Genomic DNA, 57,671 nt, shown 5'->3' with positions numbered 1-57,671 from the left:
AATACCAAATCGAATTTCACTTGATCAACACTGTGCATTATTTTGTCAGACTGATCCTTAATCAAATTAATTTGATAATCATCTCCTGCTAACGCTTGTAATTCTGGTAATAACTTTTTGGCTTCATCAATGATGCCAATGACGTTGGTACCAGAAATTTTCATGATATTCAGCATCACACCTACTTGACCATTAAAAGACGAGTAACTTTCTACGTCGCTTAAACCATCAATTACTTTGGCGACGTCTTTTAAACGCACACCGGGTTTTATTTCAATATTTGATAAGGATTCAATATCTTTAGAATCACCCTGAAATTTAATAATCAGCTCTTGTTTGTCGTTGATACTTTTACCCGAACTGGATTTGAAGTTTTCATTGCTAATCACATTTTGTAATTCAATCGCTGAAATGTTGTATTTGTTGAGTAAATAGGGGTCTACTAAAATACGAATTTCTCGGTCTTGGTAACCGTCGACGTCAACGTCGCCTACATTGGGAATTCGCTGCAATTTAGGTTTTATTTTTTGGTCGACGAGTTGCATCAGTGCCGACATGTCACCGGTCTTGCTTACTACAAATAAACTGATTGCTTCACCCGCGGTGCTGATTTTTTGTACCAAAGGTGCAAGGGCATTATCAGGTAAGATTACTCCGCCAATTTTATCGCGCACATCATTGGCCGCCTCGTTTATATCCATTTTTAAATCAAATCTAACGATGACATAACTCAACCCTTCGTAACTCGTTGAGTCCAATTTATCGATACCATTGATACCCGAAACCGCTTCTTCGATTTTATCGGTAATTTTTGATTCAACGGTTCTAGCATCTGCACCTGGATAGGTAGTCTGGATAGTGATTATCGGAAAATCTACATTGGGAAACAGTGCCAAGGGCATTGATGTGTAGGATTTAAGGCCAAATATTAAAAGCGCCATTACGGCCATAAGAATGGTGATAGGGCGATTGATTGCAAATTTATACATAGGGTTATTCTTTGCTTGCTGTAGTGGAATTATTGCTAGAGTCAGAAGTGATTATTTTGCCTTCTCCAAATAATCCTACTTTTAAATCCTTAGCAATTACCTGTAAGGCAATTTTTCGATTGTTTGAATTAGCTTCTGGATAAATTCTATAAATCTTTCCCTCGTATTGGGTGTCATCACCGTCGACTTTATACAAAAAGGTATCGCCAATTTTGACATCAGAGTTGTATTTCTGATCAAACTCCACCACTAAAATTCGGGCATGTTCACTTTGTAGGTTAAAGGCGGTTTTTATCATTTGCCCACTCACTACATCACCTAACTCAATCATTCTTTTACTGATTACACCGTCAAATGGAGCCCTTAAAATAGTCTTTTCGTAGATAGCGTTTTCTAACGCAATCTGAGCTTCGATGGCTTCGTGCGCCATGGCATATTTATCAAGCATGGCCTTATCAACAAGGTTTTGTTTGAACAAGTCTTTGTACCTTTCATGATCTAATTTGGCGTATTTTAAGGTCACTCTAGAAGCATTGGTGGTTGCCACTAAATCTTCATTAGCTAAAGTCGCTAGGATTTGACCTTTTTTGACCACACTCATAATGTCGACATGTAATTCACTGACAATTCCGCTGTAATTAAATGCTAAGCTGGCACCTTGTTTTGCATGTACCGTAAATGTTGCATATATTTCTTTTGCGTGTACTTTGCTTAAACAAAGTAATAGCGCTAACGTTATGACTTTTTTCATTTTTTGATCTCTATTAATTCGAATAGGGTGTCTATATAGTCTTTAAATTCTACTTTTAAATTTTGCCCTTCTGCCCAAGCAAGTATCATATAACCCCTTTCTGTCTTAATCAGTCCATCAACTAGACGTTTGCCAATAGGTTTAATTTCACCTTTTTGGATCCCTTCATCTATGATGTTTTCGAGGATAGATTTAATAAAAACTGAACATTCACTGTTGAACTCCAGCATAGCTTTTGATTTAGTCGATAAGGAGACACTTACATATTCTCTATAAACGTCTTGGTGTTTTTCATAAGACTTGTATTCTGATAAGAAAAAATCGAACAGATACAAGACTTTTTGTTTAGTGGAAGTTTTTTGGTCAGTGTGACTTAACAGATAATTATGATGTTCTTCGATAAACGTTCGAATGATTTCAAACACAATTTCTTCTTTATTACGAAAATAATCATAAACCGTACCTTTACCTATACCTGCGTTCTTAGCTATCTCGGTAACGGTAAGATTTTTAAAGCCTTTTTCCAGCAATAGCGCAGTGCTAGCAGCCGCTATATCTCGTCGTTTTTTATCTTTATCTACTATAATCGCCATTTTTATTGGTTCGGTTCCAGCGGGTTATTTTAAATGACCGACAGTCGGTCATTCTGATCGATGTTAATTTATACAAAACAAAAAATACAGTTTTATTTAGGTTGATTACGTTTGTCCCTATTGGGATTAGAAACAGAGAACTTTGAGGGTTTTTTCTAGTTAGCGCACGACTGGTAATGGGTTCACGGGGGGCTATTGCCGGAATATTGGATAGCTGGTGTGGCATAGTTTGTTATTAGAAATAAGTTCATTGGTGGCAAAATAACGTTGGAGGACATTGAAACTAACAAAGCCAGTATGACAGTATGCTTGCTTTAGTTGCACTGCCTAGACATTGGGTTATGAAGTAAGGATTTAGAGTGAAATACGTAATTCGTTGTTGTTTGTTGTTAGTCGCGGTGATGTTGGGTATCTATGTATATTTTACGATTGCTTACAGCGAGCCGGACCTTAAAGTTGAACACCTAACCCAACGGTGGGCAAAATCACCGTCACAATTTATGACTCTCTCAGGTATGCAACTACACTATCGTGATGAAGGTCCAAAGGAAGATCCACTTCCTATTATTTTAGTGCATGGCACCAGTGCTTCGCTGCATACATGGGACGGATGGACTGCTGTGTTAGCTGACCACCATAGAGTTATACGGTTTGACATGCAGGGTTTTGGGTTAACTGGTCCTCATCCACAGGGTAAATACCGTATTGAAGATTATGCGCAAACCTTAGTGTCACTCATGGATCAATTGGGTATTGAAAAAGCGATTCTTGCAGGAAATTCTCTTGGTGGTTACGTGGCATGGAGTAGTGCGGTACTTTATCCTGAGCGTGTTGAAAAATTGGTTTTGATTGATTCAAGTGGGATCCCATTTCAGTCTAAATCGGTACCTATTGCGTTTCGAATTTCTAGCTCGCCCCTACTTAAATATTTGTTAGGGGATATTATGCCTAGAGCAATAGTCAAAAGTAGTGTTGAAAATGTGTACGCTAATCCAGAAAAGGTTACTGAAGCGTTAGTAGACAGATACTTTGAGCTGAATATTAGAGAAGGCAATCGAGAAGCCTTGGCGAAACGTTTTGTGGAAACCAAAGCCGGTCCACTTGCCAACAGGTTAGATGAGTTAACTCAAGAGACTCTCATTATGTGGGGTGAACAAGACCGATTGATTCCTCTAAGTGTTGGACAGCGATTCCATGATGAAATAGCTAATAGCCAATTAGTGACATTTGCTGATTTAGGACATGTACCCCACGAAGAAGGTCCACAGCAAACGGTCGACGTGTTAGAGGAATTTTTGCATTAGAATTAACAATAAACTTATATCTTTGGATGGGTTTTACCTTGGCTAGTTGTCAATAGTATGATTGCAATAACTTCAGGGGTAAGTTGAGTGCTATTCACTGTGAATCAAACTAATGTTAAACGCTTTGGCTGCTTGGTATTTGGTGTCCTACTGACATCATGTACCTACCTTAAATACAGTTCAGTTCAAGCCAATTATACTAAGATTCAAAATGCAGATCCTAGTCAGACTAACTTGAAACATCTACTGGATCGTGAAACTTTTTTTGTCATCGGCAAAACGCTCATTGAATCGGACGCCTACTTCGATAAACCTTTAGCGATAACCGCTTATTCTGATAAATTTAAAGTAAACGAACGTGTCGACACTATGTTTGCTGGTGGCGCTTCGGGCACCCACTTCGGACTAAACCTACCAGAAGGGGAATTTGATTTATTGGTTTATGCTGATATTGACGGCAATCACGTTTTCGACCACACGGAAGTCGTAGGCGAAAGAAAACTCACCCTTAATCGTAGTCAATATCCACAATTAATCGTTAGCCAACTTGAGATTTTGTTAACTGAACCAAAAACCTCAAACCGAGATGAAAATATTTTACTACCTACCCAAGGCGTAGCTGAATCATCGCTTTTTTATCCCTCAGGAACAATACGATCTCTTAATGATCCTTTGTTTAATAAAAATATGTCAACCTTAGGTATGTACGACCCAGCGTCTTTTCTAGAGCATGCTCCTACTATGTTTTATGCCCTTGAAGAAGATGAAGTGCACAAAATCCCGGTAATATTTGTGCACGGGATCGGAGATAGCCCACGGGCGTTTCAACCCATTATTAGTCAACTCGATAGAGACAGATATCGGCCATGGTTTTTTTACTATCCTTCAGGTGGAGATTTGGACCAGCTGGCGGACTTTTTTTATAACCTGTTTCTTGCAGGCCAAGTGATTCCTTTAGGCGAAATGCCAATCATAGTAGTGGCACACAGCATGGGAGGTATTGTTGTAAGAGAGGCCTTAAATAAACTCAAGGGGCAAGAAGAGGAAAACAAAGTAGAGCTATTTGTTTCTATCGCCAGTCCCTTTGGAGGGCATCCAAGCGCAGCGAATGGAGAAGATAAAGGGCTGATTGTATTGCCCGCTTGGCGAGACCTAAACCCTAATAACAATTTTATTCAGCGCTTATATAGAAAGCCTTTGCCACAGTGGGTGGAGCATCAATTATTTTATGCCTTTAAGAATTCACGCACAGTAAAGTTAGGAGAAAATAATGATGGAGTGGTGCCACTTTCTAGTCAATTGCATCCTCAAGCACAAACCCAAGCCAAACAAACATTTGGATTTGATAGTGGCCACGTAGAAATTTTGGCGGATAAACAAATGATCCAACGCCTTTTTAAAGTGATGAGCGGTGTTAAAAGTACGTATTCAGACAAGAGCATGGCTGCATTAGCAAAGGGAGGTTTTGACTTAGAGTTAAGTGATGACTATAGGCCGACAACCAAACATTTGTTCAAGTATGCGGCTAGGTATTTAGTGTTACTTGCTTATGATCGAATTAAACCGGTTCAGAAACCGCAACACAAACATTTTATCTTGGCTGCACAAGGAAAAGTGCCCGCAGAGACAGAATTGGAACGAGAGTTTATTTTGTTTATGCAAGAATATCCCGATTGGGTTCAGAGTGTTTTAGACAGTGACTAACTGTAAGCCGGGTCCATAAACTGCGACTAGTCATTTCTAAATAGTAGTGTAATACGGAGCGTAACTGTCGTTTTGGATCAGTTCTGGTCGAAGTTTGAAACTTGAATTGGTTAGGTAAGCTCTTTCAATTCTATCTATACGAAATACTCTAGATGATTCTCGAAGATGGTCCCACGCTACTAAATACCAGGTAGGCCAACTTAGCATTATAAAATGAGCCTCAATTCTTCGTGAAGTGCGCACTCCTGCTTCTGAGCGGTAATCGATTTCTACACACTGTTGCCGAAAAAATGCTTCAGATACGTTTTCCGAAATATCCAGAATAGGCGCCGTTAATTCGGGAACTTCAGAGGCATTGGTGTGTTTACTTATCAAGATGCGTTTACGAATCCCACTGACTATCGCGCGTTGATTTTCAGGGAATGTTTGAAATAGTTTCTGCCTGATGACGTTAAGGCTACCAGTTAGCAAAGGCAAGTGTAGCGATTCCATGATAGCCAACGAAAGTATCAGTTCTACTACCTCTTTGTGACTTAACACTAAACGTTCAATGCCCCAGCGACCATTTAAACGGATACCCCCACCACGGCCCCTATCCGATTCAATTGGGTACCCTGCATCCTTAAGCTCTGCAAGTTCACGCATTAAGGTGCGTTGGCTAACGTTCAAATGCTCTCGTAATTCTGAGGTTTTCCAATATTCTTCAGAACGTAACAAACCGATAAGGCGGTTACGTCTTTCTGAGCGATGTTTAAAGTTTGTTTTTAACATGATTTTAATATGCCATTACATGGCATATTTATCTATATAATTTATCGCATCAAAAATATTCAATACACCTATCTACAAGGAACAACAAACCATGAAGCACTATTACAATCCGATGAGCAGAGCAGTCACCACAGATTGGATGCTTAAGGAGCTTGGTATTGAACATCAACAAATTACTATCGACTTGACGTCCAACACTCCGGAATTACAACAATTGCGAGATATCAATCCGATGGGGAAATTGCCAACCTTAGTGGATGGTGAAACCGTTGTTACAGAAGTGGCGGCAATTTGTGCATACCTTGCCGATAAGTACCCAGAGAAACACCTTGCGCCAGCAATATACTCTGCTCACCGAGCCAGTTATTATAGGTATCTGTTTATTGCAGGAAATACGATTGAACCTGCACTGACTCTTGCGGCGTCAGAAATAAACCACCCAAACCCAACAACGGCAGGTTGGGGCGACCTGACACGTGTCATTGCCACCATTGAAACCATGACCCCTAAAACCGGCTGGGCTCTTGGGGAACAATTTACTGCCGCCGATATTGTATTTGGTGGATTACTGGACTCATCAGTTATGTTCGGAATACTTGAAGCGTCACCCAAAGTCGCAGCTTATTTGGCGCGTTTGCGCCACAGACCCGCCTATATAGAAACTCACCAAAGCTTCATTGATATTGTGGGTTAGAACTGAATTACGTTTAGCGCCGTGGGCCGCGTTCTAATCCGAGCCTAAGCGTGAAAATATGAATACAGCGATTATTTGCCCTAACAGGCTGAACCAATTTACAGTTGACTATTGCCGATTGGCTTATATAAATTAGGACAAGTTGTATAGATATCTTTGGGCGAATAATCGTTTGGCTAGTGTGTGTTTTGAATGAGAATCGCGAGGCTGAGTGCTCTATTTGTGATGTAATAGTATTGTCTGCTTCTCTGTGTCAGAAGGTTATTCACGGGCTTTTAATAAGGCCTCGGTGGCATGGAGCTCATTGCGGATTTGCGCCATCATAGGTAGTAAGTTACCTTGCCAACGTTCCCAAGTGACAAAGGCTTTTATTAGTGAGTTATCTTTACAAGCCACATCAATAGGAGCGTTAAGTTTAATCTTTCTGATGTGTGGAGTATCCTCGCCGCGGTCTTGGTACGAAAGTGATAGACGCGGGCCAACACTGAGTAGTGGATTGTCTTCGAAGCGTTTATTCAGGGGATGATCTTCTGCTAAGTCGCTGTTCACTTGAGTTAAATCAAAACGAATCAACATGTCGGTGAAACGTTGACGTTGTTGTTCGGTTTGATGGGTAATAAGTTGCGAATTGGATGTGAGTTGTTGTAATGCATGGCGACGTAAATAAATGCCGTAGGTATTTCTTAGCTCGTTGATGCCTTGGTTGACCAACACACGGTTTGCATCGCTGTCTGAACATGACAGCAGAATATCTAAAGTATCACCTACAATTTGCAAAGATTGCGCAGCTTGTTTATCTACTTTGGCAACTGCAAGGTGATTAATTTCTATTTCTTTCTCGAGCAACTCAAGCGCCTGAGAAAAATCAGCTCGACTGTTTTGGGTTGTAATGTAATTTGATAACTGCATACCCACAAATACCGCAACAACAACTATCAAAAAATCAATTAATACTGCTAACCAGTTTGCTTTTATGATGTGATTTTTGACACGGCTAAATAACATTGCAGGAATTTCCTTTTTCTATCTCAGGCGCTGAGAGCGGCAATAAAACACAGCCGAACTCAACTGGCAATCTTTAGCAAGGGGCGGCTCATCAAACAATTATTGACTATGGCGCTGCTTCAATACTTCGATCACATCGGACAAATTTAAATCACTGGCTTGTAGCAAAACCAATAGGTGGTATAGCAAATCAGCGGATTCATTTTTTAACTCTTCTAAATCTTTTACAGCCGCAGCCAGAGCCGTTTCAACTCCTTCTTCACCCACTTTTTGAGCAATACGTTTAATGCCTTTGCTATATAGATGAGCGGTGTAACTAGAATCGGGATCGGCACCTTTTCGTGAGGCAATCACACTTTCTAATTCAGCGATAAAGCTGACGTCTGCAGTTTGACTGTCTGCCCAACAGGTTTCTGTACCTTTGTGACAAGTGGGACCAATTGGGTTAACTAGTGCGAGAAGAGAGTCATTGTCACAATCACTGGTAATATCTACCAAATTAAGACTATTGCCAGACACTTCACCTTTGGTCCAAAGGCGCTGTTTTGAGCGACTAAAAAATGTGACTAAGCCGGTTTCTAAGGTTTTATTTAACGCCGCTTGGTCCATAAATCCCTGCATCAATACTTTACCATTGACTGCGTTTTGCACTACGCATGGCATAAGGTTGTCCATTTTTTCCCATGCCAGCTTTGTTACATTTTCTTTTGTAATAATCATTTTAATCTCTAGTATGTTTTAGCTACGAGCTTAAACCTCAAACTTCGCAGTTGCTCTTAATCTTTTAATCTGTTGCTCCAAGCTCGCCACTCGAAGCTAATAACTCGCAGCTGCACTTAATCTCTTATCGCTATATTCTGCTGGCGTAAATACGCCTTTAATTCTGGTATAGGGATAATGCCTTTATGAAAGACCGACGCTGCTAACGCGCCATCTACATCGGCTTGTTCGAATACGTTTTTAAAGTGCACACTTTCACCCGCGCCTCCTGAGGCTATTAGGGGCACGGCGCAGTTTTGGCGGATAGCAGATAGTTGTTTAATGTCGTAACCCTTGCGTACCCCGTCTTGGTTCATACAATTAAGTACAATTTCTCCTGCGCCACGTTGTTGCACTTCCTTCACCCAATCGGCAGTTTGCCAAGCGGTGACTTGGGTACGGGTTTCGTCACCCGTGTATTGATGTACTTGATATTGACCGGTTGCTTCATTGTAGAAACTGTCTATACCTACAACAACACATTGTTGTCCGAAGGTATCGTGTAATCGCGTGATTAACTCAGGATCTGCAAGAGCGGGCGAGTTAACCGATATTTTATCGGCGCCCATTTCTAATATTTTTCCCGCGTCTGCAACGGTTTTAATGCCACCCGCTACGCAAAATGGAATATCAATTACCTGCGCAATACGAGTTACCCAACTTTTATCGACTACGCGTTGGTCGCTTGACGCAGTGATATCGTAAAACACCAATTCGTCGGCGCCTTGTTCAGCATATTGTTGTGCCAGCGGCACTATGTCGCCTATGATTTCGTGATTACGAAACTTTACACCTTTAACTACTTTTCCGTCTTTTACGTCTAAGCAGGGAATAATTCGTCTTGCTAACATAACAACCTTATTTAACTTCTGTTAACCAATTGTGGGTGTCGGGTGCTTTGCCCCACTGAATATCATTTAAGGCTTGGCGCAATTTTTGAGTGGTGGGGCCATGTTCGCCACTTCCAACCGAATGTTCGGTTCCATTGTGAATCAGTGTACCTACCGAAGTAAGCACTGCGGCCGTACCCGAAAGGGCGGCTTCAACATTAGGTTTAGCAGCTCTTTTTAACAATTCTTCGACTGACAATTGGGTCTCAGTGACTTGCATACCCATATCTGCCGCTAAGGTCAAAATGGAACTACGGGTCACACCATGCAAAAAGGTTGAATCTAGTGCTTTAGTAATGATTTCGTTACCGTCTATCAATAAGAAATTTGCCGCACCCGTTTCTTGTACGTCACCGTTGGGGCAAAACAATATCTGGTCGGCTTGTACGTCACGTTTTGCAGCTAAAATTGGACCTAGTGCGCTGGCATAATTACCACCACTTTTGATCATGCCCATGTGAGGTGCGCAGCGCATACCTGTTTCATCGAGTAATACTCTGAGGGGTCTTGAACCGCCAGCAAAGTAGTCACCTACCGGAGATATCAAAACATATAACATCGAACTTACACTAGGCGCTGCCGCTTTGCCAATGGCGGCTTCTGTGCCTATGTGAGTAGGTCGAATGTACATTGAGCCAGGAGGTTCAGGGATATCAGCGCTGTATTGAGCCACTATGTCTAAAATCATCTTAGAGACTTGGGCTTGGTCAATATCAGGTAACGATAACAAACGACTACTTTGATCAAAACGCTTTAGGTTTTGGTCCATTCGAAAAACATGGATGCTGCCGTCAGCATGTTTAAAGGCTTTTAACCCTTCAAAGCAGGTGCTGGAATAATGTAAGACATGGGCACCAGGATGTAATTGAATACTGTCGGATGCAACTATCGCTGCCTCATTCCACTGATTGTTTTCAAAGCTAGTGAATGCCATATGAGGCATAAACACTGTACCAAAAGCCGCCATTATAATTTCCTAATCTGTTATGTTTTAAATATGTTGATTACGCTTTGCTGTTGTAACTAATTCTCTGAATTCCAACATTCAATCGCTTGTTTAACCGTGAACTTACCTTCTAACAAGGCGCGGCCTAAAATGACGCCACTGACCTTGGTCGGTTTGAGCACTGCAATATCGTCAAGATTACCAATGCCACCAGAGGCTTGCCAACCCACAGTAGGAAATTGGTGAGTCATCTCGGTGTAAAGTTGATGATTTGCACCTTGCAGAGTGCCGTCGCGACTGATGTCTGTGCAAAGCACATGTTTTGCGCCTACGGATAAAAAGTCTTCGAGTAAAGCTTCAATCGACACGCCTGAGTTTTCCTGCCAGCCGTGAGTCGCAATAAATTTGTTGCCAGATTCATCGATGTTGATGTCTAGCGCTAGCACTATGGCGTCAGCGCCGTATTTCGTGATCCAGCCTTTCACTAACTCGGGCTCTTTGACCGCTAACGACCCTATGACCACGCGTTTTACGCCAATTTCTAGAAGCTGGGCGACATCTTTTTCATTACGAATACCTCCGCCGGCTTGGAATTGCATACGGCCTGTTGCAACCATCTTACTTATGAGCTCAAGCTGTCGTTGACTGGTATCTTTAGCGCCAGTCAAATCGACAATATGCAACCACTTCGCCCCTTGGTCTGCATAACTGTGTACCACTTCTATGGGATCGAGTTTGTATTCAGTTTTTTGTTGGTAGTCGCCTTGGTATAAACGAACAACTGAACCTTCTATTAAATCTATGGCTGGGATGATCATATGTTGTCTTGTAACCTTATTAATGTCTTTTTATAACGCCGTCTTTTACAAATCGATAAAGTTTTTCAATAATTGTGCCCCTGCATCACTTGAACGCTCAGGGTGAAACTGCACTCCAAAAAAGTTGTCCTTGTGAATACCAGCAGAAAAGTCTATGCCGTAGTGACAACTGGCCATAGTAAATTCTGAAAGTGCTACAGCAAAACTGTGTACAAAATAGAAGTAACTACCCGAATCAATTCCTTTAAACAAAGGCGCGTTATTAATTGGGGTGACTGTATTCCAGCCCATATGAGGTAGGCGTAACTTGCCTACTTGCATGCGTTTTACTTGTCCTGGGATCAGTTCTAAACAAGGGGTGCTGTCTTTTAGACTTTCTTCAGATTTTTCAACCATCAATTGCATACCTAAACAAATACCTAGCACAGGTTGAGTGAGCTTTTGTACGCAACTGGTCAGTTGTTTTTTGTGAATGCTGTCCATCGCAGCGTTAGCACTACCTACGCCAGGCAAAAACACTTTATCGGCTTTTTTGATCGTGTCTAAATCATCACTTACTGCTACTGGAATGCCTAATCGTTCAATAGCAAATTTAACCGACGAAATATTTGCACAGCCAGTATTCACTATCACTATTTGTTGTGCAGCCATGTCTACAAGGCTCCTTTACTACTTGGCAACGCTTCGCCTTGTTTATGGATAGCTTGACGCAGTGCGCGTCCAAATACTTTAAATAAACTTTCTACTTGGTGATGGGCATTACCCTCTGTGGTGGATAGGTGCAACGACAACCCCATTGATTGGGCGATTGAATAGAAAAAATGCGGTACCATTTCAGTTGCCATTTCTCCTACCTGATCACGGCTAAAATCAGCCTCAAACTTCAAATGTGGACGATTAGAAATATCCATAATACACTCTGCACGACATTCATCCATGGGTAAGGCAAAACCAAAACGGCCAATTCCACGTTTGTCTCCTAAGGCTTTCTTGATCGCTTCACCTAACGCTAGAGCCGTATCTTCAACACTGTGATGATCATCAATGTGTAAATCGCCGTCTACACTTAGCTTGAGTTCAAATCCTCCGTGTGTCGCTATTTGATCTAGCATGTGATCAAAGAAACCAAGGCCGGTCTCTATTGTCGATTTAGCACTTGAATCTAAATCTACAGTTACATTGATATTAGTTTCTGAGGTTTTACGCACCACAGTCGCAACACGCGACGAGGCTAACAATTGTTTTTCAATGGCTTGCCAGTCGTAGTTGTCGCGGTTGTATTTAATGCCTACTATGCCCATGTTTTCAGCAAGCTGCATATCGGTGTCTCGATCACCGATCACAAAAGAGCGCGTAAAATCAACTTTGCCTTGTTGTAAATGCTCTTTCACTAAACCGAGTTTAGGTTTTCGGCAGGTACAGTTGTCGCTTTCAAAATGTGGGCAAATTAACACTTCGTCAAAGATGACACCTTGGCTTGCAAAAATATCCATCATTTTATTATGGGGCAAGTCAAAATCTGCTTGGGGGAAACTGTCGGTACCTAGTCCGTCTTGGTTAGACACCATCACTAAACGAAAGCCATTTTGTTGTAATTTAAGCAACACCGGCACAACTTGTGGTTCAAAGACCAGTTTTTCGAGGGTATCGAGTTGTTTGTCGATGGCTGGCTCTTCAACCAAAGTCCCGTCGCGGTCAATAAAAAGAATAGCTTGCTGGCTCATGCTGATTTTTCCTGCTGTGTAAAAAAGCTGGCCATTAACGCTAGCAATTTTTCATTTTGTTGTTGAGTGCCAAGGGTAATACGTAGGCAATTATCTAGGTTTATTTGTTTAGATTGGTCACGAATAAGTACCGCGTTTGCCACTAGGTAATCCATTAAAGGTTGTTTTTGTGGATGCCGGAACAATATGAAGTTGGCTTTATCGTCACCTACTAATTGCAACTCGGGAAATTGACTTAACTGCCGTTTCATCCATTGTTTTTGTTGTTGCAAATATTCGACTTGTTCAGACATTTGCTTAAGGCCATTGCTGCTTAGAGCCTGCGCCGCAATTTGTGCGACGGGTTCTGGCACCGGGTAGGGGGCAATCACCTTCATGATACTTTGAATCACTTCGCTATTGGCGATAGTAAAACCACAACGTAACCCCGCTAAAGCAAAAGCTTTGGATAGCGTGCGTAAGACCACTAAGTTGGGATAATTAGCGAGTTCAGTAGCCCAAGTATTGTTTGCATCAAATTCGATATACGCTTCGTCGACTACCACTAAGGCTGAATCACTGAAGTGGGCTAACACTTGCGTAAGCTGTTGTTTGCCTATAGAGGTGCCCGTTGGGTTATTAGGTGAACATATAAAAACTAAGTTTACTTTACCTCGGTATGAAAATATTGCGGGTAGGTCTAAAGAAAAATCTGCATTTAAAGGTGCTTTTTCGATACCCACGTTACACGTTTCGGCGCTGATGGCATACATTCCATAAGTAGGAGGACAAATTAGAATATTGTCTCTACTAGGAGTACAAAAAGTGCGGATCAGTAACTCAATACCTTCGTCAGCTCCGCGGCTAATTAGTAATTGTTCAGCTTGCACCCCAGCATATTGAGCATAGGGCAATAAAACGCTCGGCGGTTGGCAATCGGGATAGCGGTTAAAATGTGCAGTATTGATATCAAAGTCATTTGAAAAAGGTGACTCATTGGCATTTAGCCAGGTTTCACTGTCACTGTCGCCGCCTGCAAAGATACGCCTGGCAGATTCATAAGGTTTTAGCGCCTTCAAGTTTTCGCAAACTAACCTGTCGATTAAATTGCTCATAACGCACCACTCTTTGACTGCTGGGCATCCAACCTAAGTTTAACTGCTTGTTTATGGGCGTCTAAGCCTTCTGCATCAGCTAAATCCATAATCGCATTACCAATATTTTGTAGGCCTTGGTGACTAAGTTCTTGCACAGTGTAACGTCGCATAAAGTCAGCTAAACCTAGGCTTGAATAGTTGCGGGCGTAGCCGTATGTAGGTAATACATGGTTAGTGCCACTGGCGTAATCACCAGCCGATTCGGGAGACCATTGTCCAACAAAGATTGAACCAGCATTCGTTAAATTATCCAAGCTGTCGCGGGCATTTTCGATTTGTACAATCAAGTGTTCTGGCGCATAGGCATTGCTGACATCAAAAGCTTGCTGTAAGTCTTCAGTCAAAATATAGCGACTGTGTTTTACCGCCTGTTGGGCAATAGTTTTGCGACTTAACGTCTCTAGCTGCAAAGACACTTGCTGTTGAACTTCTTCAATTAATTCAGCGCTGTTTGACACTAAAACAGCTTGAGAGTCAGTGCCATGTTCAGCTTGTGATAATAAATCAGCTGCTACAAATACTGGGTTCGCGTTTGCGTCAGCAATCACTAATACCTCTGAAGGCCCTGCTGGCATATCAATTGCCGGACCTGCTGGAATCCGACTCACCTGCTGTTTGGCTTCAGTGACATAACTATTGCCGGGTCCAAAAATTTTATCAACTTTAGCAATACTCTCGGTTCCCAGCGCAAGAGCAGCAATCGCTTGTGCGCCTCCAACTAAGTAAATTTCATCTATACCGCATAAGCTGGCGGCATAACGAATTTCAACTGCTATTTGGCCATTCTTGTCCGGTGGAGTACACAGTACTTTGCGACCACAACCTGCAACCTGGGCTGTCGCCCCTAACATTAATACCGTTGAAGGTAAGGGCGCAGTGCCTCCAGGAATGTATAAACCTACTGATGCCAAAGGAGCGTGTTTAAGTTCACAGACTACACCTAAGGTGGTTTCAACTACCACATCCTCGGGGTACTGGGCTTCGTGGAAGGCTTTGATATTGGCATAAGCTTGATCAATAGCCCATTTGACTTCAGACTTCAGTTCACTGGCAAAACTGCTAAGAGAAGCATCACTAAATCGCAAACTTTCTAATTTAGCGCCGTCAAAACGTTCAGTATACGCCAACAATGCCTCATCGCCTTCGAGACGCACTTGTTGAACGATATCTGCAACCGTATCACTTAGCGCGTGGCTACCCACTAGCGCCGGTCTACTTAATAATTCAGCTCGTTGGTTTGGGTTAAGTTGTGCCCATATTTGCATGACTATTTGGCCTCTTACCTAATATTTTATGTTTGCCTTAAGACATCATCTTTTCAATTGGCATCACTAAAATGGAACTGCAACCCAAGGCTTTGAGTTTTTCCATAGTTTCCCAAAATAGGGTTTCAGGGCTAACTACATGGATTGCTACTGTATCGTCATTTCCTGCAAGAGGCAGTACAGTAGGATTTTCCGAACCTGGAAGTAAACTTTTAACTTGTTCTAAGTATGCTTTTGGCGCATGTAGCATGATGTACTTACTTTCTTTAGCTTGGGTGACACCATCCATACGGGGTAACATTTTGCTAATAAGCGCTTGTTTCGCTTCAGGCATGTCGCCGCCTCTTTGGATAAATACGGCTTTAGAGACAAATATTTCGTCGGCTTCTTGCAGACCGTTAGCTTCAAGCGTGGCGCCTGTCGATACTAAATCACAGATTGCATCAGCAACACCCGCTCGAGGTGCCACTTCAACCGAACCGGTTAACATGACGGTACTGGCTTCGATATTCTTTTCTTTGAAAAAACGTTCAAGCAAGTAGGGATATGTGGTGGCCACTTTTTTGCCTTGTAACGAGGCTAACCCTTGATAGTTCATCTCGTTAGGAACGGCAATAGATAACCGGCATCCACCATAATCTAGCCGTCTTAGCTCAATATATTCGGCTTTTTTACCAGCTGCTTGGCGTTCAAGCATTTTCTCTTCAAGCTCATTTTGGCCGATAAAACCTAAATCAACTACACCGTCCATGACCAAACCTGGGATGTCATCATCGCGTACTAATAGTAAATCTATAGGCTGGTTAGTCGAATGAGCGATTAATAACCGATCGCGGATCTGCAATTTGATGCCAATGGCCTTTAATAAAGAGATGCTGTCGTCACTTAATCGTCCCGATTTTTGTACGGCAATACGTAATCTATTGTTATCACTCATGTTTATTTCCAATCCTATTTAAAGTTTTTACTTAATTTGCAATTGTTCAGTGGCGCATTTAACCCAAAAGAGCGACCCAAAAGAAAAACCCCCGAAAGATGCCTTCCGGGGGTTTAGAGTGAGTCTGCGCCGCTAGAAGGAATCAATAGACCTTCCAGCAAATACCTGAAAGGCTAAGCTATATGATGATGGACGACTGCTTTCAAGGTAATGTTCATAATTGACGGTTCTTCTAAGTCACTGCGCTTCGATGGCGCATACATTATGCAATCGGTCTGATTAATGCAAGAATATTTCCCATTAAAGTAGAGGCTTTCTTACAATTAAATCAACTATGTTAGTTTACAAGTGCTAGATTGAATGTTTTGTGAACAATGTTGTCTTACTATTGCTAGGTTTTAGATAAATACGGAGACGTTATGACGAGTGACCTTTTATTTTCTATTTTGCCCCGTGAAGGCAAAGTACCTATTGCTCACGATAGCCAAAAAGTAGTGCAAATTGATAAGCAGGAAAAATTACGGGCTTTGAGTGATGAAGAAAAGGAGTTAAAAAACGAGGAAAAAGACGCGCGGAAAAAACAACAGCAGCAAGGCAATAACCAACAAAATCAAGAGAAAGTGCCTAATTCAGAGACGTCGGGTAAACCTGACGAAGAAAGTGTCGACGGCGAACTGAAAAAAGACAACGAACACAAGAAACCTAAAGGACCCAAACATTTAGATATTTACGTTTAAGTTGAAATGTTCATGTTGTACTACGAATATAATCTACCCTAATATAAGGTCCACAATTAGCGCGTCCAGAGCAGTTTAACCTCGAGATGAATGCAGATACCGCGATTTATTAATGAATAGGGAGGGGCGATATGTCGGAGTTTATTATTAGTCAAATGCATATCGAAGCGGCTAGAAATTCGACTGATGACTTTAATCTTTTTCATGATAAAAATCGCTGGCATCATATTCAATCCAATCCTTTTGAAGGGCCAATAGCCCTCGGTTTTCAGCTCGGGTGTTTTGTTGAAGATCAGGTTAATCGTTCCTCTAAAAATTACCGTCATTACCTTGAATCCGCAGGCTCAATGTTAGGGCATTTGGAACCTTTTAATTTTAGCCAGTATGAACTTAATTTTGCGGGCTCGGTTAAACCTGGTGACAATATTGAGTTGGTTGTGCGTGATGGTCGGTATTCAGAAGTATCAGGTATTCAGTGTTTTACCAATAGAATTGCTCTGAAAGCGAACCGCAAGACGGTTTTGCTCGGTTACAAACGTTATTCGAGTGAACACCTAATAAAAGGTGTTGTACCCTTACCTAAACTTAGTGAGGTTATTAATGGCAAAGATAGAAGTTTTATTGGCGTTCACCGATATTTTTTAAAACGTAAGTACATGATTGTTGGCAACGCCAAGAATTTTCTGGCGAGTGCTTTTGCCGAACAATCGGAGTATATAGACGAATTTGTCGATAAAGTGAGTTTCCCTGAAATGTATCCCTTAAGTTTAGTGTCATCAGCGTTACTTGAAAGAGCCAAAGCCGAAGGCCATAATCTGGTTGAAAAACCAATGATTTATGTGTCCCATAAACTATCAATTGATAGAGGGCTGTTAACTAAACTAAAAAGCAATGATGTGTTAAATATTCTGGTTAGCCCGCGACATTCCACTAACGATCAAAACTCTGACAATGTGACGCAATTTTGTTGTTGTGTGTTATCAAATCAACAAGTGTTATTTCATGCTGAAATTCAATTAGCGCCACTGTCAGCATTAATAAACCGCTAGTTTGTATTCGACGGACCGGTAAACTCAAGGGGGTGCTGAACTGAGGCTACTGATTTTTATTGGCCAAACGTTCAATGATTGTTTTGTGTTGCGGAAACTGTTCGAGTAATTCGTCTTGAGTGACTTCTATCATGTCTTGCATTTCCCACCCAGGAGCGACTGCTTCACTCACCAAACCAAAGGAGCCTGATGTTAGTTCTGCAGCTTTATAGGTACCGCCAGGAACAGCTAGCTGCAACTGCTGACCATTTAAAATATCAGGCCCAACCACCACCTTTTTATATTCACCATTTGGATAAATCATATGGTAAGTGATGGGTGCTCCCAAATGGTAGAATTCAATACCGTCTGAGTACTTAGTGTGAAAATGGTCGATATTATTGTCTTCGGTCAACATGTAATAGATGGCAGTCATAGTGGTACGGTCGCCACGATTAGTAACAACAGTATCTCGATGTTCGGCTTTAAAGGTTTGACGAAAATATCCACCTTCGAAGTGATGTTCTAAATTTAGTTTTGCTATCACTTGTTCTTTGGTCAGTGATTGCGCGTTGCTTGCAAAATTTTGATTACTCATTGGTATTATTTCTCAATATTTTAAGGATACGTGAATAGATGATTTCGGCTAAATTCCACTCATATCCATTGAAGTTGGTTGTATTATTAAATTGCACAACCACAGTGTCGATATCTTTATGGTACTCAGCAAAACTTTGGTAACCAACTAAAAGACCCGTGTGTTTGTATACGTATACTGAAGAATAGATTTCTTGCTCTCCTTCGTTAAAGACTGAGCCGTCGTTTAATGCCCGCAAAAATATTCCCACATCTTCGGCTGTGGCTAGCATTAGACCGGTATTTTCAGTCTTAAAATCTTTATCAATGCCAGCATAATAGCCACTCATTAATTGTTGTTTTTGTTGTTCATTTAATTCGTTAAGTGAGCCAAAGGTGTTTTTAAGGCCTAGAGGAAGCAGGATTTCTTGTTTGATATATTGCTGATGTGGGTATCCTACAACCTTATCAATGAGGTCAGAAATCAACATATAATTAGTATTGGAATAGCCATAACCTTTATCAGGCTCAAAGTCTGCAGGTAGGTCTAATGCGTAATCTAAGGTCTCTTGTTTGTTTTTCGGTGGTTTTATCCAGAAATCTGGGTGGTCTACGAAATTTGGAATACCACTTCGATGTTGTAACATCATTTTTAAGGTGATTTTTTCAGCGTTTTCAATCCTGTCCACAAGTTCTGGAAAGTATTCCGCCAGGGATTTATCTAAAGACAAACGTTCGGCTTTAACTAGTTTAGCCGTTGCCACTGCAACATATAACTTAGTAATACTTGCAATTTTAAAAATGGCTTGTGGGTAAGCCGGTATTTTATCTTTTCGATCATGCCAGCCAGATGCATAAAATTCTGCGGGCGTTCCAGCTTGGTCTACATACACAATAATACCATCTAGATCATAATTTAAGGCCTCTACTACTTGTTCTTGAACTGTATTAGGTAATGGCTGAATCCAAGCCCATACCAAAATCCAGGGAACGAAGAACATAGAGATAAAGGTACTAGAAAATAGTACGACTCTAAGAATTAGTTTGGTTTGATTTTTTTGCATACGGTCACAATCCTTACGGAGGAATATCCCAAATAGCCAGCCAAAATTTCTCGTTAGGTTAGCAGATGCGACGTCTAAAATAATTAAAGATGTAAAAAGTCCGTTATTTAAACTTTTGATTAGCTACGAGATATTCGCAATTTGAGGTTAATTGATAACTGCTCACTCAGCGAGTTATCAATACGGATTGGTATAATTAGCACTTTGGTATGGTTAATCTATGCTAAACACATCGACATAAGTTTTTTCTGAAATTTATTCTATGGTGATAACGAGTTACCCAATATGTTTTTCTAATCAATTACTGATTCGGCCTAGTACTTATGCTCAAGTGCTCCAGGTCAAGTAGGAGGGGAAATGCAAAAAATTAGTAACCTAAACACGCTAAAACTTTTTGAAAGTGCCCATATAGGTGTGGTGATCCATACTTGGGACACATCTATCGTTTATGCGAACCCACAAGCTCTAAATTTACTCAGATTGAGTTATGAACAAATCATAGGAAAGGATTCTTATGACAGTCAGTGGCACTTTATTGATGACCAATATCAAAGACTCGCTATAAAGGATTATCCAGTTAACCGAGTGGTAGCGGGAGACCGAATACAAAATAAAGTACTAGGCGTTATAGATGGTTCTAAAGAACGAATTTCTTGGTTAATGGCCAATGCCTATGCCGAACACGGTTTGAATGAATCTGGATTTGTTGTTGTCACCTTTATTGACGTGACTGACAGTCATCAGGGTTTTTCATTTGAGCAAATTGTAGAAAATGCCCAAGACATAGTTGTGGTGACCGAATCCGATAAATTGAAAGCACCTTTAGGTCCTAAAATTGTTTATGTAAACAAAGCATTTGAAAAACTAACCGGTTATAGCAAAGAAGAAATAAAAGGTGAGACACCGAGAATATTACAAGGATCCCTTACGGACAAAGTTGCCTGCAAAAAAATTCACGATGCATTGGTAGAAAAAAAGCCGGTTACCGAAACCTTATTAAATTATTCAAAATCAGGACAACCCTATTGGCTGGATATTAACATCATTCCTCTTTTTGATAGAAATGGCGACGTTACGCATTTCGCTGCTATTGAACGAGATGTCACCGAAAACCGCTTTCATCTTGAGCAACTCACAAAACGTAATGAAGATTTAAAACTCTTAAAAGACGAATTAAAACACCTAGTTGAGGAAAGGACGCGAGAATTGCAGCAAGCTAACGAAAAGTTGGCCCTGCTAGCGTATTTTGATCCATTAACACAAATACCCAATAGACGTTATTTTGTTGACCAATCTACTCGACTGATCCATTTCTGCCAACGGCATTCACATATTTTGGCGATCGGCCTTTTGGATATTGACGACTTTAAGTTGGTTAATGATAAGTATGGCCATGATTTGGGCGACGAAGTGCTGGGTACTTTGGGGGCATGTCTCAAAGACTTTTTCCGTCAAGACGATGCATACTGTAGGTGGGGAGGAGAGGAATTTGCGTTTGCAGTGGTATCAACTGAGCTGCAAAGTATTGAAAAACTATGCCAACGCTTACTTACTAAGATCAATGAAATGACAATTTCCAGCGATATTGGTGTCGAATTGAGTGTTAACGTTAGTATTGGTGTGTGCGTGCGTCAGGCGAATCCAAATGAACCTCTAGATACGTATATGAAAATTGCTGACAGGGCGTTGTATAGCTCAAAATCGAAAGGCAAAAACCGGGTGACATTTTCTACTGATGTTAAGTGAAATGTATCACAGAGGCTTTCTAAGCCGACTGGGTCTCTAAAATGCGTGGAAAGATAAGTTATCTTAAAAAGCACCTATTTTGAAAGGTGCTTTTTAAATTAATTATCGAGAGTAATTAAATGCTAACTTTTAAAGCGACGATATCCCCAACCCAAAAAAGCCAGCGCAAAAATAGACAATGTAGAAGGTTCCGGTACCTCTCTAATATTGCCCGCTAAATAAAGGTTATCATTAGCATTCACGCTGAGGTCGGCAATATCATATTCACCAATAAAATTAGACTTTGTATCACCAAATATCACGTTAAAGCCGAAACCACCTTGTGGAGCCCCAGTACCGACCCCTGAGGCACCTACTCCAGGTCCACTGAAAAGTACAACGTTGTTAGCAAAGTCTGCCAAAGTGACGTTCGCACCATCTTTTTGTAAATACTGACTATTTATGCTGGCTGTGCCGCTACCAAGTAACCAATCCAAGCTACCGGGATTATATTCAAATATTTTCCATTCATTGCGTGTTTGAAAGTCTGTACCCATGTAGGTATTTTCAGACGAAATGATAGCGTAGTTAGTACCGTCCGTTACCCATATATTTAGGTAAGGATGAGCGCCTGTAGCTCCGGGAGTGGTTGTCCAATTGGCAGAGTTAAACATATTTAATTGAAAACCATTAAAAGCCGAAGTCCCGTATCCTACTTTTTGGCCGGAACGTGGAGTGGCTGCTGAAAAACCGTCGCCAGCGGCATTTTCTACGATACTCATATCGACATCAAATGGAGCCGTAATAGTACCGTCATTGTTGCGAATATAGAAAGTTTCAAAGTCAATTACTGTAGCAGTTGCAGGCATTACTAAACTCACCAGAAGTAACGCTAAACAATACAATTTGGTTTTGCTCATTTTATATTTCCTTTATTTTTTAAGAGTGACCCTTCTTTAACAATACGCATCAAAACGGGCCAGATAAGTCAGTTACCGCGTAATTATTGAGTCAATCTCAACAACTACATGACCAAAATCTTGTAAGGCATTTATCGGGCCACTATTATATTTTACTTAGTTAACAATAATTTAACATTTGTCTTGTTCGCTCACACTTTTAAATTGTTAAAATTGCTGACATTCTCCTAGTCGACAATGACCAGCAAATGACTGCAATAGTAAAATTGAAACTGAAAAAATTGTTCAAGGGAGACGTACTTAAGCAGCAAATATCTAGCAATTAAACCGTTTATTTACTAACTTTATGAGCAGTCTGGATGTGAGTTATTTAAAAAAAGAAAAGGCTTCTTGTGGTACCCCATAGTGTTTTTTAATCCACTCAGAACTTCCATCATTGAATCCAATAAATTCTCTTTGTAACATGAGTTCATAGGTGTTATCTGCTACTTTTGGGAGTAGCAGAGTTTGATTGTTCTTGGGAAACAATTTTGTCTTTGCGGTTTCATACTCATCAATAGATTGGCGCAACTTTTTCCCTGCAATCCCTAGAGAACTGGACTGTATGTCTACAATCTCAAGCTCAAGTTCACTGAGCTTTTGGGATTGTAAGTTGTCTAAACCAAATTTTTGCATAACGACTAACTTTCGAGAAGGGTAGTGAAGCCCCCATAGATTAACCGTTTACCATCAAAAGGCATGGGGTTGTTTTCTTCAGACATTCTAGGATCTTCCATCATTGCCCCCCAGCCTGCATCACGTACCACTTTTGAAGGCCACACTACCCACGAGAATACCACAGTCTCGTTTTCTTTTGCCTGCACAGCTAAAGGCAAAGACGTGATCTCACCGTCAGGCACATCGTCGCCCCAGTTTTCTACTATTTGTAGTGCGCCATATTCTTTAAATACCACGGCCGATATTTTGGCATGTTCCCTATACTTATCTTTGTTTTCAGAAGGTACTGCTGCTACAAAACAATCTACATATGACATGTTTGTTCCTTTTTCGTTGAGTTGAAAAACTGACTATGTTTAGCTGATATAAAGACTTAACTGCATATCCTAGTTAATCTATTTGCTTAGTTATCATCGGTATTTTTTGGGATTCTCAAATCGATGTAAGATTACTATTTTGTTATTTTATTCAGAGCAGCCAAACCTGACAGGTTTGATTGTTTTGTTGCCCATAAAAATAGTACTACTAAGTAAGCCTGTAGCGCTCGTTAAGGCTTCAACCAAAAACACTATGTTATATAGACAAAAACTCCCTTAATTCATCTTGTCTAGCCAACCCATCCTGCACTCCTAAATCAATTAATTCGCGACAAAATTCTTTCTCAAACAATAGGTAACTTAACAAACTGGAGTCCGCTTTATCGTGTAATCCCATCATTCTTAGTAATATTTTGATCCCTGAAGGCATGCGATGAAAGTGTTTGGCAGCCATTTCGTTGAAGTTAACCGTTGGGTTGATGGCTAAGGTGTCGATGGTTTTTAACTGGGTTTGCTGCTGTTGTTTGAAGGTCATATGCGCGATGGTTTCATTAATGCGCGTCAGTCGTTCAAGGTCGGATTTTAACGTGTCAGCAAAAATGGTGTCGAGTAAGTGTCCAGCGATTGCGATACTACTAGGAAAGCGATTCATATCTACAAATCTAGAGGTTTTTTCAGGTTGTTCTACGCCGATGATAAGTATTTTTTTTGCCCCGAGATGAATCGGAGGACTAAGCGGAGACAGTTGGTGTACCGAGCCATCACCCAGAAACTCTCCTGACATTTTTACAGGTGGAAACAGCATAGGAATAGCGGAAGACGCAATCAGGTGCTCTGAATTTAGCGTGCAAGGTATACCGCGTCGTTGCTCTCGTTGCCAAGGTTCGATATCATTTTGCCCTTGGTAAAAACTGATCGAATCATGACTAGTGTAACTAGACGCATTTACGGTGATTGCACGCAAGTGACCACTTGCAATATTGGTATCAATTCTCTGAAAGTCTAGGCGACTTCTGATTAACCGTCTTAATGGTTGATTATTTAACAAACTAGACGGGTTTTTTTGATGTTGTTCGGATTGGAAACTACTTAAAAAATTCCCTGCTAAGTGTTTAAAAACGTCCCGAATGCCGCTATCGTAAACTTGCCGGGTATTAAAATTTTTCCATACCCACTCTAATTTTCTTAGGCCCAAATGGTAACATGACGCATAGCAAGCTAGACCCGTTGCATTGATGGCTCCGGCTGAATTACCGCATACTATAGGGAAAGGTATGCCTTGATTGCGGGGCAAAAAAGTGGCGATGGCTTTAAGTACACCTAGCTGGTATGCGGCCCGAGCTCCACCCCCTGATAATAATAACGCGTATTGATTACGTTCTGACAAAAAATGGCTTCCTATAATTTAAAACTTAACCCTTCGGCGGCAGCAAAGAGTTGTAAATCTGCTCCGCCAATCTCAATGATTTCTTGGCAGTGTTTCTCAATTTCGGCAATTTGATCATCAGTACGAATGTGGTCGTGGCTATACAATGCCATACGTTTAGCACGACTGCCCATAGCTAATTTTACCGCTTCTTCTGCAACAGAATGTCCCCAACCTGATTTAGCGGGCATATCTGAAATTAAATATTGAGAGTCATGGATGATAAGATCTGCGTCACGGCTAAATTCTACCCAGTCTAAAAAGTCGGTATTCTTTTTGTAAGGAGGGTATAACTCATTGTCAGTAATATAGGCTACTTTTTTACCGTCGGCTTCTATGCAAAATGAGCTACCGCTACCAGGATGATTCATGGCCAAACGGCTAATTTTAGCGTTGCCTATTTTCCAGTTAGTGACTTCTTTGGGTTGCGGAACTATCTGTATATTTGAGGGTAATGTTTTGTAATCCACAGGGAAATAGCTGCCACTCATTTGCTCCAAAATGGCATCGTTTGCGTCAAAAGTAATTTGTCCTGGTGTAATGAATATATTGCGATTGGCTTGGTAAATAGGGGCAAAAAATGGAAAACCCTGAATATGATCCCAGTGGTTATGGGTCAATAGAAGGTGAATGTCATTAGTTTGCTTTATAAGTTTCTGGCCAAGATTCTTTATGCCGGTTCCTGCATCTAAAATGAAATCAGTGCCGTCATCTAAACAAACATGCACACATGCAGTATTTCCACCATATTTTATAAATTCTGGGCCAGGAGCGGGGCAGGAGCCACGTACTCCAAAGAAGGTCACTTGCATTTATGTACTCATTTCTAAACTAATTGCATCCATGAGTTGAAACTTTATCACTAAAGCTATTTTGGATTAAGTATAAACTTATTAGCAAAGGTATGTATGTAAGTTTCTAAGAGCCTGTTTTATATAATGAAAAAGCGCCATAAAGGCGCTTTCTTAAAAAGAAATCAGGTTGTTAAATGTTAGCAGCAAACTCCGCACACTGTGCAATTTCTATTAATTGCTTTTCACCACTGCGACGATTTTTGTATTCTACTTTAGATTCATCTAGGTTACGCTCACCGATTACAATGGTGTGTGGTATACCTACTAATTCCATATCATTAAACATCACACCTGGTCGTTCTTTTCTGTCATCAAATAAGACTTCGACACCAGCTTCTAGCAATTGTGTATACAGAGCTTCCGCTACTTCTTTAACACGATGTGATTTGTGCATGTTCATTGGAATCAGGGCAACTTTAAAAGGAGCGATCGCTTCTGGCCAAATAATTCCGTATTTATCATGATTTTGTTCAATCGCTGCGGCGACAATTCGCGAAACACCTATGCCATAACAACCCATACTAAGTATTTTGTTTTTGCCGTTTTCGTCTAACACACCACAGTTCATTGCCTGTGAGTATTTATCTCCAAGTTGGAAAATATGACCTACTTCAATGCCACGTTTTATTTCCAAGGTACCTTTGCCATCTGGCGAGAGGTCACCTGCTATGGCGTCACGAATATCCGCTACTTGATACTCGCCGGCATCTCTTGCCCAATTCACACCAGTAAAGTGGACACCTTCTATGTTGGCGCCACAAATAAAGTCGGCTAAATGCGCGGCATCTCTATCCGCAATAACTGGAATAGTAAGACCTACCGGACCAAGAGAGCCAATGGTACAATTTAAGGTATCTTGAATTTGTTGTTCGCTAGCCATGGTTAGTGGAGCAAAAATACCGTTAAGTTTTTCTGCTTTAACTTCGTTTAATTGGTGATCACCACGCAATACTAAAGCAACTAAACCTTGATGGCCTTTTTTGTCTGGCTCAGCTAAAACAATCAGAGTTTTAACCGATTGCTCAGCAGGGATATTTAAGAAAGCCGATACGTCTTCAATTGTCTTTTGCTCTGGAGTGGCGACTTTTTCTAGGTTTTGTTTACCTTCAGGGCGCTCTCCTGTCGGGGCTAGAGCACTTGCCATTTCAATGTTTGCGGCGTAATCAGAGTCGTTGCTAAAAGCGATATCATCTTCGCCTGATTCGGCAAGTACATGAAACTCATGAGATGCACTGCCACCAATTGAACCATTATCGGCTATAACCGCTCGGTAATCTAAACCAATACGTTCAAAAATATTGCAGTAGGCTTGATACATGTTTTGATAGGTTGTCTCCAAACAGCTTTGGTCAATATGAAATGAATAAGCATCTTTCATAGTGAATTCACGACTTCGCATAATGCCAAATCTAGGGCGTATTTCGTCTCTAAACTTTGTTTGTACTTGGTATAAGTTCAGTGGCAGCTGTTTATAACTGGTCACTTCATTTTTGACTAGCGAGGTGATCACTTCTTCGTGAGTCGGGCCTAAAACAAAATCTCGGGATTGGCGGTCTTTTATACGCAGTAATTCGGGGCCATATTCTTCCCATCGTCCTGACTCTTGCCACAAATCAGCAGGTTGAACTACAGGCATCAATATTTCAATTGAGCCAGCTTTATTCATTTCGTCGCGCACTATCTCGGCTACTTTATTTAGAACACGTAAACCAGTCGGTAGCCAAGTATATAAACCGGCTGCTAACTTTCTGACCATACCCGCGCGTAACATTAATTGATGGCTAATGACTTCTGCGTCGGCTGGGGTTTCTTTTTGTGTGGACAATAAATATTGGCTAGTACGCATGAACGATAAATTCTCTGGGTTTGAAGTAAAAAACGGCGCTTATTCTAACAGCAATTATGACTAAATCCATGATTGTAATGGGGTTGAAATTAAATTTTTTGAATTGAATCTACAACATTTTGATGATCCATCACGCGCCATTGAATGTTGAGATCGTAGAGAGTCATACCGTAAGATTTATCGGAACGAGAATTTTGATGATACGCAGGGCGAGGATCTTGGCTGAGAACCTCCGAAATAAGTGACGTTAATGTAGGGTAGCGGGAAGTCAGTTGGTCGAGTTGTTCTTTAGCTTGGTTACTAAAAATGACAGTCATCAATTCCGGTTCGTGTTGCGCCATACCGCCTAATGCCTGTGGTTGGCTATCGGCGTAGGGCACATAGGGTTTTATATCCAAAACAGGGGTGCCATCTAATAAATCCACACCTCGGACAGCGAGTACAAGTTGTTTGTTTTTATAGCGAACCTCTGCAAATTCAACCACAGACATACCAATACTATTAGGTCTAAAAGTACTACGTGTGGCAAATACCCCTTGTTTTTGATTGCCACCTAAACGGGGGGGGCGAACTAAAGGAGAGTGACCTTTGTCGGCGGTTTGGTGAAAATGGAATAACAACCAAACGTGACTGAATTGTTCGATGCCTCGAATATAATTAGGGTCATTATACTTTTGATAAAAAGATATCTCTCCAATCGCACTCTTAGCCAGTCCTGGTTGCCTAGGTATGGCAAACTTTTCTTTATAGGGTGTACGAATTGTGCCAACAGGGTGAATATTGATGCTCATAAACGAAGGATGCTGCGCAGATAATTGGAGTTACGTGATTTGTATGGTTGCTGAAACTTGCTGTTTATTCAATAGATATATCCTAACTAAAACAAGCATAAGTGCCTAATAGCATTCTGCTATCTCATTGGATACCATGCAGTTATTCTGATTGAAAGGGTTGTCCAATAGTGTTTGAAATAAAGGTTACTGAACGTGATTTGTTGTCACATTTATATTTAACTGGTTTGATTTACCAGAAAGGTATGACAAGTTTTACCTTGTCTGGCGATACTTTATGTAGTGAACAGCCGCTACAAGGGGAGCAACTTTCCAACTCCACATCTACTTTATTTAGTGCCCACGCAAACCAACATAAATTGGTTGTTTTTACAGAAGGTCTGCATTTACAGCAATTATCTCTAGTAGCGCAGTCGTTATCCGGCTTTCTCGATATTGCTTTTTTTCGAGTCATTCAAGTCGAGGGGGTAAATGGTTTTGCTATTTGTGCTTTTGTTACATTAAAAACCCAAGATAATTTGAATGAACAATTGGAAATTGTCGCGAATCGCTTTTGCGTTGAACTCTGTTTGGCCGGTAACACACCACAATTAACTGAACCCGGTTTGTTGTTGATGGACATGGATAGCACAGTCATAGCGGTCGAATGTATCGACGAAATTGCCGAGTTGGCGGGGGTGGGTGAACAAGTATCGGCTGTGACGTTGCAGGCAATGCAAGGTAAATTGGATTTTGCGCAAAGTTTGCGTACTCGAGTTGCTTGTTTAGAGGGAGCTGATGAAGCCATTTTACAACAAGTCCGTGATGCTCTACCTCTTATGCCTGGCGTCGCAAACTTGGTTGAAATTTTGCAATCTTACAATTGGAAAGTAGCAATAGCGTCTGGTGGATTCAGTTACTTTGCTGATTATTTGCAAAATAGGCTAAACCTTGACGCTGCGGTAGCCAATGACTTAGAGATACAGGATTCAAAACTTACAGGTAAGGTGCGAGGGAGCATAGTCGATGCTAACGTAAAAGCACAAACACTAAAAACACTGGCTGATAAATGGTCTATTTTACCTAGTCAGACTATTGCCATGGGTGACGGAGCGAATGACTTAGTTATGATGAATGCTGCTGCTCTTGGTGTTGCGCTGCATGCCAAACCAATAGTGCGTCAGAAAGCAGATATTGCGATCCGTCGCGGTGGCTTAGATTCATTGTTGTGGGTCTTAGCTGCCCGATAAATTGCAATTGCTGTTTAGCGAGTTGATAACAAAGGTTCGCTTAGATTTACGCCTTGAGACATATAAATATCGTCGTACATTAGGCCGCCATTGCCGTAAGGCGTTTTGGCGGGGCCTGTATTAGTGATGGTCATAAAGAAAGCTAAAGGTTGTTCACGTTTCATTCTGAATTGGGCGGCTTCAAATACTTTTTGTTGCTGCTTAAATTCTCCTCCACGAATATAAAGATCATAACTTTGACCTTGTTCTTTTAGTGTGGCGTTGTTTATGACATACCAAAGTTCATACCAACTATTTTCAACAAGAGGACGTGCAGCTTGTTTGGTTTTTAGATGCTGTATTTTGTGATAACGCTTGTTGTCGCCCATCACCATTAAAGTGCCATCATTTTTGTAGCCATTGGATTCAAGTTTATCTGTGACTCGAAGCATCGGCTCAAAAGCATTGTAGTTTTGTTGCTCAATTTGTTTGGCTGATAAATTACTCAGACCAAATGAATGGTTGTTTGGGAAATATTCGACTTTAATTCGTGTGTAAAAGGTAAAGGTTTCACCCACTCCCACCTCTGTTGGAAGTTTAATGATGCTCATTGCCTTTCTATTACCTATTATGCCCTCCGCTGCAGGTTTTTTGATTAAATAATGATTGTTGCGGTGGGACTCTAAACGCACTTCAGTCACTTGAGGATTGCTAACAAAAGGTTGAGTATTGTTGTCAGTATCCATCATCAACCAATTAATGAGAGGATTGGCTTGTTCAAAATTGTCTACTAATAACCATTGAGATTGTTGAGGTAATAACTTTGGAGCGTGGCAATAAGAATCAAAAACCACAAGGGATAAAAACAACGCCAATATTGATCGGAAATAAGACATTTGTTTTTACCTTAGGTTTTCAGTAATTGCTCTATTCCTACTTGTTTTACTTTGTGAGTAGCGGGAGGTTTATGGTTAAGTAAAATAGCATTTTCAGAAAACTCGTAACGCCTTAACACTTCATCAGTTACATCAATAATATCGCCCATGGCTGATATATTCCAAAGCTGTTCTTCTAATAGTTTTGCTTTGTGTACCGCATAAACGCCAACGTAATTAAGTTCTGATTGCATGGTTTCAAAATCAGGTCTTCCAGTTCGTGCCAAGAATACTTTTACCGCTATAAATTGACCATTTTGTAATGCTTGGGCGACAAACTGCCTACGCTGTTCTGGTTTAGTAAACTGATCTACAAAATAACTGTTGATAGCGTCGCCCATTGCTTCTTTACTCGGATCGAAAGCAATAAACAATTCGCGCATTTCAGGGCGATCATTAGGTTTAATTTGTGCCAAAGTGTGACTGATAAAGTCGTGGCGTTTTTGTGCATTGCGAAAAAGTGGATATAAATTGAAGTGTTTAGGCTTAGCCTGAAAGTTGAGCAGCTGCGTTAACCTATTGCTATCGGTCGAGGTTGCGACCGCATCGGGTACAAATTCAACACCGTCTTTTCGTAAAAAGTAGGCAACATTAATCACATTCTTAGCATATATATTTCGCAACGCTTCTCCAATACCCGGTACTTCTTCTTCGTCACGATATGCTTTGAGTTTTGAGCGGTTAGATTTTATTAAGGCCTCAAAAAATCGTCTCGCTGTATTACTTTCTTCAGTGACAAAATTTTGCAAGTGCACCACATGTTTGTCTTTAGACAGGTTTCTAACGATGTACGGTAAATCTGTCAGTTCATATTTTGTTGTGACCGATTGCAACTGCGGAAAACTCAGATTAACCTTCGCTTTATCGGTTTGGTAGAAAGACTTCTCCAATTCAATTCGCAACCCTTGGGTTGATATATCTTCGGTGTGCCCCTCAATCACCACTCCATCAATGCTGACTTGTACCGCGGTTCTCAGTAAAAATCGTGTTTCTCGGCGCTGATTAAAATACTTAAAGCGATAAACTGTGACTACAGGGGGGGGGCGGTTTCGAGGATGGCCAAACACCTTAAGCTGTGCTAGTTGTTCTCGTTTTATTTTGAATTTTTGATAATGCTCGGTACTGATATCGTCGGTGACATTAGTTAACAGGGCCACGTGGTGGATGTTTTTTAACCGCGACATCAGGCGTGGAGAAGGCTTTTGGTTTTGTCTTTTTACCTTATCGTTAATCGAATTGCCTATAGATAACGGGAGATAACTCTGCTCTGGATCGACTTCGGTAAACTCTAATTTATAGATCCTCCAACTGATTTTGCGAGAACCATACCCCAAGAATAAGTTTTTTAAGTCAGGCTTAGCATCTAGCTCTGCATGGGTGGCAGAGTAAAAATAGACTTTTTCATTTTTAATATGGTTAAACACAAAAATGAACATTTCTTGGCGATTTTTATCAAGTGAAAGTCCGTGTTTGATGCGCTCGTCACTTAACAAGTAGCCGATTTTTAAATCTTGTAGTTCGTTTGCCCAATACTGAATTTCTTCTCTGTTGCAATCATTGGCCAACGCATATTTTGGAACGTATCGCTCGTTAACTTTTTCGATAAAAACCGGAATAGAGACAAAGCTGGGAATGTAATACTGTTCATAGGTTTTGTTCTGGATTGCAGTTATCGTATTGTCTAAGTTAACTTTATAGCGACGTTTATTGCCGTGAATAAAACGTTCAAAAAACTTATCAAAAGAAGGGAATGGGATGTCAAACTGGCGTTTTAGGTTTAATCTTTGATCGTCTTTAGTTCGCTCAATACTACTAATTATATAGGCAACACCTTGGCGTTTATCTAGCAAATACTCTTTCTCTAAGCCACGGAATTGAACGGTTAAACGTTCTTCAGGTTTTAACAAGTGTTCTTTGCTGGCTTTAACTTTTAATCCATTGACAGATACATCGATAGTTGTGGCTTGAATACTTTTATTTAAGTCGGTGAACATTTCGATATTGACCGAAAAATTCATGCGTTCTTCGCCTCTTTGGGCAAAACCTCCAAACTTTATTATGGGGGCTTGAAACTCTTCAACCTTGGGTTTAACTACAACCGGCTTATTACGCTGTGCTTTTGCTTCTTCTTGTTCTTTTTTATACCTTACCCGAAAGTTATTTTCGGTATTGGTAACGGCTTCATATACGCCTATCGTGTATTCACCAAAGATGCGTACTTGGCGTTCAAAGGTTTCAATGGCAATATCGTCTAAAGAATGTTCTTTGCCCTGATGCTCATATATTCTACATTTTCCGTCAACTAATCCACGTAAATCAATTAAGCGGATACAAGGTCGAGCTAAGCGCATCAGTTCCATTTTTAATAAAAATCGTTTTTGCTTTGATATTCCCGAAGCAACCTGATTCAATACTTGGTTAAACTCAGGCTCATTAATCATAGGCTTAAGTTCTTCGATGATGTCGTGGTATTCTTCTAGGTCTTGGCTCATGAATTCAAAGTAAACACATTAATATTGTTATGGGGTTAACGCTTATTTTATTGTTATCGGCAATCTTGCTAAAACTATGATTTATAGACGATATTATCCGTACATAAAATACGACAATCACCTAGTAAATATCAATTTAAAATTCAAACAATGAAAGATAACTATTAAAAATGGCTAAACGTAAAACTGCTTATGTATGCTCTGATTGTGGAGCTGAATATCCTCGTTGGCAAGGACAATGTAATGATTGTAATGCTTGGAACACTATTACTGAGTTTGTTGTGTCTTCAACAAGTCGCTCGAGTGGCCGAAATAGCGGTGGTTATTCTGGTCAAACTCAAGCCAAAGTTGAACCACTTGCCAATATTGATTTACAAGCATTACCTAGGTTTGCTTCTGGCTTTAAAGAGTTAGATAGGGTGTTAGGTGGCGGCATTGTACCTGGTTCGGCGATTTTAATAGGCGGTTCTCCTGGGGCGGGTAAAAGTACAATGTTGTTGCAGGTCATGTGTAAAATGGCCGAGACTAAAAATGCACTATATGTCACCGGAGAGGAGTCATTACAACAAGTTGCTATGCGGGCACAGCGCCTTAATTTAGCCAACGATAAGCTCAATTTGTTAGCTGAAACAAATATTGAAGTCATTTGCGATTTGGCTTTAAAACACAAGCCTGAACTGATGGTAATTGACTCGATTCAAGTTATGCAGGTAGCCGATGTGCAATCTGCCCCAGGCAGTGTGTCGCAAGTGCGCGAAAGTGCCGCTTACTTGACTCGGTTCGCCAAACAAAATCACATCGCGATGTTTTTAGTGGGTCATGTAACCAAAGACGGCAGTTTAGCTGGACCGAAGGTGTTAGAGCATTGTATTGATTGTTCGATGATGCTCGAAGGTGAAAGTGATAGCCGCTATCGGACGTTAAGAAGCCAAAAAAATCGTTTTGGAGCTGTGAATGAACTGGGTGTTTTTGCCATGACAGAAAAAGGCCTGAAAGAAGTGAATAATCCTTCTGCTATTTTTCTTAGTCGCGACGAATTGCAATCGCCAGGCAGTATAGTCATGGTTGTGTGGGAAGGGACTAGACCTCTTTTGGTTGAAATTCAAGCGCTGGTAGATTATTCGCAAATGGCTAATCCACGGAGGGTTTCTGTTGGTCTTGACCAAAACCGCTTAGCCATGTTACTGGCTGTGTTACATAGACACGGCAATGTGCAGATGAATGATCAAGACGTGTTTGCAAACGTAGTAGGTGGGGTAAAAGTAAATGAAACCAGCGCCGATCTAGCCTTGTTATTAGCCATAGTGTCGAGCTTTCAAAATAAGGTATTGGATCGCGAATTAATCGCTTTTGGCGAAGTGGGACTGTCGGGCGAAATAAGGCCCGTTCCTAATGGTTCAGAAAGAATAAGTGAAGCTGCTAAACATGGATTTAAGCGCGCCATTGTTCCCAAGGCAAACCTTCCCAAAAACCGCATAGCGGGCATTGAGATTATTGGCGTGTCGCGGCTATCTGACGCACTGGAAGCGTTTTAACTAAATATCCTTAATGGCAAGGTTAGTGTTTGAACGCTTTTTTCGTTATTGAGCAAAGTTAAATGTAATATCAAACCTAAATGAAGTATTGCTTTGTGCATCAAAAAATAGATAGGAAATGACATATATACTTGCTTCCACATCAGACTCCAATTCATAGCCAATATAATTAAACTCACCGGCCGTTAAATCACCATTACTCACAAAGGGACCCGAGGATATAGGAGACTCTGGAAAGTGAACGAATACATTATTATTGTTAGGATCTAAATATCCAAAATCTATTTGTTCAATACCAAACTCTCTATTGGTTAGATTCCGAAGGTATAAGTAGAAAATACTTCCTAATTTGAGAGTATTATCCTCGTAAACCACAGTCCCTTGACCAATAACCGAGAATGCATCAGTTAGACTATCAGTGCTAGAGAGTCCAGATCCTACCGAAAAATCACTAGAGTTGGCAGCTAATGAAATAAAGCCATCATATGAAGACGATAATGAATAATTAGCAGCTCCATTAGTAGTAACCAGCATAACTTCTCGAGTAGTAGTACCTTCGGTGATCGTTAGGCTAATCGGCGTGCCATCTGCTATGGTGCCAGACTCTGCATTCGGTACCAAAACTAAATTAATCTGTGCAGTATCATTATTATCATTCAAAATTATATTGGGTTGCACACTCAAGTTAAGCGCTTTAGGTAAATCAGGATCAAGAGTTACTTCAAGGGGGACAAGAGGTGAATCAATGCCCTGTAAACTAGCGGAAATATTAACGTTTCCAGCCGATAGCGCATTAACCTTGCCTTTGTCTGTTACGGTGTTTCCTATCGAAGCAATATTTGTGGCACTACTGATCCAATTTACTTGAGTTGACACATCTAGAGTCGAAGAGTCTGAGAATTGTCCTATAGCGTTCGCCACTACTGACGATTCTACTATTACTTGAGGGGTAGCAATATTAACTTGGATACTTGTTAGAACGGCGTCTGTGACATCAATGTTTATTTGGTCTGTAATCTCTCCTATGTTTGCAGATATGACCACTTGTCCAGGGGTAATTGCTCTAACTAAACCTGATTCTGCACCATTATTTGAAACCGTTGCTTTTACGACATCATTACTAATCCAACTCACTTGTTGACTAACGTCTCCTGTAGATAAGTCTGAGTATGTTGCTACGGCAGTGAGATGTTGAGTTATTCCGCTGGGCACTATTGTCTGTTCTGCTTGAATTGAAATACTCGTCAGAGTGGCGGACGAGACCACAATATTCCCCAATCCAATCACACCTTCTAGTTCAGCGCTTACAAGGGCTGCTCCTTCATTTTGTGTCAGCACAGTGCCGCTGTTTGCAGATTGCAAACTAACTAAGTTCGGGTGAGGTGAGTTCCATGAAACACTCGAAGTTAAATCAATAATTGACCCATCAGTATAATGGCCAAGTGCCTTAATTTGAGCAGATGTGCCTTTCGCTATTTCTTGATTAGCGGGCAAAATCTCAATACTACTTAAAACAGCGTCACTAACTGTCAGTAAGGTGGCTTGCTGAGTATTGCCTATAATAGCGGTTATTGTAGTGCTACCTAAACCTATGGAGTCAGCATTACCAGATGAAGATACTGAGTTGCTTACCTGTGCTGTGTCTTTATCACTTGATAACCAGGTGACTTCAGAAGTTAAATCCTGAACAGTTCCATCGGCAAATGTACCATGAGCGGTAAACTGACGAGATTGTCCAAGAGGAAGCGATGAATTAACTGGTGATACCGCTATCGAAATGAGTTCTGCACTAGTCACATTAATAGACAAGTCTGCTTGTTTATCAGCAAGATGGGCCGTAAGTTTTGTTGAACCCTGCATTAAGGCCGATACTGTTGATGAGCTTCTAGCGATTTCTGCAATTTTAGTATTTGAACTAGTCCACTCAACTTGGCTACCGACCTCTAGTTTAGTTTTATCTGAAAAGGTTGCTGTTACACTAACTGTTTCACTCGTACCTTTAACTAGAGAAACTACTGAGGGCGTAATGGCTAAACTTGTCAAGGTCGCAGCACTAACGGAAAAAGGTAAAGAACTAGTAATGCCTTGTTTACTTGCAATGGCTGATACGGAGCCTGATTGTAGCGCCGTTAGCAAACCTGTTTCTGAATCTATCGACGCTATTGACGCATCTGAGACACTCCAAATCACCTGGTTACTTAAGTCTTGCTCAGAGCCATCTGTATAGATACCTTTTGCTGACAAGGTTGAAGTCAATCCCGCTGCAATTTGAGAAGTAGAGGAACTGATTACTATTGATTGCAGCGTGGCCGAAGATATGTTGACGTCTAAGCTTGCGCTAATCTCTTCAATCTTTGCAGAAATAGATACCACCCCTGGAGTTTTAGCTAAAACTTCACCGGAACTTGTCACGCTAGCAATACTTGAGTTGGAAGAACTCCAAGTTACTAAATCATTCAAGGTTTCGTGGCTATTGTCAGTATATATACCAGTCAAACTTAACTGTTGAGATGATGCAATCGCTAACGTTATCGAGGTAGGGGAAATCTCCAATGCCCTTAAGGCTTTTACTGAAATGCTTTGTTGAATTGAAATTCCTTCGTATGTTGCAGTGACGGAAGCATTACCAGCTGAAAACGCGGTGATTAAACCTGTACCGGAAACTTCAAGTACGTCTGAGTTGGCTACTGACCATGTCACTAAAGTGGTAACGTCTTGCGTAGTGCCATTTGAAAGCGTAGTTATCGCAGTTAACTGAATTGTTTCTGAAATTTTAAGTGGAGAGTTAACAGGGGTAATTGATAAGGCTCCCAATTCTCTTTGTATTGTGATTTGAATTGATGCACTTACACCTTGCAAACTCGCTGTTATTGAAATGGTGCCCTCTGAAACCGCCAGAAGCGCGCCACTGCTCGAAATGTCAGCGATGCTAGGATCTGAAGACTCCCAAGTTACTGATGCATTCAACTCTTCGCTACTATTATCTGTAAATTGGCCAGTTACGTTGAGTTGTTGAGACTCAGAAATTGCCAAAGTACTTACAAGAGGAGAAATAACTAATTCAGTCAAAGCTTTGACTGTAACGGTAATCTCGTTTGATTGATCTTCATACGTTACCGTAATAGAAGTGGTACCTGCTGATAGAGTTGTTATCAAGCCGGAATTTGATATCTCAAGTATGCTGGAATCGGCAACTGACCAAGTGACTAATGAGGTGAGATTTCTACTAGAGCCATTAGAATAATCACCAGTAGTGGTTAATTGAAATGTTTCGGATACTGTCAAACTCGACTCTATCGCTGTCGTACTAATTGAATTTAAAGAAATAGGAGCAGTAACTGGATTAGAGCCTCCATCACCGCCACCGCCTCCACAAGCTGAAAGCAAAAGTATCGCGAAAAAATAGCTGAAAAATGAATAAAACACCTTAGTTCTCCTAAATGCTAGCATGTTGTAGAGACCTTAAACTCATTAGTTGACGTTTCGTTTATGTTATTTGGGATGATGGTATTATTTATCTCGCGATTGCGCACGAATTAAATCATGACAATAGACACTTACTTTATCCTGACTTTTAAGAGGGGGCTGAGTTTAATTGGTTTTAGTAAAACATAACGAGTCCAATAATTTATCCAATTCACAATAAATGTTTAATACTGACAAGCCAACGCAACCAATCTATTTCGGCATCCACCTTGAAATATTCGCATAAGTTGCAATTCAAAGGGATTGAAGTTAGTAATAGATTACTCTAGATACCTATATCTGACCTTCAGTTTTAATAAGTACTGTTTCTCCACAATGTTTACAATGTATGGCATCACTATCATGGCGATTGAGTCCGCATGATGGGCAGGCGTATTTCACCTTTGCGGGTCGGAAAATAGTTTGGATTAAACGCAAAAATAACGAAATGCCAAAAATCATTATCAAAACAGCCAAAATTCGCCCATCGGTACCTAAAAGTGTTATGTCACCAAAGCCGGTGGTAGTGAGTGTCGCAATAGTAAAATATAAGGCGTCAATGTAATTGCTTATTCCGGAGTTTTTACCTTCTTGACTAACCAATACGACGGCCGTTATGACAAAGATAAAAACCAGTAAGTTTACGATACTAAAAATTATCTCTTCGTTAGTTCTGACTAAGCTGGATTGACGGCGTAGCACTCTAATTACATGATAGGATCGTAGCAAACGTAGAGCACGGACAATACGGAGAAAACTAAAGTTCGCAGCCAATGTTGGTGCCATTAACGATACAATAACAATTAAATCTGCTAAACCGACCGGATGCAATATATCGCGAAAACGCCTCTTACTTATCAACAAACGAACACAAAACTCAATTAAATAGATAATACCAATACTAACCTCAAGCCAGCGCAGTTCGTGCATATAGTGAAAAAAAGACGAGGTAATAAAATAGGCAATGGTTAAAACGTCAAAACCTAGCAAGCCCCAACGAAATCTATTCGATGCGACACTTTTGCCGTTGTATAAACTGTTGATTTTTTGCTTCATTTTTTGTGCTTCATATCGAGGGGAGTGCTTGTGCGGGAAGTGTAACTACCATAAACATTATCGTTTTGCTTATCAATGATTGATAGGCATCTAAGAGGGAGAGGAGCTTAGATGCCATTGCCAAAATTTTAAGATTGGTGGATCTCTGAACTAGTCAACACTCTCTAAGTGCTGCTGTTTACATTATACCAGTCTATAAATCATGGGCGCACAAATCATTAATACCATTAGGCTGAGCCGCCAACTTCTATAGGGGTCTACATTGTTTTTGAAGCGCATTCCAAAACACATTCGCAAACCGTTAAACTTCGAGATTAATAGAAGTAAAATCATACACAGCAATGGCGTCAAAACTAAATTTAGCCAAAGTTGATATTCGGGTGATTTCAGTAAAACTAGATGACTATTTGAAGCCATATAAGCAACCATTATGATGACACTTTGGTGTAATATATAGAGTGGAAAGACAAATGGATTCAGTTGAGTAATCGTTTTATTTGGTTTGTTTAGATACCGATAGGACAGGGCCAGTATGGCAAACAATGGCAAAATTTTGTTTAAGATGTATATGAAATTAATCAGCAAAGACAACCATTCATTGGTTTGATGTAAGCCCGTTTTCCAAATTACTATGAACCCTATTTGCAGTGCGAAAATAGCGACTAAACATAAAATGCTGAGTAAGCTAATGTGCCGTGTTAACGTTTGCCAAAAAGAAAGTTGCGTCCCTAATACAAAGCCCAAAAGCAACAACACAAACCCATAACATTCTCGCACTAATTCTCCCTCTAGCAGCCATTCAATCATCAAAATGGGTATCAAAAACAGTAGTAACAAGCACACCAGTTTTGAGGATAGCCAATCCATTAGCTTAATTGTGTTTGTTAATTTGATAATAGGGGACGCCAAAATGAGTATCATACTAAAGCGCCATAGAGAGCGTAAAAACCACAGGTGGTTCACATCAAATCGAGGCCATATCCCCGCCGAGTAGTTGACAAAATACTGTTGTGGTTGAATAAAAAAAGCATACACAAAACCAATAAAGTTTAATGGCATATCGCCCGCTTGTTTCATTTGCGCAAATAATTGCAGCGGAACAATAAAAAATATGCCAATCAACAGTGGCAGTAAAATCTGATTAGTACGTTTTACTAGGAGTGTTAAAATGTTGGCTCTGCTACACATATGCGCTAGCGCAATCCCTGAAACCAACCATAAAAGCCCCATTCGCCAAGGTGAAGTCAATAACATGAGAGATTTTAAAAAGTCGTTCCCTAATGGATTTTTATAGTGATACCCCCAGTCGGGCACATAAACCATTCCTGTGTGATACAACAATAATACGCCAATTGCTATTACCCGCAGCCAATCCAAACAATGTAATCGTTGAGTGTTCAAAGCAGTAGTTTTATTCATGGTTTTATTAACTTCGTATGTTTAGAATGAGCTATATGTAAATCGAAGACTGTCACAAACGCTGAACTTTTAAATGGCTAACTTATTGAAATGAATCAATAAGTGATTAGTGGTGGAAATATGGGACCAAAGGTTTTGGATTGGGATGCAACTTTCTAAAGAGTACTTTCAAAAACACAAATTCGCGTTCGAAGTATTAGCGCTGCTTTGTTATTTCAGCATAAACGCAACTATTAATACGACCACAGTGTTAATGGAAGAAGCAAGGGAAGTAAACAGGTCATTTCAATTATGGGAGCCTTTCGTCTGGGAATTTTCAAGTGCGTTTGCAACGCTACTGTTGTTTCCATTAATCGCGTGGTTTATGCGCAACAAACCTTGGAATTGGCTGACAATAAAAACCAGCATAGCGGGGTATTTATTGGCCGCTATTCTCTATGGGATGTTACATATCGCGCTGATGGTTACGATGCGAGAGTTTGTATATTTATTTACCGAAAGTGACTACCAGTTTTCAAATGGTATGCAACAACTACTTTTTGAATTTCTGTACGAATTACGTAAGGATATATGGAGTTTTTGTTTTTTAGTGGCAATAATCGCCATTTATCGATACTTGATTGCACAGTGGTTAGGTGATGCCCAACCTATTTCTAACAACTCAGGCATTGAGGATAACGTTTCGACTACAGAGTCTCTAGCCAACATTTTATTAGTCAAAAAGCTGGGCAAAGAATTTTTAATAAAAACTAAAAACATCGAATGGGTTGAAGCTTGTGGTAACTATGTCAATCTACACATTGATAACCAAATATATCCTATGCGCATCACTATGACTGAGTTTATGCTTAAAAGTCGTAATTATGGATTGGTCCGTGTACACAAATCATCAGCGGTTAATCTTAATTGGGTACATTTTATTGAACCTTTATCGAGTGGCGATGGGGAAATCGTGATGCAATCGGGAACGAAAGTTCGTCTTTCGAGGCGTTATAAAGTCGATTTTGAAACATTAATTGCAGCGCAGGTGCAATTAAATTAGTTCAAATTAAAATAAGGCTTAATTGGTAAAGTTTCTGGGAATTCTTTATCATGCTTACAAATAAAAATCATACATTTCACCATCGATGTTTCTCAAACTATATTTTTTCTTTACGCGAACATTTTTTCTAGCGGTTTTAGTACTCGGTGGAAACTGCGTGGCAAGCGCTAGTCAATTGCAGGTAGTGACTGAATTGTCACCGCCATACCAAACCCAATTAAATGATGAAGTATCAGGCACTGCGACTAAGCTAGTCAGAACGCTGTTATCTAAATCGGGACTTTCCGCGACAATCAACATGTATCCGTGGGCAAGAGCCTATCAAAAAGCCCTATCTGAACCTAATACATTGATTTATTCGATTGCAAAAACTGATGAGCGCATGGAGTTGTTTCATTGGTTATTACCGGTGGTTCACTATAAGTTTGGACTAGTGGCTTTGAGGGAAAGACATGACCTTCAAAATATAGCGCTTGATGAGGTGTCAAATTTTACGTTAGCCGTACAACGAAATGATGTGGCGCATAAGTGGGCACTTGATAGCGGTCTAGAAGAAGGCAAACAACTCATCATATGCTCTGACATAGGTTGTTCTTGGAAACTGTTGTTAAATAAGAAGGTGGACTTTATTGTAGAGTCTCCGGAATTAATTGCAGGCATGTTAGTGCAATATGAACAAAATACTTCTGCTGCGACACACGTAGTCGCGATTCCCGAATTAGACATTACAGGGTACTTGGCTGCGAACATCAATATTGAGCCAAGTATTCTCAAAGCATTACAATTGGCAATTAAGAATCATTCTTCAGAGTTAATAGTGAGTAATCAAAAAGGGCGCTAAGCGCGCCCAATTCATTATTACTTACTGATTTTTTTATACTTCAATCTGTGAGGTTCAACTACGTCTGTTCCGTATGTCGCTTTTAACCACGCGGCATATTCGGTGTAGTTACCTTCGTAGAAATTAATGTTGCCTTCGTCCCTGTAGTCCATGATGTGTGTGGCGACTCTGTCTAAAAACCATCTATCATGTGAAATAATCATGGCACAACCTGGAAATTCCATAATGGCGTTTTCTAGCGCTCTTAAGGTTTCAACATCTAGGTCATTGGTGGGTTCATCTAACAATAGTACATTGCCACCGGCTTTGAGTAATTTTGCTAAATGCACTCGGTTTCGCTCACCACCAGACAAGTTTTTCATGAATTTCTGTTGGTCCGAACCTTTAAAGTTAAAACGTCCGCAATAAGCACGGCTATTTAGTTCAAAGTTTCCGATGCGAATAATATCCGAGTCATCTGATATTTCTTTGTAAACGGTATTGTCGTCGTTCATGTGATCGCGAAACTGGTCAACGCTGGCTAAGTGAACTGATTCACCTAAATCAATTTGACCTGCGTCAGCTTGTTCGTCACCACTGAGCATTTTAAACAGAGTCGATTTGCCCGCACCGTTAGGACCAATTATGCCCACAATCGCACCTTTAGGAATTTTGAAGCTGAGATCGTCAATTAATACTCGGTCACCATATGATTTTTTAAGGCCTGTTACTTCAATGACTTTATCGCCCAAACGTTCACCCGGTGGGATAAACAACTCATTGGTTTCATTACGTTTTTGATAATCACCGGTGTTGAGTTCTTCAAACCTAGCCATGCGCGCCTTGCTCTTAGATTGGCGACCTTTGGCGTTCGAACGCACCCATTCGAGTTCAGTCTTTATGGATTTTTGTCTAGCGCTTTCGGTTTTTTCTTCTTGCTCAAGCCTTGCGTCTTTTTGCTCTAACCAAGATGAATAGTTACCTTCCCAAGGAATACCCTGGCCGCGGTCAAGTTCTAATATCCAACCAGCTACATTATCTAGGAAGTACCTATCGTGGGTAATCGCCACCACAGTGCCTTCATAATCATGTAAAAAGCGTTCCAACCATGCCACTGATTCTGCGTCCAAGTGGTTAGTTGGTTCGTCTAGTAGTAACATCTCAGGTTTTTCAAGCAACAATTTGCACAGTGCAACTCGGCGACGTTCGCCCCCAGAAAGTTTGCTTACATCAGCATCCCAAGGTGGTAGACGCAAAGCATCGGCTGCACGCTCCAACGCATTGTCAAGATTGTGCCCGTCTTTGCTTTGAATGATGGCTTCTAATTCACCTTGTTCTTTCGCTAAGGCGTCGAAATCAGCGTTTTCTTCAGCGTAGGCGGCATACACTTCTTCGATACGTTTAAGCGCGTGAACTACATCAGCTACGGCTTCTTCAATATTGCCTCTTACGTCTTTAGTTTCATCGAGTTGAGGCTCTTGGGGTAGGTAACCTATTTTTAATCCTGTTTGAGGAATAGCCTCACCTTCGATTTCTGTATCTAGTCCGGCCATGATCCTGAGTAAGGTAGATTTACCTGAACCATTCAAACCTAAAACACCGATTTTGGCGCCAGGGAAAAAGCTGAGAGAAATATTTTTTAAGATATGTTTGCCGGGAGGAACCACTTTACCGACACGAAGCATGCTGTAAACGTATTGAGCCATAACAGTCTTATGTAAGTTAATTTGGTACTAGTGTAATTCAGTGCAAGGGTAGGATAAAAGGTATTGTTTTATAACTTTCGTTTTTTATTAATAATTGATGGTAATTGTAATCGACTTAAGTAATATTTTGCCTACTAATTCGTAATCAAGGAGTAACATGCAGCGCTTTAATTGGGGAGTCATCGGACCTGGAAATATTGCCAACACCTTTGCAAAAGCAATCGCGGGATCTAAAAAGGGTAAGATTTTAGCTGTAGCGAGTCGTTCGGTAGAGCGTGCTTCGGAATTTGCAGATACTTATAACATTCAAAAAACTTACTCGGATTATGGGCAAATGTTAGCCGATCCAGAAATAGACATTATCTATATTGCTACTCCCCATAACTTTCACTACCAACAGGCCAAAATGTGTCTAGAAGCGGGGAAACACGTATTAGTTGAAAAACCCTGTACTGTGAATGCACAACAGATGAAGGTTTTGGTGGAATTAGCACAAAGCAAAAAACTATTATTGCAGGAAGCACTATGGAGCCGTTTCATGCCCTGTTTGTTGCAACTTAGACAATTGCTTGATGAGGGAATAATAGGTGAAGTGCAATATATTCAGTCGGAAATTGGTTTTGCTTTTCAAAGACGAGATAAAGCTCGCATGATCAAGGCTGAACTAGCGGGTGGTGCGTTACTGGATTTAGGTGTTTACAGTATTACCGTCAGTCAGTTTTTGCTTCAAGAACACCCAGACAACGTGACCGCAATGGGGCAATTAACTGAGCAACAAGTAGATGGCCATGTGTTTGCAAATATGCGCTATCCATCTGGTCGTTTTGCACAATTTACCTGTTCTATGTTGGCACAATCAAGTAACACCATGAGGATAGTGGGTTCAGAAGGTTACGTGAATTTACCTAGCTGTTTTTGGGATACAGATAAAGCCGAAATTTTTAAAGATAACCAGTTGCTGCAAACCATTGATATACCGCATTCAGTAAATGGTTTCGAGTATCAGATTGAGGCTAGCATGGACAGTATCCAAAAAGGATTGTTTTGCAGTGACGTGATGTCACACGCTGATAGTGTCGGTGTATTGAGGGTTATGGATGATATTCGTAAACAACTAGGTGTGCAATTTCCGCAACAGATAGAAGCGTTGTAAGGTTTGATATCTGGGTGTGCAATATCCGTTACAACTTTTGGTTGTTTCTCATGCCGGATTACCACTATACAAACAGTTTAAAATAACTAAACTATGCGCTGCTTCTTTAGAGGGTATAGATATATACCCCATTTTTATTTACTGCTGATGTTGAGGAAAAGTGATGCTAACACGTGATATGAATATTGCTGATTTTGATCCGGAATTGTATGAAGCAATTCAAAATGAAAACCAACGTCAGGAGCATCACATTGAACTGATTGCCTCTGAAAATTATTGCAGTCCACGTGTTTTAGAAGCACAAGGCTCACAACTCACTAATAAATACGCAGAAGGTTATCCGCACAAACGTTATTACGGCGGCTGTGAATATGTTGATATCGCTGAAGATTTAGCAATTGAACGTGCCAAACAATTGTTTGGTTGTGATTATGCTAACGTTCAACCTCATGCAGGTTCGCAGGCTAACTCAGCAGTATTTATGGCGTTATTAGATGCTGGGGATACCGTATTAGGGATGAGCTTAGCCCATGGTGGTCATTTAACGCACGGCTCTCACGTCAACTTTTCAGGTAAAACCTATAACGCAGTTCAATATGGTTTGAATGCTGAAACCGGTGAAATCGATATGGCCGAAGTAGAAGCGTTAGCACTTGAACACAAACCTAAAATGATTATTGGTGGTTTCTCTGCTTATTCTGGGATCGTTGATTGGCAAAAATTTCGTGAAATAGCCGATAAAGTGGGCGCTTATTTACTTGTTGATATGGCTCACGTAGCTGGCCTAATCGCGGCTGGTGTTTATCCTAGCCCGATTCCACATGCGCATGTTGTCACTACAACTACTCACAAAACCTTAGCGGGTCCTCGCGGTGGTTTGATTTTGTCTGCTTGCGGCGACGAAACAATTTATAAGAAACTTAACAGTTCGGTTTTTCCTGGTAATCAAGGTGGCCCGTTATGCCATGTGATAGCGGCAAAAGCGGTGGCGTTTAAAGAAGCCTTAGAGCCTGAGTTTAAAGTCTATCAACAACAAGTGGTCAAAAATGCCAAGGCCATGGTTGCAGTGATCCAAGAGCGCGGTCATAAAGTGGTTTCAGGTGGCACCGAAAACCACTTGTTTTTACTCGATCTCATTGGTAAGGAATACACAGGAAAAGATGCTGATGCGGCTCTAGGCAACGCTAATATCACAGTAAATAAAAACTCTGTACCCAACGACCCTCGCTCTCCTTTTGTCACCAGTGGATTACGTCTTGGTTCGCCAGCAATTACACGCCGCGGTTTTAAAGAAGAGCAAGCCAAACAGGTGGCAAATTGGATTTGTGATGTGTTAGATAATATTAATGACGACTCTGTGATTGAAAGAGTGAAGAGTGAAGTCATTACATTGTGTGAAAAATTCCCTGTTTACGCATAAATAAGGCAATAACGATTTAAATAAGCCGACGCAAGTCGGCTTTTTTATTGCTTATTTTATTGCATACAGTATGACTGGCAGCCGAATTTTGTTAATTTAGCGTTATTCATTATCGCTAGTTAGAAATCCCTATGTTTTGTCCGTTTTGTTCTGTGCAAGAAACTAAAGTAATAGATTCGCGTCTGGTGGCTGATGGCAGTCAGGTGAGACGCAGAAGAGAGTGTACAGTTTGTAAGGAACGCTTTACTACTTTTGAAATGGCAGAGCTGGTGATGCCTAGAGTCGTTAAACGCGATGGCTCTCGTGAACCTTTTAACGAAGATAAATTAAGAGCCGGTTTGCAACGCGCTTTGGAAAAGCGTCCCGTGAGTACCGAGCAGGTAGAACAGTGTATTAGTCGGTTAAAGTCTTCGTTACGTGCTACTGGCGAGCGAGAAATCAGCAGCGAATTCTTGGGTAACTTGATTATGGATGCGTTGAAAGAATTAGATAAAGTCGCCTACGTACGGTTTGCATCTGTGTATCGTTCCTTTGAAGATATACGTGAATTTGGTGAAGAAATTGCACGTTTAGGCAACTAACGTCCACGCAAATGATCGTTTTAACTTATCACCTTTTTTTATTGGAAACACGTGACTCAATTCTCTAATAACGATTTTTTAATGATGGCTCGCGCAATTCAGTTAGCGAAGTTCGGACAATATACTACTGCTCCCAATCCGAATGTGGGCTGTGTCATCAGTGACGACCAAGGCGTCGTTTTCGGTGAAGGTTGGCACAAAAAGGCAGGCACCCCGCATGCTGAAATTCATGCTTTAAAACAGGCAGGTGAGGCTGCCAAGGGGGCGACTGCATATGTTACGCTTGAGCCTTGCAGCCATTTTGGTAGAACGCCACCTTGTGCAGATTCATTAATTGCAGCCGGTGTCTCTAGGGTAGTCGCAGCAATGGTTGACCCCAATCCACTGGTCTCTGGCAACGGGCTGCGAAAATTACAGCAGGCTGGGATTAAAACGCAGCAAGGGTTATTGCAGACTGATGCTGAACAACTAAACCGCGGCTTTATCAAAAGAATGCGTACAGGTAGACCTTGGGTTACCGTCAAATTAGCGGCTAGTTTGGATGGTAAAACCGCCTTGGAGAATGGCCAGAGTCAATGGATTACCGGATCTCAGGCGAGGCAGGACGTACAGCGACATCGTGCGAAAAGCTGCGCTATTTTATCGGGTTCAGGTACAGTAATCGCCGATAACCCTATGCTGAACGTTAGATATGCTGAGCTTAACCTAAGTAAAGACAAGTTAGCGCAACAAGACTTGCGCCAACCTTTGAGGGTGTTGTTAGATGGGCGTAATCAATTACCCTCTTCTTTAAAGTGTTTGCAATCCACAGAAAATAACGTTGCCGGCAAGGTTTTACTTATTAATGGTCGGCGCAGTGAACACCAGTTTGAAAAACACGTGAGTCAGTGGCAAGCACCGTTTAAGGGCAACAAGTTAGACCTAGAAAAAGTCATGGATAAACTAGGTGAAATGCAATTAAATCAAATTTGGGTGGAGGCAGGAGCGAAACTAGCAGGGGCTTTGCTGCAAAATAAATTGATAGATGAATTGATTTTGTACCAAGCGCCCAAATTAATAGGGAGCGCTGGGCAAAACCTGTTTGATACTGTGCCGATTGAGACAATGCAAGACGTGACTGATCTATGTTGGAAAGATATCAGGCAAGTAGGTAACGACCTCAAAATGACTGCTGTGTTTGCGAACGAACACATCAATGAAGCCAATTAATTTATCGAGAGAATATGTTTACCGGAATTATAGAAGATGTGGGACTTATTGAGGGATTAGTGCCCTCTGGTGACGACATAAGGTTGTCTATTAAAACCGACAAACTGGACATGAGTGATGTGTCTTTGGGCGATAGCATTGCCAATAACGGGGTGTGCTTAACAGTAGTGGCCATGTCGAACAATGGCTTCAGTGCCGATGTGTCTCACGAGACTATAAAACGTACTGGGTTTGCTAGTTATAAAGCAGGCAGTCAAGTCAATCTTGAAAAGGCGATGCAAGCCAATAGTCGTTTAGGTGGGCATATAGTCAGTGGTCACGTTGACGGTTTGGGAGAGGTGTTGTCTATTACCACTGTTGGGCGTTACGTGGAAATTTGGGTGAAAGCCCCTGATGAATTGGCGAAATATTTAGCAGAAAAAGGCTCAATTACCGTTGATGGAGTGAGCCTAACTGTAAACCAAGTAGATGGAGCGAAGTTTTTATTGACGCTGATCCCACATAGCTTGCAAGAAACTATTATTGGTCAATATGTAGTCGGTACCAAGGTTAATTTAGAAGTTGATGTAATCGCTAGATATATAGAAAGGTTAATGTTGGGAGACAAGGCCGCCGTGTCTGGTAACGATACCGCTAAAAAAGATATTAGTATGGCGTTTTTAGCAGAAAACGGTTATTTGAAGTAAAATAAGCAACCCTGATTGAGCGTTGCTTAAGTGGTGACTTACCTCGCCATCAATTAAATCAAAGAGAAGACAATAGAATATGCCATTAAATAGTAGTGAAGAGATAATCGAAGATATCCGACAAGGTAAAATGGTTATCTTAATGGATGATGAAGACAGGGAAAACGAAGGCGATATTATTATGGCCGCGGAACATGTTACCCCTGAGGCCATTAATTTTATGGTGACTCATGCCCGAGGTTTAGTGTGCTTGCCGATGACAGCTGAGCGCTGTAAAGCCCTTAATTTACCTTTGATGGTAGATGATAATAGCGCACAGTTTTCAACAAATTTTACTGTGTCGATTGAGGCTGCACAAGGCGTCACCACGGGAATATCGGCGGGAGATAGAGCCAAAACTGTATTAGCAGCAGTATCTAAAGATGCGCAGGCTAAAGATATAGTTCAGCCTGGACATATTTTTCCATTAATCGGTAAAGAAGGCGGTGTGTTAAACCGCGCAGGGCATACTGAAGCGGGGATCGATTTGGCAAGATTGGCTGGGTGCGAACCGGCATCTGTCATCGTTGAAGTTCTAAACGAAGACGGTAGCATGGCTAGACGTCCCGAATTAGAAGTATTTGCTGCCAAGCATAATATGAAAATTGGTACTATTGCTGATTTAATCGAATATCGAAACTTAAACGAAACAACTATTCAACAAGTGGCGAAATGTAAACTACCCACTGAGTACGGCGAGTTTGATTTAGTGACATTTAAGGATGTCATTGATAACCAAGTACATTTTGCGATGTGCAAAGGAGAAATCGACGGCGAGATACCGGCGTTAGTTCGAGTACATTTACTTAACAGTTTTAGCGACTTGTTGGGTTCCCAGCGGGCCATTTCTCGAAGTATGGGATTACCAGATGCAATTAAATATATTGCTGATAATGGCGGTGTATTAGTGTTGCTTGGTAAAGACGAGGACTTATTAACTCAAGTCAAACAATTTGAGGCTGAAGATAAAGGCGAAAAACCTGCAAACGCCGCATGGTCGGGTTCATCAAGAACAGTAGGAGTAGGTAGTCAAATATTGGCTAGCTTAGGTGTTAAAAAAATGCGCTTGTTGAGCAAACCTAAAAAGTACCATGCCTTGTCTGGGTATGGATTAGAAGTGGTTGAGTATGTGGAAATCTAAGTATAAAAATCACAATATTTCCCTGTAAGGATGTGCTAAACTGCGCGCCGATTTTTCCAGTAAGGTTTTTACATGAATATTATTGAAGGTAACATTCGCGCAACAGGCAAAAAATTTGCCCTAGTGGTTTCTCGTTTCAACAGTTTTGTTGTTGAAAGTTTAGTGGACGGTGCGCTTGATGCTCTTGAAAGGCAAGGCGAAGTAAACGACCAAGATATTACTTTGGTTCGTGTACCGGGTGCCTATGAGCTACCAATAGCAGCCAAAAAACTTGCTGAACAAAACAAATATGATGCCATCATTGCATTGGGCGCGGTAATCAGAGGTGGTACTCCACACTTTGAATTTGTAGCCGGCGAATGTAATAAAGGTTTAGCACAGGTTTCGTTAGAATATGGCATTCCTGTTTCATTCGGTGTCATCACTACGGATAGCATTGAACAAGCGATTGAGCGTTCTGGTACCAAGGCAGGAAATAAAGGTGCTGAAGCTGCGGTAGGTGCATTGGAAATGGTTAATGTTTTAGCCAACATTGAAGGGGCTAAATAGGTGAAACCTAAAGCCCGTCACCTAGCCAGAGAACTTGCTGTACAAGCGGTTTATTCTTGGCAGATGAGTAACAATCAGGTTGAGCAAATCGAGTTGAGTATAGTTACCAACAACAATATGCAAAAAGTCGATACAGAGTACTTTTTAGAGCTGTTGCGAAATGTGGTAAAAGACTGTGCTGAGTTAGATAGAAAAATCAAACCTTATCTTGGTCGTCTGCCAGAGGAACTTGATCCGATTGAAAAAGCCATTTTAAGAATTTCGACTTACGAACTTGTTGGCAGAATTGACGTTCCTTATAAAGTTGTGATCAATGAAGCCATTGAATTAGCTAAATCTTTTGGAGCTGAAGAAAGTCATAAATTTGTCAATGGTGTGCTCGATAAAGCCATTAAAACTCTGCGTAAAGATGAGTTGTCTTGACCTTTGCAATAAGGTTTAGGCAACTTTTCTCTTCATCTGACATAACTTAAATTAATTACAATGAAAGAATTTAATGTTATTGATCACTTTTTCAAAGCAAAAAGTATTCAACGTAAAGACGTGATAGTGGGCATCGGGGATGACGGTGCAGTTACACATATCCCTCAGGGCCAAGCACTGGTAACGACTACTGATACTTTGTTAAGTGGCGTGCATTTTTTACCTGAAACCTCTCCCCATGCAATCGCACAAAAAGCAGTGGCGGTTAATTTAAGTGATTTAGCTGCCATGGGCGCCGAGCCAGCTTGGATAAGCTTGTCGCTAAGTTTACCCGCAGTGGATGAGGCTTGGTTAGAAGCATTCTCGAATGGGTTACAAGAGCATGCAGAATATTACTCGGTTCAGCTAATTGGTGGTGATACGGTTCAAGGGCCCTTAGCAATTACAATCACTGCACAAGGTTTTGTTCCATTTGATCAAGCTTTGACCAGAAGCCAAGCACAACCTGGTGATTCTATTTATGTTACTGGTACATTAGGGGATGCAGGTTTAGGACTCGATATTGCGCAAAAAAAATATGTATTAGAAGACCAACTCAATACCGACTACTTACTCAATCGATTGAATTATCCAACCCCAAGATTAATGGCCGGAACTTGCCTTAGGCGCGTTGCTAGTGCTTGTATCGATGTCTCTGATGGTTTGGTATCTGATATTTCACATATTCTCAAGGCATCGGGTTGTGGTGCAACTGTACATATCGATAAGTTGCCCATGTCACAAGCATTAAAAGAATCGGTAAGTAGTCAACAAGCAATTGATTATGCCTTAAGCGCAGGGGATGACTACGAATTGTTGTTTACGGTAAGTGAAGAACAAAAAGGTCATTTAGAAACAACCTTGGCGAATGCCAATGTACATGCTACTTATATCGGCCAGTTAAATGGCTCGGTGGGCAAATTAGAGTTTCGCCAAGCAGATAAACCTTACGAATTTAACGTTAAAGGTTATCAACACTTCTAATTACCCTCATACAGGGTAAATACTATAGTAAATAGGCAAATAGTGGATAAGCAAATACGAAGTCGAGTTAGCCTGTTTAATCCAGTGCATTTTTTGGCATTAGGGTTTGGTAGTGGACTAGCGGCAAAAATGCCAGGCACATTCGGAACCTTGGCAGCGTTGCCATTAGTTGTTTTGTTATCTCATTACGCCAGTTTTTCTATCTATCTAGGTGTCACTCTATTGGTTAGTGTGGCAGGAATATGGATTTGCGGAAAAACCGCTGATGACATGAAAGTCCATGACGACTCGTCTATTGTATGGGATGAAGTGGCAGGCATGCTAATCACCATGATCGCTGTGCCGTTAAGTTGGCAAACTTTAGTAGCCGGGTTTGTGTTATTTCGTTTTTTTGATATTTTGAAACCTTGGCCAATTAGTTACCTAGACAAACATGTCCATGGTGGCTTTGGTATTATGATTGATGACGTGTTGGCTGGAGTGTTTGCTTTATGTGTATTACATATTGGCTTGGCGTTTATCTAGTTTTCTAATGCTGTTCGCTATTTTTCGTAGTCTTCTTTCTTTTCCCCGATTTCGCCGATCTTTCCATCTAGTTGTTCTTTAATGTATTCTGACGTTGAGTAGACATTTTCGTATAAAGGGATGCTATGTGGAAAAACATCAACCTATTGATAGCGATGACTCTGTTGCTTGCATTGCTTAGTTGCAGTGATGGAGTAACTGAAAAACAAAAGCTAGCAGAAATTGAACAAAACAAAGCTATTCTTGCTTTCACCTGCGAAGATTATGACAGTCACGCTACGCCATTTGGTGATCTACAAAATAATATTTGGAATGCCAAAGCAGCCGTTGGATTTGATTGGACGCAGTGTTTAGCCATGCGAACACATGATGCCAACACCCAGTTCGGTTGGTATTGGCAATGGCCAAAAAATGGCGATAAAGTGTTTGCTCAGCCACAAATCACATTAGGTAATAGCCCGTGGTTACAACATCACCAAGCTAATCCTGGTTACCCAATTCCCATTAGTCAGTTACAAAGTTTAGAGATTGATTACAGTTTAGAGATTTTGACTGATGGTGAACTAAACCTTGCTACTACTATGTGGTTGACTGATTCTGAAACTATTCAAATGAATGTGGATAAAACCACTATTGCTGCAGAAATCATGATTTGGAGTTATGCCAGTGATGACTTCTATGCTAATCCAGCTGGCGATAATGTAGGACTGATAACACTAAATGGAATTGCATGGGAAATTTGGTTAGAGCCCAATTGGCACGACACATCGGGTGAAAATAAAAATAACTGGGTTTATTTGGCATTTCGCACTAGGCAACCATTACTGCAAATTAAATATGATGCCGCGGCATTGTTACTCTATGCCATAGAACAGAAGTTTATTAGTTCCGACCTATACATTGCTGACATTCAGCTAGGGACAGAAATCATGAGTGGTACGGGTCAAGCTTGGTTAAATCATTTCCGTGTCGATGTGGTTCCAAGTGATGCTAGTTTAAAGGCAAAGCGGTAGAATTCACTGGTGATTTTAATACAAAAGAGGAATGCACCCCTGTTACCCCTTCAATAGGTGTCAGTTTGTTTAATAAAAATCGCTGAAAATCGTCCATATCCTTAATTATCACCTTGAGCAAATAGTCCGCTGACTGTCCCGTAACTAAGTGACATTCTAATACTTCGGGAAATGTCGCTATTTGTTTTTCAAAATGACTAAAACGTTCGGGGGTGTGTTTATCCATACTTATTTGAATAAATGATACCAAGGTTAATCCAAGCTTTCTGGCATCTACCAGTGCGACATACCCCGCAATCATTCCTGACTCTTCTAATTGGCGTACTCTACGTAGACATGGAGAAGGGGATAGATTTATCGCTTCGGCCAGTTCCTGATTCGATATACGTCCTTGTTGTTGAATAATGTCTAGGATCATTCGATCGTATTTATCAAGTTGCATAGATTTCTCACTTTAAAGCAATTACTGTTAATTAATTTAATTTTACAGCAATATAATTGTTTATATTCTGCTTTTAAGCTGTTTTTAGCAATCTTATTCGAGCGGTAATTCGCTATTCTTTTGACTGACATATTAATCGATATTCGGACCCAAAAAATGATCGCTAATCCACATACTAAATATCAGGCATTTCAAAGTATTAAATTGAAAAAAAGACAGTGGCCAAATAACACTATTAGCGCGCCACCCATTTGGATGAGTACCGATTTACGGGATGGCAATCAGGCGTTAATCGACCCTATGTCGATCCAAACCAAATTAAAGTTTTTCAAAGCGCTAGTCGCCATTGGTTTTAAACAGATTGAGGTGGGATTTCCTTCGGCGTCAGAAATTGATTTTAATTTTGTACGCTTATTGATCGAAGAAAATCATATACCAGAAGACGTGACAATCGAAGTGTTAGTACAGGCTCGTTTTGACCTAATTGAAAAAACGGTTGAGAGTTTACGAGGTGCGAAACAAGCCATACTACATATGTACAACCCTGTGGCCCCAGCGTTTCGAGAAATAGTCTATAAAACCGATAAGGCCGGTGTTAAAAAAATCGCCACCCAAGGCACGCAATGGGTGAAACAACTAACGGCCACTGCACCCGAAGTCAATTGGACCTATCAGTATTCACCTGAAGTGTTTTCGAGTACCGAAATAAGGTTTGCTAAAGAGGTATGCGATGCAGTGGTCGAAGTTTGGCAACCCAGCGCAGACAACAAGATCATTATCAATTTACCCGCTACGGTTGAAATGAACACCCCAAACACCTACGCCGATCAAATTGAATGGATGCACACCCATCTTAAGCAGCGCCAGCATATTGTATTAAGTGTGCACCCGCACAATGATAGAGGAACGGCAGTGGCCGCCGCTGAGTTAGCCCTTATGGCGGGTGCGGACCGAGTAGAAGGGTGTTTATTTGGAAACGGAGAGCGAACCGGGAATGTGGACCTAGTCACCTTAGCGATGAACATGTACACCCAAGGCATACACCCTGGGTTAGATTTTTCGAATATTGACCAAACCCGTAAGTTAGTGGAAGAGTGCAATCAATTACCAGTGCATCCCCGTCATCCTTATGCAGGTGAATTGGTTTTTACGGCTTTTTCTGGTTCACACCAAGATGCCATTAAAAAGGGCTTAGCGGTTCAACAACCAGACTCCCTTTGGAACGTACCTTATTTGCCCATTGATCCTACTGATTTAGGTCGCAGTTATGATGCGGTTGTTAGGGTTAACAGCCAATCAGGTAAAGGGGGCGTGAGCTTTTTATTGGATAGGGCTGCAGGATTGCAGTTGCCACGTAAGTTACAAATTGAATTTAGCCGTATTGTGCAGACAATGAATGATAAAACCGGTAAAGAGTCGCAAGCAAATGCCATTGTTGAATTGTTTGAGCAAGAGTATTTTGAGCAAAATGCACCTATTGAATTTATCAGCAGCCAGATATCTACCTTAGCGGATGGCCAACAAAGTATTGAGATAGAGATAAATTACCAAGGTGAAAAGCAAACGGTTAGCGGGACAGGGAATGGGCCAATTGATGCGGCTGCGAATGCTATTCGTAAATTAGTTAACCAACCTGTAGAGGTCGTTGATTACCATGAGCATTCTATTGGCAGTGGATCTGGTGTTTCTGCCGTATGTTATTTAGAGTTAAAAGTAGGGGGGCACTCGGCGAGTTTTGGGGTGGCTAAGGATAGTAATATTATGTTGGCTGCGGTTAAGGCTTTGGTGTGTGGGGTTAATCGAAAGGTTGGGGGGCTAAATAGCCCAACTGCAATTTAGAGCATGCGCTGACGCTTACTGCCATCTCGATAACTGCTCCTGCGTTATTCTACCTTCAGCCATCCTTGGCGGTCGCAGCCTTTTTTCACACAGTATCTTTGCTGTACGACTTACTTTTTGCCTACAGCAGCAAAAAGTAAGCAAAAAATGCCGCTCGCTAATAAAGTTCTTAACCGCAAAAAATAACTTGTTCTTGGGGAGACTGGATTCTTTAGAAGCACAGCTTCGCCCAGTTGAACAACCTGACAAGAACGTCAGGTTTGGATGCGGATCATCATGGACGTGTGATTGACTAACTTTGAAGTGTTTATATCAATTAGAGATACGGCGCACCGCTCAATCGCCTGTCCATGGCGATTGACCCACAAAATGGAATCAATTATTGGCGAGCTTTGAGTCGAGGGTAAGTCAAGAGCATCATCGTTGCCGACTAAGCGTTTTTGATTGCTTTGCAATTGATAAACATGGATGTACCGTTAATTCGTTAATTGTTGCCATTAGTCCAGCCAGAATATAGCAAGACGTGAATAGCGAGAAAAATAGTTTGGGTTCAGATTCATAATTGACTAAAAGGACTAATGACACCATTTGCGCCTTGCTGTAACACATGTGTATAAATTTGAGTCGTTTGTACATCTGAATGTCCAAGTTGAGTCTGCACGGTTCTAATGTCTGCTCCACTTTGTAATAGATGAGTGGCGAAAGAGTGCCTAAAAGTATGAGGTGTGATTTGCTTGGTAAGTCCCGCAGCTTTAACTGCAGCCTTCACCGCTTTTCTAATACAGGTATGATGAAAATGATGTCGTCTAATTTCACCTGTTTCGGGGTCGGTGTTTAATTTGTATGATGGAAATATATACTGCCACGCCAGTGTTTTATTTGCTGAAGGATATTTTTTTGCTAAAGCATGAGGCATCCAGACTCCAGAAAACTGGTCATTCTTGATATCTAGTTGTAAATACTCATCCACTTGTACTATTTGATTTCTAAGTGCAGGAATTAATTCACTGGCCAAGGTTACAATTCGGTGTTTGTTGCCTTTGCCATTCCATACACGAATACATTTATAATCAAAATCAATATCTTGTACTCGTAGTTGAACAGTCTCCATAACCCGCAATCCACTGCCATACATTAAGCCAGCAATTAAATAGTATCTCTTGGTTAATTTTGTCATCAATAGCTTTACTTCATCTTTTGTCATGACCACAGGTAATTTAGCTTGTCGCTTTGAGCGTGCAAAATTTAGATTTAAAGACAGTTCGCTTTTGACAATATGTTTATATAAAAACGCCAAAGCATTTAACGCTGTGGCTTGAGTATGTGGTGCGACATTGTTTTTTAATACCAAATGCTCAAGATAGGTTTCAACCTCATTATAGGTTTTACCAAGCCACCTAGGTTTTACCAAGCCACCCATAATAAGGTTTCAACCTCATTATAGGTTTTACCAAGCCACCCATAATAAGATTTTGAGTCTACCTCAAAGATTCACTATTGATTTTCAGCGTGCAAATGGTTTTTGACTGAGGTCTGAGCAGAGGGCGAGTTTCAGCCTATTTAGTGGAAATAATAGATATTCAACGTAGTGGTGGGCACAACTGTGCCTTCTTAGTTATAAGTTGACTGATTTGTTAAGGTTATGCGCAGCGTAGCAATGTTT

53 protein-coding genes and 1 other annotated feature (1 of these 54 running past the window's edge) are annotated in these 57,671 nt (G+C 40.9%); of the genes, 22 read left to right on the top strand and 31 right to left on the bottom strand.

The genetic code is table 11. From position 1 onward, the window contains the following. The 3 genes in view from ABJK37_RS04860 to ABJK37_RS04850 are tightly spaced (at most 4 nt apart) and all read right to left on the bottom strand, a layout consistent with a single transcriptional unit that may run on beyond the window. On the bottom strand, nt 1–989 hold the 5' end (the start) of the coding sequence (locus tag ABJK37_RS04860; RefSeq protein WP_348350704.1) for an efflux RND transporter permease subunit. Its footprint begins 2,044 nt before the window's first position; the window shows 989 of its 3,033 coding nt (coding positions 1–989); the start codon lies at nt 987–989; its stop codon lies off the left edge, out of view. Between the two features lie 4 nt (nt 990–993). Beyond that, entirely contained in the window at nt 994–1,740 is a 747-nt protein-coding gene (locus ABJK37_RS04855; protein ID WP_348350702.1) for an efflux RND transporter periplasmic adaptor subunit, read from the bottom strand. Further along, entirely contained in the window at nt 1,737–2,333 is a 597-nt protein-coding gene (locus tag ABJK37_RS04850; RefSeq protein WP_348350700.1) for a TetR/AcrR family transcriptional regulator, read from the bottom strand. Before ABJK37_RS04850 ends, ABJK37_RS04855 begins: the two co-directional genes overlap by 4 nt. Before the next feature lie 359 nt (nt 2,334–2,692). Between ABJK37_RS04850 and ABJK37_RS04845 the strand changes: the two genes are divergently transcribed. Continuing rightward, a complete protein-coding gene (locus ABJK37_RS04845; RefSeq protein ID WP_348350698.1) occupies nt 2,693–3,637 on the top strand; it encodes an alpha/beta hydrolase in 945 nt (314 codons plus the stop codon). A gap of 99 nt (nt 3,638–3,736) precedes the next feature. Beyond that, entirely contained in the window at nt 3,737–5,341 is a 1,605-nt protein-coding gene (locus ABJK37_RS04840; RefSeq protein WP_348350696.1) for an alpha/beta fold hydrolase, read from the top strand. A gap of 36 nt (nt 5,342–5,377) precedes the next feature. Here the strand turns inward: ABJK37_RS04840 and ABJK37_RS04835 are convergent, their stop codons facing one another. Continuing rightward, nucleotides 5,378–6,112 (bottom strand): WYL domain-containing protein, encoded by a 735-nt coding sequence (locus tag ABJK37_RS04835; RefSeq protein WP_348350694.1) that lies wholly within the window; start codon nt 6,110–6,112, stop codon nt 5,378–5,380. 91 nt (nt 6,113–6,203) lie between these two features. On the opposite strand from ABJK37_RS04835, the gene ABJK37_RS04830 reads away from it, so the two are divergent. Beyond that, a complete protein-coding gene (locus ABJK37_RS04830; protein ID WP_348350692.1) occupies nt 6,204–6,806 on the top strand; it encodes a glutathione S-transferase family protein in 603 nt (200 codons plus the stop codon). 261 nt (nt 6,807–7,067) lie between these two features. On the opposite strand, the gene ABJK37_RS04825 is transcribed toward ABJK37_RS04830, so the two are convergent. The 10 genes from ABJK37_RS04825 to hisG form a co-directional block, all read right to left on the bottom strand. Continuing rightward, nucleotides 7,068–7,811 carry a hypothetical protein gene (locus ABJK37_RS04825; RefSeq protein WP_348350690.1) on the bottom strand — a complete coding sequence of 248 codons (744 nt, stop codon included), beginning with the start codon at nt 7,809–7,811 and terminating at the stop codon, nt 7,068–7,070. Between the two features lie 99 nt (nt 7,812–7,910). Further along, entirely contained in the window at nt 7,911–8,531 is a 621-nt protein-coding gene (gene hisIE, locus ABJK37_RS04820) for a bifunctional phosphoribosyl-AMP cyclohydrolase/phosphoribosyl-ATP diphosphatase HisIE (RefSeq protein ID WP_348350688.1), read from the bottom strand. A 116-nt stretch (nt 8,532–8,647) separates the two neighbouring features. Next, the gene (gene hisF / locus ABJK37_RS04815; protein ID WP_348350686.1) at nt 8,648–9,421 is read right to left on the bottom strand and encodes an imidazole glycerol phosphate synthase subunit HisF; all 774 of its coding nucleotides are present in this window, start codon (nt 9,419–9,421) and stop codon (nt 8,648–8,650) included. 7 nt (nt 9,422–9,428) lie between these two features. Continuing rightward, nucleotides 9,429–10,427, bottom strand: a complete 999-nt coding sequence (locus tag ABJK37_RS04810) for a branched-chain amino acid aminotransferase (protein WP_348350684.1) — start codon at nt 10,425–10,427, stop codon at nt 9,429–9,431. 56 nt (nt 10,428–10,483) lie between these two features. Beyond that, nucleotides 10,484–11,224, bottom strand: a complete 741-nt coding sequence (gene hisA / locus ABJK37_RS04805; protein WP_348350682.1) for a 1-(5-phosphoribosyl)-5-[(5-phosphoribosylamino)methylideneamino]imidazole-4-carboxamide isomerase — start codon at nt 11,222–11,224, stop codon at nt 10,484–10,486. Between the two features lie 45 nt (nt 11,225–11,269). Further along, nucleotides 11,270–11,875, bottom strand: a complete 606-nt coding sequence (hisH, locus tag ABJK37_RS04800; protein WP_348350680.1) for an imidazole glycerol phosphate synthase subunit HisH — start codon at nt 11,873–11,875, stop codon at nt 11,270–11,272. 2 nt (nt 11,876–11,877) lie between these two features. Then, nucleotides 11,878–12,948 carry a bifunctional histidinol-phosphatase/imidazoleglycerol-phosphate dehydratase HisB gene (hisB, locus tag ABJK37_RS04795; protein WP_348350678.1) on the bottom strand — a complete coding sequence of 357 codons (1,071 nt, stop codon included), beginning with the start codon at nt 12,946–12,948 and terminating at the stop codon, nt 11,878–11,880. Next, nucleotides 12,945–14,042 carry a histidinol-phosphate transaminase gene (hisC, locus tag ABJK37_RS04790; RefSeq protein WP_348350676.1) on the bottom strand — a complete coding sequence of 366 codons (1,098 nt, stop codon included), beginning with the start codon at nt 14,040–14,042 and terminating at the stop codon, nt 12,945–12,947. Before hisC ends, hisB begins: the two co-directional genes overlap by 4 nt. Beyond that, complete coding sequence (gene hisD, locus ABJK37_RS04785) at nt 14,039–15,349, bottom strand: histidinol dehydrogenase (protein ID WP_348350674.1); 1,311 nt, start codon at nt 15,347–15,349, stop codon at nt 14,039–14,041. Before hisD ends, hisC begins: the two co-directional genes overlap by 4 nt. 37 nt (nt 15,350–15,386) lie before the next feature. Beyond that, on the bottom strand, nt 15,387–16,286 hold the full coding sequence (gene hisG / locus ABJK37_RS04780; RefSeq protein ID WP_348350672.1) for an ATP phosphoribosyltransferase: 900 nt from the start codon (nt 16,284–16,286) through the stop codon (nt 15,387–15,389). An 80-nt stretch (nt 16,287–16,366) separates the two neighbouring features. Next, nucleotides 16,367–16,482: a sequence feature (His leader region), on the bottom strand. Nucleotides 16,483–16,705: 223 nt separating this feature from the next. On the opposite strand from hisG, the gene ABJK37_RS04775 reads away from it, so the two are divergent. Together ABJK37_RS04775 and ABJK37_RS04770 are read left to right on the top strand one after the other, a co-directional pair. Next, a complete protein-coding gene (locus ABJK37_RS04775; RefSeq protein WP_348350670.1) occupies nt 16,706–17,023 on the top strand; it encodes a hypothetical protein in 318 nt (105 codons plus the stop codon). A gap of 131 nt (nt 17,024–17,154) precedes the next feature. Continuing rightward, nucleotides 17,155–18,072 carry a hypothetical protein gene (locus tag ABJK37_RS04770; RefSeq protein ID WP_348350668.1) on the top strand — a complete coding sequence of 306 codons (918 nt, stop codon included), beginning with the start codon at nt 17,155–17,157 and terminating at the stop codon, nt 18,070–18,072. Nucleotides 18,073–18,118: 46 nt separating this feature from the next. Here ABJK37_RS04770 and ABJK37_RS04765 read toward each other — a convergent pair whose 3' ends face one another. Together ABJK37_RS04765 and ABJK37_RS04760 are read right to left on the bottom strand one after the other, a co-directional pair. Next, on the bottom strand, nt 18,119–18,649 hold the full coding sequence (locus ABJK37_RS04765) for a cupin domain-containing protein (protein WP_348350666.1): 531 nt from the start codon (nt 18,647–18,649) through the stop codon (nt 18,119–18,121). After that, on the bottom strand, nt 18,642–19,691 hold the full coding sequence (locus ABJK37_RS04760) for a serine hydrolase domain-containing protein (protein WP_348350664.1): 1,050 nt from the start codon (nt 19,689–19,691) through the stop codon (nt 18,642–18,644). Before ABJK37_RS04760 ends, ABJK37_RS04765 begins: the two co-directional genes overlap by 8 nt. A gap of 357 nt (nt 19,692–20,048) precedes the next feature. Between ABJK37_RS04760 and ABJK37_RS04755 the strand changes: the two genes are divergently transcribed. Continuing rightward, nucleotides 20,049–21,437, top strand: a complete 1,389-nt coding sequence (locus ABJK37_RS04755) for a diguanylate cyclase (RefSeq protein ID WP_348350662.1) — start codon at nt 20,049–20,051, stop codon at nt 21,435–21,437. Nucleotides 21,438–21,559: 122 nt separating this feature from the next. Here ABJK37_RS04755 and ABJK37_RS04750 read toward each other — a convergent pair whose 3' ends face one another. From ABJK37_RS04750 to tsaA, 7 genes are all read right to left on the bottom strand, one after another. Continuing rightward, the gene (locus tag ABJK37_RS04750; RefSeq protein WP_348350660.1) at nt 21,560–22,336 is read right to left on the bottom strand and encodes a PEP-CTERM sorting domain-containing protein; all 777 of its coding nucleotides are present in this window, start codon (nt 22,334–22,336) and stop codon (nt 21,560–21,562) included. A 366-nt stretch (nt 22,337–22,702) separates the two neighbouring features. After that, a complete protein-coding gene (locus ABJK37_RS04745; RefSeq protein ID WP_348350658.1) occupies nt 22,703–23,011 on the bottom strand; it encodes a hypothetical protein in 309 nt (102 codons plus the stop codon). A 5-nt stretch (nt 23,012–23,016) separates the two neighbouring features. Further along, on the bottom strand, nt 23,017–23,370 hold the full coding sequence (locus ABJK37_RS04740; RefSeq protein ID WP_348350656.1) for a DUF1428 domain-containing protein: 354 nt from the start codon (nt 23,368–23,370) through the stop codon (nt 23,017–23,019). Between the two features lie 256 nt (nt 23,371–23,626). Beyond that, on the bottom strand, nt 23,627–24,757 hold the full coding sequence (locus tag ABJK37_RS04735; RefSeq protein WP_348350654.1) for a patatin-like phospholipase family protein: 1,131 nt from the start codon (nt 24,755–24,757) through the stop codon (nt 23,627–23,629). Between the two features lie 11 nt (nt 24,758–24,768). Continuing rightward, nucleotides 24,769–25,608: an MBL fold metallo-hydrolase gene (locus tag ABJK37_RS04730; RefSeq protein ID WP_348350652.1), complete on the bottom strand. Its 840-nt coding sequence runs from the start codon at nt 25,606–25,608 to the stop codon at nt 24,769–24,771. Between the two features lie 172 nt (nt 25,609–25,780). Beyond that, complete coding sequence (locus ABJK37_RS04725) at nt 25,781–27,496, bottom strand: proline--tRNA ligase (RefSeq protein ID WP_348350650.1); 1,716 nt, start codon at nt 27,494–27,496, stop codon at nt 25,781–25,783. Between the two features lie 89 nt (nt 27,497–27,585). Further along, entirely contained in the window at nt 27,586–28,287 is a 702-nt protein-coding gene (gene tsaA / locus ABJK37_RS04720; RefSeq protein ID WP_348350648.1) for a tRNA (N6-threonylcarbamoyladenosine(37)-N6)-methyltransferase TrmO, read from the bottom strand. A 170-nt stretch (nt 28,288–28,457) separates the two neighbouring features. Between tsaA and serB the strand changes: the two genes are divergently transcribed. After that, nucleotides 28,458–29,516 (top strand): phosphoserine phosphatase SerB, encoded by a 1,059-nt coding sequence (serB, locus tag ABJK37_RS04715; protein WP_348350646.1) that lies wholly within the window; start codon nt 28,458–28,460, stop codon nt 29,514–29,516. A 14-nt stretch (nt 29,517–29,530) separates the two neighbouring features. Here the strand turns inward: serB and ABJK37_RS04710 are convergent, their stop codons facing one another. Together ABJK37_RS04710 and ABJK37_RS04705 are read right to left on the bottom strand one after the other, a co-directional pair. After that, nucleotides 29,531–30,391, bottom strand: coding sequence for a hypothetical protein (locus tag ABJK37_RS04710; protein ID WP_348350644.1), 861 nt, complete (start codon nt 30,389–30,391; stop codon nt 29,531–29,533). Nucleotides 30,392–30,402: 11 nt separating this feature from the next. Continuing rightward, nucleotides 30,403–32,922, bottom strand: a complete 2,520-nt coding sequence (locus ABJK37_RS04705) for a PilZ domain-containing protein (protein WP_348350642.1) — start codon at nt 32,920–32,922, stop codon at nt 30,403–30,405. 170 nt (nt 32,923–33,092) lie between these two features. On the opposite strand from ABJK37_RS04705, the gene radA reads away from it, so the two are divergent. Beyond that, nucleotides 33,093–34,457, top strand: a complete 1,365-nt coding sequence (radA, locus tag ABJK37_RS04700; RefSeq protein WP_348350640.1) for a DNA repair protein RadA — start codon at nt 33,093–33,095, stop codon at nt 34,455–34,457. 45 nt (nt 34,458–34,502) lie between these two features. On the opposite strand, the gene ABJK37_RS04695 is transcribed toward radA, so the two are convergent. From ABJK37_RS04695 to ABJK37_RS04685, 3 genes are all read right to left on the bottom strand, one after another. Beyond that, nucleotides 34,503–37,883, bottom strand: a complete 3,381-nt coding sequence (locus tag ABJK37_RS04695) for an Ig-like domain-containing protein (RefSeq protein ID WP_348350638.1) — start codon at nt 37,881–37,883, stop codon at nt 34,503–34,505. A 333-nt stretch (nt 37,884–38,216) separates the two neighbouring features. Continuing rightward, a complete protein-coding gene (locus tag ABJK37_RS04690; protein WP_348350636.1) occupies nt 38,217–38,978 on the bottom strand; it encodes a potassium channel family protein in 762 nt (253 codons plus the stop codon). 183 nt (nt 38,979–39,161) lie between these two features. After that, on the bottom strand, nt 39,162–40,397 hold the full coding sequence (locus ABJK37_RS04685; RefSeq protein ID WP_348350634.1) for an acyltransferase family protein: 1,236 nt from the start codon (nt 40,395–40,397) through the stop codon (nt 39,162–39,164). A gap of 145 nt (nt 40,398–40,542) precedes the next feature. Here ABJK37_RS04685 and ABJK37_RS04680 point away from each other — a divergent pair, with 145 nt between their 5' ends. Continuing rightward, nucleotides 40,543–41,439: a LytTR family DNA-binding domain-containing protein gene (locus ABJK37_RS04680; RefSeq protein ID WP_348350632.1), complete on the top strand. Its 897-nt coding sequence runs from the start codon at nt 40,543–40,545 to the stop codon at nt 41,437–41,439. 157 nt (nt 41,440–41,596) lie between these two features. Then, nucleotides 41,597–42,280 (top strand): transporter substrate-binding domain-containing protein, encoded by a 684-nt coding sequence (locus ABJK37_RS04675; protein WP_348350630.1) that lies wholly within the window; start codon nt 41,597–41,599, stop codon nt 42,278–42,280. A gap of 17 nt (nt 42,281–42,297) precedes the next feature. Here the strand turns inward: ABJK37_RS04675 and ettA are convergent, their stop codons facing one another. Then, nucleotides 42,298–43,965, bottom strand: a complete 1,668-nt coding sequence (gene ettA, locus ABJK37_RS04670; protein WP_348350628.1) for an energy-dependent translational throttle protein EttA — start codon at nt 43,963–43,965, stop codon at nt 42,298–42,300. Between the two features lie 157 nt (nt 43,966–44,122). On the opposite strand from ettA, the gene ABJK37_RS04665 reads away from it, so the two are divergent. The 11 genes from ABJK37_RS04665 (at nt 44,123) to ABJK37_RS04615 (ending at nt 53,727) form a co-directional block, all read left to right on the top strand. Then, nucleotides 44,123–45,118, top strand: a complete 996-nt coding sequence (locus ABJK37_RS04665) for a Gfo/Idh/MocA family oxidoreductase (RefSeq protein WP_348350626.1) — start codon at nt 44,123–44,125, stop codon at nt 45,116–45,118. A gap of 163 nt (nt 45,119–45,281) precedes the next feature. Then, nucleotides 45,282–46,538, top strand: coding sequence for a serine hydroxymethyltransferase (gene glyA, locus ABJK37_RS04660; protein WP_348350624.1), 1,257 nt, complete (start codon nt 45,282–45,284; stop codon nt 46,536–46,538). A gap of 131 nt (nt 46,539–46,669) precedes the next feature. Continuing rightward, nucleotides 46,670–47,119, top strand: coding sequence for a transcriptional regulator NrdR (nrdR, locus tag ABJK37_RS04655; RefSeq protein ID WP_348350622.1), 450 nt, complete (start codon nt 46,670–46,672; stop codon nt 47,117–47,119). 51 nt (nt 47,120–47,170) lie between these two features. Continuing rightward, entirely contained in the window at nt 47,171–48,328 is a 1,158-nt protein-coding gene (ribD, locus tag ABJK37_RS04650; RefSeq protein ID WP_348350620.1) for a bifunctional diaminohydroxyphosphoribosylaminopyrimidine deaminase/5-amino-6-(5-phosphoribosylamino)uracil reductase RibD, read from the top strand. A gap of 14 nt (nt 48,329–48,342) precedes the next feature. Further along, entirely contained in the window at nt 48,343–49,014 is a 672-nt protein-coding gene (locus ABJK37_RS04645) for a riboflavin synthase (protein ID WP_348350618.1), read from the top strand. Between the two features lie 79 nt (nt 49,015–49,093). After that, entirely contained in the window at nt 49,094–50,194 is a 1,101-nt protein-coding gene (gene ribBA / locus ABJK37_RS04640; protein ID WP_348350616.1) for a bifunctional 3,4-dihydroxy-2-butanone-4-phosphate synthase/GTP cyclohydrolase II, read from the top strand. A gap of 72 nt (nt 50,195–50,266) precedes the next feature. Then, nucleotides 50,267–50,743 carry a 6,7-dimethyl-8-ribityllumazine synthase gene (gene ribE, locus ABJK37_RS04635; RefSeq protein ID WP_215929069.1) on the top strand — a complete coding sequence of 159 codons (477 nt, stop codon included), beginning with the start codon at nt 50,267–50,269 and terminating at the stop codon, nt 50,741–50,743. Continuing rightward, the gene (nusB, locus tag ABJK37_RS04630; RefSeq protein ID WP_348350613.1) at nt 50,744–51,166 is read left to right on the top strand and encodes a transcription antitermination factor NusB; all 423 of its coding nucleotides are present in this window, start codon (nt 50,744–50,746) and stop codon (nt 51,164–51,166) included. Between the two features lie 60 nt (nt 51,167–51,226). Further along, the gene (gene thiL / locus ABJK37_RS04625; RefSeq protein WP_348350611.1) at nt 51,227–52,189 is read left to right on the top strand and encodes a thiamine-phosphate kinase; all 963 of its coding nucleotides are present in this window, start codon (nt 51,227–51,229) and stop codon (nt 52,187–52,189) included. Nucleotides 52,190–52,231: 42 nt separating this feature from the next. Further along, nucleotides 52,232–52,714 (top strand): phosphatidylglycerophosphatase A, encoded by a 483-nt coding sequence (locus ABJK37_RS04620; RefSeq protein ID WP_348350609.1) that lies wholly within the window; start codon nt 52,232–52,234, stop codon nt 52,712–52,714. Nucleotides 52,715–52,839: 125 nt separating this feature from the next. Then, entirely contained in the window at nt 52,840–53,727 is an 888-nt protein-coding gene (locus ABJK37_RS04615) for a glycoside hydrolase family 12 (RefSeq protein ID WP_348350607.1), read from the top strand. Here ABJK37_RS04615 and ABJK37_RS04610 read toward each other — a convergent pair. Continuing rightward, the gene (locus ABJK37_RS04610; RefSeq protein WP_348350605.1) at nt 53,705–54,169 is read right to left on the bottom strand and encodes an Lrp/AsnC family transcriptional regulator; all 465 of its coding nucleotides are present in this window, start codon (nt 54,167–54,169) and stop codon (nt 53,705–53,707) included. The genes ABJK37_RS04615 and ABJK37_RS04610 overlap by 23 nt on opposite strands. Before the next feature lie 156 nt (nt 54,170–54,325). On the opposite strand from ABJK37_RS04610, the gene leuA reads away from it, so the two are divergent. Continuing rightward, on the top strand, nt 54,326–56,008 hold the full coding sequence (leuA, locus tag ABJK37_RS04605) for a 2-isopropylmalate synthase (protein ID WP_348350603.1): 1,683 nt from the start codon (nt 54,326–54,328) through the stop codon (nt 56,006–56,008). Nucleotides 56,009–56,564: 556 nt separating this feature from the next. Here leuA and ABJK37_RS04600 read toward each other — a convergent pair. Further along, entirely contained in the window at nt 56,565–57,428 is an 864-nt protein-coding gene (locus tag ABJK37_RS04600) for an integron integrase (protein ID WP_348350601.1), read from the bottom strand. Between the last annotated feature and the right edge of the window lie 243 nt (nt 57,429–57,671).

Origin of the sequence: Paraglaciecola sp. (genome assembly GCF_039964565.1) — a bacterium.
GTDB lineage: Bacteria > Pseudomonadota > Gammaproteobacteria > Enterobacterales > Alteromonadaceae > Paraglaciecola.
Note: the sequence above shows the minus strand (reverse complement) of the source record. Positions and strands in the feature narration are given on the sequence as shown.

Excerpts from the sequence above, each read along its gene's own strand:
- hisG (WP_348350672.1), bottom strand. The coding sequence starts at position 16,286 with ATGAGTGATAACAATAGATTACGTATTGCCGTACAAAAATCGGGACGA.
- hisD (WP_348350674.1), bottom strand. The coding sequence starts at position 15,349 with ATGCAAATATGGGCACAACTTAACCCAAACCAACGAGCTGAATTATTA.
- ABJK37_RS04680 (WP_348350632.1), top strand. The coding sequence starts at position 40,543 with ATGCAACTTTCTAAAGAGTACTTTCAAAAACACAAATTCGCGTTCGAA.
- ABJK37_RS04665 (WP_348350626.1), top strand. The coding sequence starts at position 44,123 with ATGCAGCGCTTTAATTGGGGAGTCATCGGACCTGGAAATATTGCCAAC.
- ABJK37_RS04765 (WP_348350666.1), bottom strand. The coding sequence starts at position 18,649 with ATGAGTAATCAAAATTTTGCAAGCAACGCGCAATCACTGACCAAAGAA.
- ABJK37_RS04645 (WP_348350618.1), top strand. The coding sequence starts at position 48,343 with ATGTTTACCGGAATTATAGAAGATGTGGGACTTATTGAGGGATTAGTG.
- hisC (WP_348350676.1), bottom strand. The coding sequence starts at position 14,042 with ATGAGCAATTTAATCGACAGGTTAGTTTGCGAAAACTTGAAGGCGCTA.
- leuA (WP_348350603.1), top strand. The coding sequence starts at position 54,326 with ATGATCGCTAATCCACATACTAAATATCAGGCATTTCAAAGTATTAAA.
- ABJK37_RS04685 (WP_348350634.1), bottom strand. The coding sequence starts at position 40,397 with ATGAATAAAACTACTGCTTTGAACACTCAACGATTACATTGTTTGGAT.
- hisB (WP_348350678.1), bottom strand. The coding sequence starts at position 12,948 with ATGAGCCAGCAAGCTATTCTTTTTATTGACCGCGACGGGACTTTGGTT.
- ABJK37_RS04710 (WP_348350644.1), bottom strand. The coding sequence starts at position 30,391 with ATGTCTTATTTCCGATCAATATTGGCGTTGTTTTTATCCCTTGTGGTT.
- radA (WP_348350640.1), top strand. The coding sequence starts at position 33,093 with ATGGCTAAACGTAAAACTGCTTATGTATGCTCTGATTGTGGAGCTGAA.
- hisA (WP_348350682.1), bottom strand. The coding sequence starts at position 11,224 with ATGATCATCCCAGCCATAGATTTAATAGAAGGTTCAGTTGTTCGTTTA.
- ABJK37_RS04725 (WP_348350650.1), bottom strand. The coding sequence starts at position 27,496 with ATGCGTACTAGCCAATATTTATTGTCCACACAAAAAGAAACCCCAGCC.
- ABJK37_RS04835 (WP_348350694.1), bottom strand. The coding sequence starts at position 6,112 with ATGTTAAAAACAAACTTTAAACATCGCTCAGAAAGACGTAACCGCCTT.
- ribE (WP_215929069.1), top strand. The coding sequence starts at position 50,267 with ATGAATATTATTGAAGGTAACATTCGCGCAACAGGCAAAAAATTTGCC.
- hisIE (WP_348350688.1), bottom strand. The coding sequence starts at position 8,531 with ATGATTATTACAAAAGAAAATGTAACAAAGCTGGCATGGGAAAAAATG.
- ribBA (WP_348350616.1), top strand. The coding sequence starts at position 49,094 with ATGCCATTAAATAGTAGTGAAGAGATAATCGAAGATATCCGACAAGGT.
- tsaA (WP_348350648.1), bottom strand. The coding sequence starts at position 28,287 with ATGAGCATCAATATTCACCCTGTTGGCACAATTCGTACACCCTATAAA.
- ABJK37_RS04740 (WP_348350656.1), bottom strand. The coding sequence starts at position 23,370 with ATGTCATATGTAGATTGTTTTGTAGCAGCAGTACCTTCTGAAAACAAA.
- ABJK37_RS04760 (WP_348350664.1), bottom strand. The coding sequence starts at position 19,691 with ATGCAAAAAAATCAAACCAAACTAATTCTTAGAGTCGTACTATTTTCT.
- ettA (WP_348350628.1), bottom strand. The coding sequence starts at position 43,965 with ATGGCTCAATACGTTTACAGCATGCTTCGTGTCGGTAAAGTGGTTCCT.
- hisF (WP_348350686.1), bottom strand. The coding sequence starts at position 9,421 with ATGTTAGCAAGACGAATTATTCCCTGCTTAGACGTAAAAGACGGAAAA.
- ABJK37_RS04830 (WP_348350692.1), top strand. The coding sequence starts at position 6,204 with ATGAAGCACTATTACAATCCGATGAGCAGAGCAGTCACCACAGATTGG.
- ABJK37_RS04825 (WP_348350690.1), bottom strand. The coding sequence starts at position 7,811 with ATGTTATTTAGCCGTGTCAAAAATCACATCATAAAAGCAAACTGGTTA.
- ABJK37_RS04775 (WP_348350670.1), top strand. The coding sequence starts at position 16,706 with ATGACGAGTGACCTTTTATTTTCTATTTTGCCCCGTGAAGGCAAAGTA.
- ABJK37_RS04755 (WP_348350662.1), top strand. The coding sequence starts at position 20,049 with ATGCAAAAAATTAGTAACCTAAACACGCTAAAACTTTTTGAAAGTGCC.
- thiL (WP_348350611.1), top strand. The coding sequence starts at position 51,227 with ATGAAAGAATTTAATGTTATTGATCACTTTTTCAAAGCAAAAAGTATT.
- ABJK37_RS04705 (WP_348350642.1), bottom strand. The coding sequence starts at position 32,922 with ATGAGCCAAGACCTAGAAGAATACCACGACATCATCGAAGAACTTAAG.
- ABJK37_RS04600 (WP_348350601.1), bottom strand. The coding sequence starts at position 57,428 with ATGGGTGGCTTGGTAAAACCTAGGTGGCTTGGTAAAACCTATAATGAG.
- ABJK37_RS04610 (WP_348350605.1), bottom strand. The coding sequence starts at position 54,169 with ATGCAACTTGATAAATACGATCGAATGATCCTAGACATTATTCAACAA.
- ABJK37_RS04770 (WP_348350668.1), top strand. The coding sequence starts at position 17,155 with ATGTCGGAGTTTATTATTAGTCAAATGCATATCGAAGCGGCTAGAAAT.
- hisH (WP_348350680.1), bottom strand. The coding sequence starts at position 11,875 with ATGGCTGCACAACAAATAGTGATAGTGAATACTGGCTGTGCAAATATT.
- ABJK37_RS04850 (WP_348350700.1), bottom strand. The coding sequence starts at position 2,333 with ATGGCGATTATAGTAGATAAAGATAAAAAACGACGAGATATAGCGGCT.
- ABJK37_RS04855 (WP_348350702.1), bottom strand. The coding sequence starts at position 1,740 with ATGAAAAAAGTCATAACGTTAGCGCTATTACTTTGTTTAAGCAAAGTA.
- ABJK37_RS04750 (WP_348350660.1), bottom strand. The coding sequence starts at position 22,336 with ATGAGCAAAACCAAATTGTATTGTTTAGCGTTACTTCTGGTGAGTTTA.
- ABJK37_RS04615 (WP_348350607.1), top strand. The coding sequence starts at position 52,840 with ATGTGGAAAAACATCAACCTATTGATAGCGATGACTCTGTTGCTTGCA.
- glyA (WP_348350624.1), top strand. The coding sequence starts at position 45,282 with ATGCTAACACGTGATATGAATATTGCTGATTTTGATCCGGAATTGTAT.
- ABJK37_RS04690 (WP_348350636.1), bottom strand. The coding sequence starts at position 38,978 with ATGAAGCAAAAAATCAACAGTTTATACAACGGCAAAAGTGTCGCATCG.
- nrdR (WP_348350622.1), top strand. The coding sequence starts at position 46,670 with ATGTTTTGTCCGTTTTGTTCTGTGCAAGAAACTAAAGTAATAGATTCG.
- ABJK37_RS04745 (WP_348350658.1), bottom strand. The coding sequence starts at position 23,011 with ATGCAAAAATTTGGTTTAGACAACTTACAATCCCAAAAGCTCAGTGAA.
- ABJK37_RS04810 (WP_348350684.1), bottom strand. The coding sequence starts at position 10,427 with ATGGCGGCTTTTGGTACAGTGTTTATGCCTCATATGGCATTCACTAGC.
- ABJK37_RS04730 (WP_348350652.1), bottom strand. The coding sequence starts at position 25,608 with ATGCAAGTGACCTTCTTTGGAGTACGTGGCTCCTGCCCCGCTCCTGGC.